Origin of the sequence: Salegentibacter sp. (genome assembly GCF_036568425.1) — a bacterium.
In the GTDB taxonomy this organism is placed as follows: domain Bacteria; phylum Bacteroidota; class Bacteroidia; order Flavobacteriales; family Flavobacteriaceae; genus Salegentibacter.
In genome coordinates this window covers 1-57671 of the sequence record NZ_DATCSO010000124.1, presented here as the reverse complement: position 1 = coordinate 57671, position 57671 = coordinate 1, and the positions used below count along the sequence as shown (strand labels likewise).

53 protein-coding genes and 1 tRNA gene are annotated in these 57671 nt (G+C 40.4%); 37 read left to right on the top strand and 17 right to left on the bottom strand.

The window, feature by feature from the left end:
- Positions 1-229 precede the first annotated feature (229 nt).
- A complete protein-coding gene (locus tag VIM94_RS12970) occupies positions 230-1024 on the top strand; it encodes a cation transporter (protein ID WP_332039727.1) in 795 nt (264 codons plus the stop codon).
- A 155-nt stretch (positions 1025-1179) separates the two neighbouring features.
- Here the strand turns inward: VIM94_RS12970 and VIM94_RS12965 are convergent.
- Positions 1180-1261: transfer RNA gene (locus VIM94_RS12965), tRNA-Leu, on the bottom strand.
- A 189-nt stretch (positions 1262-1450) separates the two neighbouring features.
- Between VIM94_RS12965 and VIM94_RS12960 the strand changes: the two genes are divergently transcribed.
- The 11 genes from VIM94_RS12960 to VIM94_RS12910 all read left to right on the top strand — a co-directional run bounded on the left by VIM94_RS12960 (position 1451) and on the right by VIM94_RS12910 (position 12929).
- Positions 1451-2392 carry a ribose-phosphate pyrophosphokinase gene (locus VIM94_RS12960; protein ID WP_332039726.1) on the top strand — a complete coding sequence of 314 codons (942 nt, stop codon included), beginning with the start codon at positions 1451-1453 and terminating at the stop codon, positions 2390-2392.
- Between the two features lie 102 nt (positions 2393-2494).
- Positions 2495-3148, top strand: coding sequence for a 50S ribosomal protein L25/general stress protein Ctc (locus VIM94_RS12955; protein ID WP_332039725.1), 654 nt, complete (start codon positions 2495-2497; stop codon positions 3146-3148).
- Between the two features lie 130 nt (positions 3149-3278).
- Positions 3279-3908: an aminoacyl-tRNA hydrolase gene (pth, locus tag VIM94_RS12950; RefSeq protein WP_332039724.1), complete on the top strand. Its 630-nt coding sequence runs from the start codon at positions 3279-3281 to the stop codon at positions 3906-3908.
- A gap of 7 nt (positions 3909-3915) precedes the next feature.
- The gene (locus VIM94_RS12945) at positions 3916-4854 is read left to right on the top strand and encodes a bifunctional riboflavin kinase/FAD synthetase (RefSeq protein ID WP_332039723.1); all 939 of its coding nucleotides are present in this window, start codon (positions 3916-3918) and stop codon (positions 4852-4854) included.
- Positions 4844-6163 (top strand): HTTM domain-containing protein, encoded by a 1320-nt coding sequence (locus VIM94_RS12940; protein ID WP_332039722.1) that lies wholly within the window; start codon positions 4844-4846, stop codon positions 6161-6163. The genes VIM94_RS12945 and VIM94_RS12940 overlap by 11 nt, the downstream gene beginning before the upstream one ends.
- Positions 6164-6217: 54 nt before the next feature.
- A complete protein-coding gene (serS, locus tag VIM94_RS12935; protein WP_332039721.1) occupies positions 6218-7489 on the top strand; it encodes a serine--tRNA ligase in 1272 nt (423 codons plus the stop codon).
- A 47-nt stretch (positions 7490-7536) separates the two neighbouring features.
- Complete coding sequence (locus tag VIM94_RS12930) at positions 7537-9318, top strand: tetratricopeptide repeat protein (RefSeq protein WP_332039720.1); 1782 nt, start codon at positions 7537-7539, stop codon at positions 9316-9318.
- Between the two features lie 10 nt (positions 9319-9328).
- Positions 9329-9646: a DUF4286 family protein gene (locus tag VIM94_RS12925; protein WP_332039719.1), complete on the top strand. Its 318-nt coding sequence runs from the start codon at positions 9329-9331 to the stop codon at positions 9644-9646.
- A gap of 15 nt (positions 9647-9661) precedes the next feature.
- Positions 9662-10492 carry a 16S rRNA (adenine(1518)-N(6)/adenine(1519)-N(6))-dimethyltransferase RsmA gene (gene rsmA, locus VIM94_RS12920; RefSeq protein ID WP_332039718.1) on the top strand — a complete coding sequence of 277 codons (831 nt, stop codon included), beginning with the start codon at positions 9662-9664 and terminating at the stop codon, positions 10490-10492.
- Complete coding sequence (gene mgtE, locus VIM94_RS12915; RefSeq protein WP_332039717.1) at positions 10470-11819, top strand: magnesium transporter; 1350 nt, start codon at positions 10470-10472, stop codon at positions 11817-11819. Before rsmA ends, mgtE begins: the two co-directional genes overlap by 23 nt.
- A gap of 129 nt (positions 11820-11948) precedes the next feature.
- On the top strand, positions 11949-12929 hold the full coding sequence (locus VIM94_RS12910) for a 2-hydroxyacid dehydrogenase (RefSeq protein ID WP_332039716.1): 981 nt from the start codon (positions 11949-11951) through the stop codon (positions 12927-12929).
- A 71-nt stretch (positions 12930-13000) separates the two neighbouring features.
- Here the strand turns inward: VIM94_RS12910 and VIM94_RS12905 are convergent, their stop codons facing one another.
- From VIM94_RS12905 to VIM94_RS12890, 4 genes are all read right to left on the bottom strand, one after another.
- On the bottom strand, positions 13001-13651 hold the full coding sequence (locus VIM94_RS12905) for an SDR family oxidoreductase (RefSeq protein ID WP_332039715.1): 651 nt from the start codon (positions 13649-13651) through the stop codon (positions 13001-13003).
- Positions 13652-13763: 112 nt separating this feature from the next.
- Positions 13764-15014: an aspartate kinase gene (locus VIM94_RS12900; RefSeq protein WP_332039714.1), complete on the bottom strand. Its 1251-nt coding sequence runs from the start codon at positions 15012-15014 to the stop codon at positions 13764-13766.
- The gene (locus VIM94_RS12895; RefSeq protein WP_332039713.1) at positions 15011-15496 is read right to left on the bottom strand and encodes a GNAT family N-acetyltransferase; all 486 of its coding nucleotides are present in this window, start codon (positions 15494-15496) and stop codon (positions 15011-15013) included. Before VIM94_RS12895 ends, VIM94_RS12900 begins: the two co-directional genes overlap by 4 nt.
- 76 nt (positions 15497-15572) lie before the next feature.
- Complete coding sequence (locus tag VIM94_RS12890; protein WP_332039712.1) at positions 15573-16055, bottom strand: GNAT family N-acetyltransferase; 483 nt, start codon at positions 16053-16055, stop codon at positions 15573-15575.
- A gap of 104 nt (positions 16056-16159) precedes the next feature.
- Here VIM94_RS12890 and fbp point away from each other — a divergent pair, with 104 nt between their 5' ends.
- On the top strand, positions 16160-17167 hold the full coding sequence (fbp, locus tag VIM94_RS12885) for a class 1 fructose-bisphosphatase (RefSeq protein WP_332039711.1): 1008 nt from the start codon (positions 16160-16162) through the stop codon (positions 17165-17167).
- Positions 17168-17237: 70 nt separating this feature from the next.
- Here fbp and VIM94_RS12880 read toward each other — a convergent pair whose 3' ends face one another.
- Positions 17238-17666 (bottom strand): TerB family tellurite resistance protein, encoded by a 429-nt coding sequence (locus VIM94_RS12880; RefSeq protein WP_332039710.1) that lies wholly within the window; start codon positions 17664-17666, stop codon positions 17238-17240.
- 159 nt (positions 17667-17825) lie between these two features.
- Between VIM94_RS12880 and VIM94_RS12875 the strand changes: the two genes are divergently transcribed.
- The 3 genes from VIM94_RS12875 to VIM94_RS12865 all read left to right on the top strand — a co-directional run bounded on the left by VIM94_RS12875 (position 17826) and on the right by VIM94_RS12865 (position 23055).
- Positions 17826-18845, top strand: a complete 1020-nt coding sequence (locus tag VIM94_RS12875) for a ligase-associated DNA damage response exonuclease (RefSeq protein WP_332039709.1) — start codon at positions 17826-17828, stop codon at positions 18843-18845.
- Between the two features lie 29 nt (positions 18846-18874).
- On the top strand, positions 18875-20467 hold the full coding sequence (locus VIM94_RS12870; protein WP_332039708.1) for an ATP-dependent DNA ligase: 1593 nt from the start codon (positions 18875-18877) through the stop codon (positions 20465-20467).
- Positions 20468-20583: 116 nt separating this feature from the next.
- Positions 20584-23055, top strand: coding sequence for a ligase-associated DNA damage response DEXH box helicase (locus tag VIM94_RS12865; RefSeq protein WP_332039707.1), 2472 nt, complete (start codon positions 20584-20586; stop codon positions 23053-23055).
- A gap of 1 nt (position 23056) precedes the next feature.
- On the opposite strand, the gene VIM94_RS12860 is transcribed toward VIM94_RS12865, so the two are convergent.
- On the bottom strand, positions 23057-23563 hold the full coding sequence (locus VIM94_RS12860) for a DUF1440 domain-containing protein (protein ID WP_332039706.1): 507 nt from the start codon (positions 23561-23563) through the stop codon (positions 23057-23059).
- Between the two features lie 103 nt (positions 23564-23666).
- On the opposite strand from VIM94_RS12860, the gene VIM94_RS12855 reads away from it, so the two are divergent.
- Positions 23667-24446, top strand: coding sequence for an amidohydrolase (locus tag VIM94_RS12855; protein ID WP_332039705.1), 780 nt, complete (start codon positions 23667-23669; stop codon positions 24444-24446).
- Here the strand turns inward: VIM94_RS12855 and VIM94_RS12850 are convergent.
- Together VIM94_RS12850 and VIM94_RS12845 are read right to left on the bottom strand one after the other, a co-directional pair.
- Positions 24433-26052, bottom strand: coding sequence for an Ig-like domain-containing protein (locus VIM94_RS12850; protein WP_332039704.1), 1620 nt, complete (start codon positions 26050-26052; stop codon positions 24433-24435). The genes VIM94_RS12855 and VIM94_RS12850 overlap by 14 nt on opposite strands.
- Before the next feature lie 57 nt (positions 26053-26109).
- Positions 26110-26790 carry a ComF family protein gene (locus tag VIM94_RS12845; protein ID WP_332039703.1) on the bottom strand — a complete coding sequence of 227 codons (681 nt, stop codon included), beginning with the start codon at positions 26788-26790 and terminating at the stop codon, positions 26110-26112.
- A gap of 61 nt (positions 26791-26851) precedes the next feature.
- On the opposite strand from VIM94_RS12845, the gene VIM94_RS12840 reads away from it, so the two are divergent.
- The 6 genes from VIM94_RS12840 (at position 26852) to VIM94_RS12815 (ending at position 35310) form a co-directional block, all read left to right on the top strand.
- Positions 26852-27736, top strand: a complete 885-nt coding sequence (locus VIM94_RS12840) for a hypothetical protein (RefSeq protein WP_332039702.1) — start codon at positions 26852-26854, stop codon at positions 27734-27736.
- Positions 27737-27800: 64 nt separating this feature from the next.
- Entirely contained in the window at positions 27801-29336 is a 1536-nt protein-coding gene (locus VIM94_RS12835; protein ID WP_332039701.1) for a glycine--tRNA ligase, read from the top strand.
- Between the two features lie 119 nt (positions 29337-29455).
- Positions 29456-32428 carry a GEVED domain-containing protein gene (locus VIM94_RS12830; protein WP_332039700.1) on the top strand — a complete coding sequence of 991 codons (2973 nt, stop codon included), beginning with the start codon at positions 29456-29458 and terminating at the stop codon, positions 32426-32428.
- A gap of 95 nt (positions 32429-32523) precedes the next feature.
- Positions 32524-33285, top strand: a complete 762-nt coding sequence (locus VIM94_RS12825; RefSeq protein WP_332039699.1) for an exodeoxyribonuclease III — start codon at positions 32524-32526, stop codon at positions 33283-33285.
- Positions 33286-33305: 20 nt separating this feature from the next.
- Entirely contained in the window at positions 33306-34253 is a 948-nt protein-coding gene (locus VIM94_RS12820) for an OmpA family protein (RefSeq protein WP_332039698.1), read from the top strand.
- Positions 34254-34275: 22 nt separating this feature from the next.
- Positions 34276-35310: an aldo/keto reductase gene (locus VIM94_RS12815; protein WP_332039697.1), complete on the top strand. Its 1035-nt coding sequence runs from the start codon at positions 34276-34278 to the stop codon at positions 35308-35310.
- Here VIM94_RS12815 and VIM94_RS12810 read toward each other — a convergent pair.
- The 6 genes from VIM94_RS12810 to panC are packed head-to-tail and all read right to left on the bottom strand — an operon-like array spanning position 35307 to position 41237.
- The gene (locus VIM94_RS12810; protein ID WP_332039696.1) at positions 35307-36449 is read right to left on the bottom strand and encodes a peptidoglycan DD-metalloendopeptidase family protein; all 1143 of its coding nucleotides are present in this window, start codon (positions 36447-36449) and stop codon (positions 35307-35309) included. The genes VIM94_RS12815 and VIM94_RS12810 overlap by 4 nt on opposite strands.
- A 33-nt stretch (positions 36450-36482) precedes the next feature.
- Entirely contained in the window at positions 36483-37847 is a 1365-nt protein-coding gene (radA, locus tag VIM94_RS12805) for a DNA repair protein RadA (protein WP_332039695.1), read from the bottom strand.
- A 22-nt stretch (positions 37848-37869) separates the two neighbouring features.
- Positions 37870-38997, bottom strand: coding sequence for an alpha/beta hydrolase (locus tag VIM94_RS12800; RefSeq protein WP_332039694.1), 1128 nt, complete (start codon positions 38995-38997; stop codon positions 37870-37872).
- 54 nt (positions 38998-39051) lie between these two features.
- Entirely contained in the window at positions 39052-40020 is a 969-nt protein-coding gene (locus VIM94_RS12795; protein ID WP_332039693.1) for a lysylphosphatidylglycerol synthase transmembrane domain-containing protein, read from the bottom strand.
- Positions 40021-40025: 5 nt separating this feature from the next.
- A complete protein-coding gene (panD, locus tag VIM94_RS12790) occupies positions 40026-40376 on the bottom strand; it encodes an aspartate 1-decarboxylase (RefSeq protein ID WP_332039692.1) in 351 nt (116 codons plus the stop codon).
- Positions 40377-40388: 12 nt separating this feature from the next.
- Positions 40389-41237 (bottom strand): pantoate--beta-alanine ligase, encoded by an 849-nt coding sequence (gene panC / locus VIM94_RS12785; protein WP_332039691.1) that lies wholly within the window; start codon positions 41235-41237, stop codon positions 40389-40391.
- A 110-nt stretch (positions 41238-41347) separates the two neighbouring features.
- On the opposite strand from panC, the gene VIM94_RS12780 reads away from it, so the two are divergent.
- From VIM94_RS12780 to VIM94_RS12720, 13 genes are all read left to right on the top strand, one after another.
- Positions 41348-42160 (top strand): glycogen/starch synthase, encoded by an 813-nt coding sequence (locus tag VIM94_RS12780; protein WP_332039690.1) that lies wholly within the window; start codon positions 41348-41350, stop codon positions 42158-42160.
- 12 nt (positions 42161-42172) lie between these two features.
- Positions 42173-43735 carry a DUF4270 domain-containing protein gene (locus VIM94_RS12775; RefSeq protein ID WP_332039689.1) on the top strand — a complete coding sequence of 521 codons (1563 nt, stop codon included), beginning with the start codon at positions 42173-42175 and terminating at the stop codon, positions 43733-43735.
- Between the two features lie 36 nt (positions 43736-43771).
- Entirely contained in the window at positions 43772-45619 is a 1848-nt protein-coding gene (glmS, locus tag VIM94_RS12770) for a glutamine--fructose-6-phosphate transaminase (isomerizing) (RefSeq protein WP_332039688.1), read from the top strand.
- 268 nt (positions 45620-45887) lie between these two features.
- Complete coding sequence (gene atpD, locus VIM94_RS12765) at positions 45888-47402, top strand: F0F1 ATP synthase subunit beta (RefSeq protein WP_332039687.1); 1515 nt, start codon at positions 45888-45890, stop codon at positions 47400-47402.
- 42 nt (positions 47403-47444) lie between these two features.
- A complete protein-coding gene (locus VIM94_RS12760; RefSeq protein ID WP_332039686.1) occupies positions 47445-47732 on the top strand; it encodes a F0F1 ATP synthase subunit epsilon in 288 nt (95 codons plus the stop codon).
- A gap of 296 nt (positions 47733-48028) precedes the next feature.
- Positions 48029-50338 carry a putative monovalent cation/H+ antiporter subunit A gene (locus VIM94_RS12755; protein ID WP_332039685.1) on the top strand — a complete coding sequence of 770 codons (2310 nt, stop codon included), beginning with the start codon at positions 48029-48031 and terminating at the stop codon, positions 50336-50338.
- Positions 50339-50348: 10 nt separating this feature from the next.
- Positions 50349-50762 carry a Na+/H+ antiporter subunit B gene (locus tag VIM94_RS12750; RefSeq protein WP_332039684.1) on the top strand — a complete coding sequence of 138 codons (414 nt, stop codon included), beginning with the start codon at positions 50349-50351 and terminating at the stop codon, positions 50760-50762.
- A 3-nt stretch (positions 50763-50765) separates the two neighbouring features.
- Positions 50766-51119 carry a Na+/H+ antiporter subunit C gene (locus VIM94_RS12745; RefSeq protein WP_332039683.1) on the top strand — a complete coding sequence of 118 codons (354 nt, stop codon included), beginning with the start codon at positions 50766-50768 and terminating at the stop codon, positions 51117-51119.
- The gene (locus tag VIM94_RS12740; protein WP_332039682.1) at positions 51116-52636 is read left to right on the top strand and encodes a proton-conducting transporter membrane subunit; all 1521 of its coding nucleotides are present in this window, start codon (positions 51116-51118) and stop codon (positions 52634-52636) included. The genes VIM94_RS12745 and VIM94_RS12740 overlap by 4 nt, the downstream gene beginning before the upstream one ends.
- A complete protein-coding gene (locus VIM94_RS12735) occupies positions 52636-53115 on the top strand; it encodes a Na+/H+ antiporter subunit E (RefSeq protein WP_332039681.1) in 480 nt (159 codons plus the stop codon). Before VIM94_RS12740 ends, VIM94_RS12735 begins: the two co-directional genes overlap by 1 nt.
- Positions 53112-53387 (top strand): cation:proton antiporter, encoded by a 276-nt coding sequence (locus VIM94_RS12730; RefSeq protein WP_332039680.1) that lies wholly within the window; start codon positions 53112-53114, stop codon positions 53385-53387. The genes VIM94_RS12735 and VIM94_RS12730 overlap by 4 nt, the downstream gene beginning before the upstream one ends.
- Entirely contained in the window at positions 53384-53803 is a 420-nt protein-coding gene (gene mnhG / locus VIM94_RS12725; protein ID WP_332039679.1) for a monovalent cation/H(+) antiporter subunit G, read from the top strand. Before VIM94_RS12730 ends, mnhG begins: the two co-directional genes overlap by 4 nt.
- A 154-nt stretch (positions 53804-53957) precedes the next feature.
- On the top strand, positions 53958-54839 hold the full coding sequence (locus tag VIM94_RS12720) for a cupin-like domain-containing protein (RefSeq protein ID WP_332039678.1): 882 nt from the start codon (positions 53958-53960) through the stop codon (positions 54837-54839).
- Here the strand turns inward: VIM94_RS12720 and VIM94_RS12715 are convergent.
- Positions 54832-55314 carry a regulatory protein RecX gene (locus tag VIM94_RS12715; RefSeq protein ID WP_332039677.1) on the bottom strand — a complete coding sequence of 161 codons (483 nt, stop codon included), beginning with the start codon at positions 55312-55314 and terminating at the stop codon, positions 54832-54834. The genes VIM94_RS12720 and VIM94_RS12715 overlap by 8 nt on opposite strands.
- Before the next feature lie 103 nt (positions 55315-55417).
- Here VIM94_RS12715 and VIM94_RS12710 point away from each other — a divergent pair, with 103 nt between their 5' ends.
- On the top strand, positions 55418-56863 hold the full coding sequence (locus VIM94_RS12710) for a serine hydrolase (protein WP_332039676.1): 1446 nt from the start codon (positions 55418-55420) through the stop codon (positions 56861-56863).
- Between the two features lie 70 nt (positions 56864-56933).
- On the opposite strand, the gene VIM94_RS12705 is transcribed toward VIM94_RS12710, so the two are convergent.
- On the bottom strand, positions 56934-57671 hold a 738-nt coding region (locus VIM94_RS12705; RefSeq protein WP_332039675.1), incomplete at its 5' end, for a ribonuclease E/G.

Sequence of the window (57671 nt, the reverse complement as noted above, 5' to 3'; positions counted from 1 at the left end):
TAAGACATCAGAATTCAAAAGTAAAAGTGCAACCTTTAGAAATGGGAAACCTAATATTGAGAAGTTTATTTTAACCTGAAAAACAATATGCTTATTAGTGAAATCCAGGTTGCCGAAACAGTAATTAGTTTGCTTAATTCTTATGGCTATAAAAAGCTTTGTTGAGGGCGTTGGCCTCGTTTAGATAATGTTTTAAATTTACAGCGAATTCGGAAAGACAAAACTACCAATGCAAGAAACGATTTTTGAAATTTCTAAAATGGATTGCCCTTCAGAGGAAAACCTCATTCGAATGAAGCTTGATGGAATTTCCGGGGTTAAGAACCTGGATTTTGATATTCCCAACCGAAAACTAAGCGTCTTTCACAAAGGTCAACCTGACCAGATCGAAAAATCACTTCAGGAATTAAATTTAGGTACGAAAAAGTTATCCTCGGTGCCAACCGAACAAACGAATTTTGAAGAAAATTCAACTCAGAAAAAATTGCTTTGGACGGTACTCGCTATAAATTTTGCTTTTTTTATCATTGAAATGACTACCGGTTTAATTTCGGAGTCCATGGGATTGGTTGCCGACAGCCTGGATATGCTGGCCGATTCCTTTGTGTACGGGATAAGTCTTTTTGCCGTAGGCGGAACCCTGGCAAGAAAAAAGAGCATTGCAAATCTTGCTGGTTATTTTCAGATAATTCTGGCCGTGATAGGGTTTGCTGAAGTTTTGAGACGCTTTTTTATGGTAGAAGAACTCCCCGATTTTAATACTATGATTATAGTATCTGTATTTGCTCTTTTGGCAAATGCCTTTTCTTTGTATTTACTCCAGCGCTCCAAGAGCAAAGAGGAAGCCCATATGAAAGCAAGTATGATCTTCACTTCCAATGATGTGATTATTAACCTGGGAGTGATTGCGGCAGGACTACTGGTAAACTGGTTAAATTCCAGTAAACCCGACCTGATTATTGGTACCATTGTTTTTATATTGGTTATTCAGGGCGCCATCAGGATACTTAAGCTTGGGAAATAGTTGATATAGGTTAGAATTACCTCCTTTAGTTTACAACCGGGAAAATTTAGGATGCCTGAAGTAAAGTATCTGAAATTATTTCCCAAATATTTGTCAACAAGCCATAAAAAAGCCTGTAAAGAGTTGATTTACAACACTAATACAGGCTTTTAAAGTACTCGAGGCGGGAATCGAACCCGCACGACCGAAGTCACTGGATTTTGAATCCAGCGCGTCTACCAATTCCGCCACTCGAGCGTACTGGAGCGCAAAAGTATAAAAAATTTCCTTTTTAGAAACCAGATTTTTTATTTTTTAAAGGAGTTATACATTTTTCAACAAGTTGTATAAAATAATTCATAAGCAGTTGCCTGTTAGCGCTTCTAAACAGATATAATTTTTAAATTTGCGGCGCACAGTTTTAATAACACTTAACAACACAACACCATGTCTAATTTCTACCCCGAGGCAAAGATTTTTAATTGCACCCAAAGCAGGGAGCTTGCCGAAAAAATTGCTGCTTCTTATGGGTCTAAGCTCGGAAATGTAATTACATCCACTTACAGCGACGGCGAATTTCAGCCTTCTTTCGAAGAATCGGTTCGCGGTTCGCGGGTTTTTATCATCGGGTCCACCCACCCGGGTTCAGACCACCTTATGGAAATGCTTTTGATGCTTGATGCCGCCAAACGCGCTTCAGCCAGGCATATCACAGCGGTGATTCCATATTTTGGATGGGCAAGACAAGACCGTAAAGACAAACCACGGGTGCCTATTGCTGCAAAAATGGTTGCCAGTATTCTTGAAACCGCAGGAGCTACAAGAATCATCACCATGGACCTTCATGCCGACCAAATCCAGGGATTTTTTGAAAAACCTGTAGATCACCTTTTTGCCTCTACGGTATTTCTCCCTCATGTAAGAGCACTCAATTTGAATAATTTAACGATCGCTTCTCCCGATATGGGAGGTTCAAAAAGGGCATATGCCTATTCCAAAGCCCTGGAAAGCGATGTGGTAATTTGTTACAAACAAAGAGCTAAAGCAAATAAAATTTCCCACATGGAATTGATAGGAAATGTAGAAGGAAAAAATGTGATTTTGGTAGACGATATGGTAGATACCGCTGGAACTCTAACCAAAGCCGCCGATGTGATGATGGAGAGAGGTGCAATAAGCGTGCGTGCTATCTGTACTCACCCTGTACTTTCTGGCGAAGCCTATGAGCGTATAGAAAATTCTAAATTGCAGGAATTAATAGTCACCGATTCTATTCCTCTTAAAAAGAAAAGTAAAAAGATTAAAGTAGTAACCTGTGCCGATCTGGTGGCAGATGTGATGAAGCGGGTTCATGAAAATGAGTCTATTAGCTCGAAATTTATTATGTAGTTCCATATTTGTCGAAAGAATAAAGGTATTCCCAAATAATTCATTTTTAAGTTTTTAATAGCCGCAAAAAAGTTTACTTTTGCAGCCTAAAATTTTTCAACAATGAAATCAATTACGATCAACGGATCTAAAAGAGAAAGCGTAGGAAAGAAAGCCACAAAGGCCCTGCGTAATGCTGGACAGGTTCCTTGCGTATTATACGGGGGAGATGCCAAGCCGTTGCATTTTGCAACAGAAGAAATTTCGTTTAACAAACTTGTGTACACCCCAGATGTACATACCGTGGAAATTAAGTTTGAAGATGGTGATAAATTTAACGCTATTCTTCAGGACATTCAATTCCACCCGGTTACCGATGCTATTTTGCACGTAGACTTCTACCAGATTAGTGAGGATAAACCAATCACTATGGAAATTCCTATCCATACCGAAGGTATTGCTAGAGGGGTTAAAAATGGTGGGGTTTTACGTTACAACCTGCGTCGATTGAAAGTAAGAGGTTTGGCTAATGAATTGCCAGATTATATTACTGCAAACGTAACTAAGCTTAAAATTGGCCAGAAACTTTACGTTACTGAAGTTGCCGATGAGAGCTATGAAATTCAGCATCCGGATAACACAGTAATTTGTCAGGTAAGAACATCTCGTAACATCGTCGCTATCGAGGATGAAGACGAAGATGAAGTACCAGCTGATGAAGTGCCGGCAACTGAAACTGAAGATACAGCTGCAGTGAAAGAAGGAGAAGACAATTAATCTTCACCTCTTTTGCAAAAACATAAAAGCATCCCAAACGGGATGCTTTTTTTATTAAAGGATTGCCCGTGCTTTTTGGAGACTTCGTTGTAAAGAATTTTAATAATTTTATCTTTACCAAAACAAAATTATGCTTTCTTTCTTCGGAAGAATACTAAATACCAAAAAGCCCCAGGAAGAAGAAACCAACCCCATGAAGAAATTTTTGATCGTAGGCCTTGGGAATATAGGCGCGAAATATGAAAAAACCCGTCATAATATAGGATTCAAAATTCTTGATTTTCTGGCAGAAAAAGAAGAGATCAGTTTTAGTACAGATAAACTTGGGGATATTGCCCGTTTTAAATATAAAGGGCGAACCTTTGTGTTGTTGAAACCCTCAACCTATATGAATCTTAGCGGGAAAGCCGTTAATTACTGGCTTCAAAAGGAAAAAGTTCCACTGGAAAATCTGCTGGTGATTACCGATGATCTTAATCTTCCTTTTGGAACCATAAGGTTGAAGACCAAAGGCAGCGATGGTGGACATAATGGTTTGAAGGATATTCAGAATACTCTGAATACCACCAAATATAACAGGTTTAGGTTTGGGATAAGCGATGAATTTTCTAAAGGTCAACAGGTAAATTACGTATTGGGAGAATGGGGCGAAGACGAACTTAAAAAACTTCCGGAAAGACTAGAGAAATCCCGGGAGCTCATAAAATCGTTCGGAACTGCCGGAGTGAACAATACAATGAATACTTTTAACGGAAAATAATTAGGCTGTGAAAATACATAATGGAGCTAACGCTTTTAGCAGCGAGCGACAAACGGTGGTTACCATCGGCACCTTTGATGGGGTGCACGCCGGACACCGGAAAATAATAGAACGTTTAGTTAATGCCGCCGAAGCCGGGAATCTGGAATCGGTGATCCTTACCTTTTTCCCGCATCCACGAATGGTCTTGCAGCAAGAGTCTGATATTAAACTTATCCATACCATTCAGGAACGAACACAGATGCTTTCTGAAACAGGTATAGGCCATCTCGTAGTGCACCCTTTTACCCACCAGTTTTCAAGACTTACCGCACTTGAATTTGTTCGGGATATTCTGGTAAATAAGCTTAAAGCCCGCCGCGTGATCATTGGTTATGATCATCGTTTTGGACGAAACCGTACCGCCGATATCATAAGCCTGAAAGAGTTTGGTGAACAGTTTGGGTTTGAAGTGGAAGAAATCACTAAAGAAGAAGTAGACCAGGTAGCGGTGAGTTCTACCAAAATAAGAAAAGCTTTACAGGAAGGCCGTGTAGAACGCGCTAATAGTTATTTGCAACAGCCCTTTTCTCTGTCTGGGACCATAGTTAAAGGGCGCGGTCTCGGAAAAGATTTTAAGTATCCCACCGCAAATCTTCATATTGCTGAAGAATATAAACTTATTCCCAAAAATGGGGTTTATGTGGTAAGGGCTGAAATTGATGGGAGAATGTTTTATGGAATGATGAATATAGGGACTAATCCCACTGTGGGTGGAGAAGAAAGAACAATTGAAACTTACTTTTTTAACCTTGATCAAGATCTTTACGGAAAAAGCCTTAGAATTGAAATGCTTATAAGAATCAGGGATGAGAAGAAATTTGACTCCGTAAATGCCCTTAAGAATGCAATGAAACAGGATGAGGCTTTCTCTAAGCAATACATCAAAGACAACTATGCTGAATAGGTGGCTTTTTAAGCAGGTAGATAATTCGGCTCTCATAGTTTTTAGAGTTTTTTTTGGTCTGCTTATCACCCTCGAAGCCTGGGGCTCTATCTGGACTGGTTGGGTAAATCGCACCCTTATTGAGCCAGAATTCACTTTTAATTTTATAGGTTTTGAATTTCTCCAGCCTCTCCCAGGGGACGCTATGCTTTGGTATTACGGGCTGATGGGAGTTTTGGGGATCTTTATAATGCTCGGTTTTAAATACCGGCTTAGTATGTTTAGCTTCGGACTTATGTGGGCATCGGTGTACCTGATGCAGAAATCTTCCTACAACAACCATTACTATTTGTTGATGCTGCTTTGTATGATTTTCGTTTTTCTCCCTATGCATCGCTATTTTTCCATTGATGCCTTGCGGAATAAAAACCTCAGAAGTATCTCTATGCCGCGCTGGGTTTGGGTGGTGATCGTACTTCAACTATGGATCGTTTTTGCTTACGCTTCAATAGCAAAAATGTATCCCGATTGGCTGGATGGAACTCTCCCGGCAATTTTAATGAAAAGCAAGGAGGACTACTGGCTTGTAGGGGAGTTTCTTCAGCAAGGATGGGTGCGTTATGCCATTGCTTATTTCGGCCTGTTATTCGATTTACTTATTATTCCGGCTTTACTCTGGAAAAAAACAAGAGTGCCTGCTTTCCTGGCTGCGATATTCTTTCACCTGTTTAATAGCTTTATTTTTCATATAGGAATATTTCCGTATCTCTCGCTGGCTTTTAGTCTTTTCTTTTTTCCTTCAGAAAAGATCAATAAGTGGTTTCTCTTCCGCAGAAAACCATATTATGAGGGCGATGAGGTTATCGTGCCTAAATACAGAAACCTAATCATCTTTCTTATTTCCGGTTGGTTTATAATACAAATTTCTTTGCCTTTGCGTCACTGGTTCTTTAAGGATAATGTGCTTTGGACAGAAGAAGGTCACCGATTGAGCTGGCGCATGATGCTGCGCTCAAAAGGTGGAAGGAGTACCTTTAAGGTGGTAGAAAAAGGTGCAACCGATACTATATACGTTAATAAATCTGATTATCTCTCACGAAAACAAATGCACGCCATCAACTCCAAACCCGACATGATGTGGCAATTTGCACAACGTTTAAAAGAGGAATATGCCAATCGAGGAAAAGAGATTGAGGTCTATATAGATTCCCGGGTGAGGGTGAATGGCCGTCCCTCCCAACAGTTTATTGACCCAAAAGTTGATATGGCCGCGGAAAAATGGCAACATTTTAAACATAAAGACTGGATTTTACCTTCTAAATTAGACTAAAACTTTTCGGGGCTTTTGTTACATTTGCTGGTTCAAACCGGTAGAAAGAAAGCTATGTTACAAGTCAATAATATCAGGGAAAATAAAGATCAATATATTAAATCACTGGCGAAAAGGAATTTTGAGGCCAAAACTATTTTTGAGGAGGTACTAAAGCTCGATGAAACCAGGCGAAATACCCAAACCAGGCTTGATGAAATTCTTGCAGAATCTAACAGGCTTTCTAAAGAAATTGGAAAGTTGTTTAAAAATGGCGAGCAACAAAAAGCTAATTTGGTCAAAGAAAAGACCGGGAAATTAAAGGAAAGTTCTAAAGAGCTTTCAGAAAAGCTTACCGCCACCATACAGGAACTAGAACAATTGCTTTATACCATTCCAAATGTGCCTCACAAGACTGTGCCGGCAGGAATTTCTGAAGAGGATAATGAAGAGGTCTTCAAAGAAGGAGAAATCCCCGTGCTGGAAAAAACAGCACTTCCCCACTGGGAGCTGGCTAAAAAATACGACATTATAGATTTTGAGCTCGGTAATAAGATTACCGGAGCTGGTTTTCCTGTTTATAAAGGGAAGGGAGCAAGATTGCAACGCGCCCTTATCACCTATTTCCTTGACAAAGCTACCGAAGCCGGATATACCGAATTTCAGGTGCCGCTAATGGTAAACGAAGCATCAGGTTTTGGTACAGGTCAGCTTCCCGATAAAGAAGGACAAATGTACCATATGCCAGAGGATAACCTTTATATGATCCCAACAGCCGAGGTGCCTATTACCAACATGTTTCGTGACAATCTTTTAACCGAGAAGGATTTTCCCATTTCCTGTACCGGCTATACGCCCTGTTTTAGAAGAGAAGCCGGTTCTTATGGAGCTCACGTTCGCGGCCTTAACCGCCTTCACCAGTTTGATAAAGTGGAACTGGTTAGAATCGAAAAGCCTTCAGATTCTTATGCAGCCTTAGATAAAATGGTGGAACACGTGAAAGAATTGCTTCGGGAGCTTAAGTTGCCTTATCGTATCTTACGTTTATGCGGCGGGGACCTTGGGTTTACTTCGGCGCTAACTTACGATTTTGAGGTGTTTTCAACTGCTCAGGATCGCTGGTTAGAGATAAGTTCAGTTTCAAACTTTGAAACGTTTCAGGCGAATCGTTTAAAACTTAGATACAAAGATAAAGAGGGAAAGAAAGAACTGGTTCACACGCTAAATGGTAGCGCCCTGGCCCTGCCTCGCGTTCTCGCCGGAATCCTTGAGAACTACCAGACCGAAAACGGAATTAAAATTCCTGAGGTGCTTGTTCCCTATACTGGTTTTGATCGTATAGATTAACTTCCTGAAATTCACTGCAAAACAAGTCAAATTCTTATCTTTACAAGATGCGGGATTTGCTTTTTATAGTCGTTCTTTTGTTCGGGGTCTTTCAACTGAATGCCCAGTCTCAGGAGCTTGCACGTAATTTTTTTGACCAGGGAGAATTTGAAAAAGCACTGAAGATCTACCAGCAATTAGCACATGAAAACCCGGGGAATCCCGTTTTTTTCTATGGAGTGATTTCTTCTTACCAGCAATTGGAAAACTTTGATGCTGCAGAGGAATTGTTACGGCAAAAACTGGAAAATACAGCCAATAACCCAAATTTACTTATAGAACTCGGTCATAATTTTGAATTAAGAAAAGATGCTGAAAAGGCCGAAGATTTTTATAAAGAAGCCCTTAATGCTATAAACGCACGGCCAAATTATGCTTATGGTATCGCCAGGGGATTCGAAAAATACAATTTACTGGATAAGGCGGCTAAAGCTTATGAAAAAGGGATGGCGCTTCAAAGCGATCATAATTTCAATCTTCAGTTAGCAAGGATTTATGGGGAACAAGGGAAAATCGAAGAGATGTTTGATAATTATCTCGACCTCATTGATGAAAACCCCAATCTGTTCAACGTGGCCAACCGGGAGTTTGGCCGTTATATCTCCGAGGATTCGGGGTCTGAAGCGAATCTGATCTTTCGTAAATTATTGCTGAAAAAGCTTCAGGAGAATCCGCAGGTTTTTTATAATGAAATGCTGGCCTGGTTATTCATTCAGCAGAAAGATTTTAAAAAGGCCTTCGCCCAGCAAAAAGCGGTATATCGCCGTGGAGAGGCAGGATTACAGGATATTCTTAACCTTGCTTTGCTCGCTGAAAGAGCCGGGGATTCGCAGGCAGCTAAAGAAATTGTGACCTATGTTATAGAAGAAGCGCCTTCAGAAAATATTATTTTGCAGGGAAAGCGATTTCTACTGAATCTGGCTGGCAAGGAGGCTGTTACAAATTTTAAGGAGATCGAAACGAAATATCTGGCGCTTTTTGAAGAATTTGGGCGCGATCTAAAAACCCTGGACCTTCAGTTGGATTACGCACGCTTTATTGCTTTTAAATCGGGCAGGCGGGGGCAGGCGATTGAACAACTTCGGGAATTATCAGAAATACCCCGATCAAATTATGACAAGGCCCGGGTGAAAATGGAACTTGGAGATATGCTAGTGCTGGAAGAGAAATTCAATGAAGCCCTAATCTATTACTCCCAGGTACAAAACCTCATGAAAAATGATGTGATGTCGCAACAGGCTCGTTTTAAAGTGGCAAAAACCAGTTATTTTAAAGGCGATTTTAAGTGGGCTAAAACCCAGTTGGACGTTCTAAAATCTTCTACATCTCAGTTAATCGCTAACGACGCAATGGAACTTAGTCTTTTAATCGAGGATAATTCTATTGAAGATACGGCTCAGGTGGCATTAAAGAAATACGCCAGGGCAGACCTGGTGGCTTTTCAGGGGAAAGAGAAAGTGGCCATTGCAATCCTGGACGGTATTCTTGCCGATCATAAAGGAGAATCAATAGAAGATGAGGTCTTGCTGAAGCAGGCGCAACTCTATGAAAAGATTGGAGAATTTGAGAAGGCTGAATCGAATTATTTGAAAATCATCAGGCTTTACAATTCTGATATTCTTGCTGATAATGCTAATTATTACCTTGCCGAACTCTATGCCAGGTATCTGGATAATCCGGAAAGGGCAAAGGGATATTACGAGCAAATTATCTTTAACTTTGCAGACAGCATTTACTTTGTAGATGCTCGCAAAAAATACCGTCGCCTTCGCGGCGATATCATCGAATAAAATATTCCCTATGTACATCTATAACGTTACTATTAATATCCAGGAGTCTGTTCACGAGCAATGGCTGGATTGGATGAAAACTGAGCATATCCCAGACATGCTTAAAACCGGAAAATTCACAAAAGCTCTTATGACCCGTGTTATGGTAAAAGAAGAAATGGGAGGGATTACCTACTCTGTGCAGTATACTGCGCCAGATAAGGAAAGCCTTGAGGGGTATTATCAGGAACACGCTAAGGATTTACGCTCCCGCGGAAAAGTCTTTGAAGGGAAAATGGTGGCTTTTCGTACCGAACTTGAGGTAATCACCGAGCAGGAATCAAATTAGAAGCACTGGTATATAATGGGGAAATTTCGTAAAAAACATACGGCTCACTTTTCAGAATCTGAGGTTAAAGCAAAAAAACATCTTGGACAGCATTTTCTTACCGATGAAAGGATTGCTGAAAGGATTGCAGATACTCTTAGCCTCTCAGGTTATAAAAAAGTACTTGAAATTGGGCCCGGAATGGGGGTGCTGACCAAGTATTTGTTGAAAAAGGACGCTGAAATTCACGTTATCGAAATCGATACCGAAAGTGTTACTTATCTCCACGAGAATTACCCGCAACTTGAAGGCAGAATTCACGAGAAAGATGTCTTGAAGTATGATCTCTCTCAAATTTTTGGCAAAGAAGCATTCGCTGTTATTGGGAATTTTCCTTATAATATCTCTACCCAGATCGTGTTCAGGGTACTGGAAATGCGAAACCAGATTCCTGAATTTTCAGGAATGTTCCAAAAAGAGGTTGCCAAACGTATTTGTGAAAAGGAAGGAAATAAGACCTACGGAATTCTATCGGTTTTGGTCCAGGCTTTTTATGAAGCCGAATATCTTTTTACTGTCCCTCCTTCAGTTTTTAATCCGCCGCCAAAGATAGACAGTGGGGTGCTGAGGTTAACCCGCAAGGAAAACCTGGAGTTAGCCTGCGACGAGATGCTTTTTTTTAGAATTGTTAAAACTGCATTTAATCAACGCCGGAAAACTCTTAGAAATAGCTTAAAAAGCTTCAATTTACCCGATAATTTAAGGGAAGAGGCTATATTTGACAAGCGTCCTGAACAACTGGGTCACGATGCATTTATTGAATTGACCTTAAAAATTCAGCCTTATGCAATTTCAGATCAGCAATGAATTAATAGAAAAAATAAAATTCCTCGTCGAAGAAAAGAATAACGAGGAACTTCTTCTGCACCTGGAAGACGTGCACCATGCAGATATTGCTGAAATTCTTACCGAGCTAAGTCTGGAAGAAGCCGTTTATGTGGTTAAACTGATGGACAGCCAGAAAACGGCAGAGGCTTTAATGGAGCTTGAGGAAAATGTTAGAGAACGTATTCTCGATACCCTTACTCCCAAGGAAATTGCCGATGAGCTCGAGGAAATGGATACCGATGATGCGGCCGATATTATTTCTGAACTCTCTCTGGAGCGACAACAAAATGTTATCGCCGAAATGGCCGATGAGGAACACGCCGATAATATCGTTGAGCTGCTGCGTTATGATGAGGATTCTGCCGGGGGGCTTATGGCTAAGGAGCTTGTAAAAGTTAACGAAAACTGGAGTGTTACCGGTTGCATGACCGAAATGAGACAACAGGCCGAGAACGTGACCAGGGTTCATTCTATTTATGTTGTAGATGATAAAAATAAATTAAAAGGAAGGCTGTCTTTAAAAGATCTTCTAACTGCACCAAGCCGCGCAAACATCAGTGATATCTACATTCCGCAGGTAGATTATGTGAATGTACATACAGATGGCGAAGAAGTAGCCCGAATAATGCAAAAATATGACCTTGAAGCTATTCCCGTAGTGGATGAAATGGGACGTTTGGTAGGCCGGGTAACCATTGATGATATCGTCGATTTCATCAAGGAGGAAGCTGAAAAGGATTATCAAATGGCAGCTGGTATCTCTGAAGGGGTAGAAGCAGATGACAATATTTGGCGTTTAACCAGGGCCCGTCTTCCCTGGTTGGTCCTTGGGCTTTTTGGTGGTTTAGGGAGTGTTTACGTGATGCAGGGTTTTGAAGAAGCTCTTGCCCGGTTTCCCGTATTGTTTTTCTTTACCCCGCTTATTGCGGCAATGGCAGGGAATGTGGGAGTACAATCCAGTGCGATAATTGTTCAGGGGCTTGCAAATAACAACCTTAAAGGAAGCCTTTTTAACAGGCTTCTAAAAGAACTCAGTCTAAGTCTCATCAATGGGGTTGTACTTGGTTTATTAATAATAGTTTTCGGTCTTATAGTAGGGCAGCCTAAACTGGTAAGTATTACCATAGCCATTTCATTATTAAGCGTTATTATTTTAGCCGCATTAATCGGGACCTTTGTTCCTATTATTCTAGATAAGCGGGGAGTGGACCCTGCAATTGCTACTGGGCCATTTATAACCACCAGCAATGATATTTTCGGGATATTTCTCTTCTTTTACCTATCTAAGGTAATCCTTGGTTTTTAGAACCTCAGGGCTCGATTTTTCCTGGATTCGGCATCATTCTTTATCTTTGTCTGTTGCATTTGCAACCTCAGAACGAAGTTTCTGAGAGACAGACGTTTCATTAAATTTTCAGAATTAAAACAATTTAAAATGATCATATTACACGCCGACACCAATCACCCAACTCTTATAAAACAACTGGAAGATGCGGGACATCATAATATTGAGGGTTATACCCAAACCAGGGAGGATACCCTGGCTAATCAGCATTTGTATGATGGGATCGTGATTAGAAGTAGGTATACCATTGATAAAGAATTTATAGATGCAGCACCAAACCTAAAGTTTATCGCTAGAGTTGGAGCCGGCCTGGAAAGCATTGATGTAGAATATGCCAAAGAGCACAATATAGAGTTGTTCTCTGCACCTGAAGGAAACAGAAATGCAGTGGCTGAACATTCCCTGGGAATGCTTCTATCCCTTTTTAATAAGCTGAATAAGGCAGATCGTGAAGTTAGAGATGGGTTATGGCACAGGGAAGAGAACAGGGGCCTGGAACTTGACGGTAAAACGGTAGGAATTATAGGTTATGGGAATATGGGAAAGGCTTTTGCCAAAAAGCTAAAAGGTTTTGAGGTGGAAGTACTTTGTTATGATATTAAGGAGGATGTAGGAGATGAAAATGCCAAGCAGGTATCTTTTGAAGAATTTGCTAAAAAGGTAGATGTCGTTAGTCTCCATACTCCCTTAACTCCCGAAACGACCCAGATGATAAATAAAGATTTCATTGGGAAATTTAACAAGCCCTTCTGGTTTATCAATACTGCCCGGGGGAAAAGTGTAGTAACCGAAGATCTGGTAGAAGCACTTAAGGATGGCAGAATTTTAGGTGCAGGGCTCGATGTTTTGGAATATGAAAAAGACTCCTTTGAAAGTCTTTTTTCAAATAAGAAGAATATTGCCCTGAGTGTAGAAAATAATATTCCCCAGGCTATGCAGGAGCTCATGTTTTTGCAAAATGTTATTCTCAGTCCGCATGTAGCAGGGTGGACGGTAGAATCTCATGAAAGACTGGCCAGTGTTATCGCAGAAAAAATAATAGAGAAATTCGGGAAAGGAGAAAAGGAATAGTATTTCCCGGAATTCAAGATATAAGAAGGTCTGCTTTGAGAATTATTTCCGAAAGCAGACCTTTTAAGTTTTTAATTGTTCTGGCTTAATTCAATTAGAGCAGCCTTTATAGGCTCTTCGCCTTCTAAGGCTTCAAAAGCCATATTCTTGGCCAATGGATCAGCCAGGCACATTACCAGCAGGAAAGCCACGTCATCACGTGAAATCTCTCCCCGTTCTTCGAGTTTTGGTGCAATTTTTACTTTAGCGAGCCCAAGGTCATCGTTTAAGGCTCCGGGTCTCACAATGGTGTAAGGTATGCCACTGTCTACAAGGTAATCGTCGGCCTCTTTTTTAGCTTTCAGATAATGTTCCAGGTCTTTATTTTGAGAAGGATTATCGGTGCCCATCGCGCTGAGCATGATAAATTTTTTAACCTTGAATTTTTTCGCAGCATCCACCATTTTTTTTGCCCCTTCCTGATCTATACTGGTGGTTTTATCGGGGCCTGTTTTGCTGCCAGAACCGGCTGCAAAGATCACCCGGTCAATCTTTTTGAATGCATGTTCCACATCATCCTCGAGATCGGCAAAAACAGTTTCAACTTCCATATCGTCGAAAATCTGCTTTTGAGATTCATCGCGAATCATCGCGATTGGCTTAAAATTTTGAGTATTGTTAAGAATTTCTATCACCCTTTTTCCTGTATGTCCTGTCGCTCCTACGATAAGTATCCTTTCCATAATATATTTTATTTTTTCGAATATGGGGGAAGATAAGGATGAAATAAAAAATTCCCTAAATCAAACTTCAGAATAACATGAAATTAACAGGCATGCTTGCTCGTTTTTGGTTTTAATTACGCGTTACCAATTGAACGGTGTCCCGGGTTATTTGTTTCAGAAGAATTTCTTTGTTTTTTTCCAGGCTGGCTATCGCTGCATCATTAAAATGCCTGATGGTGTAAAGGGAAACTTCCGTATTATATTTTACTCTGAATCTCGCTTTTAGATGCTGAATAAGCTTCTCCAGCTGGTTAAATCTGTTGTCGACACAAACTGAGAAACTGATCGCAGAATTTTGAATAAGATCGACTTTCATTTGGTAAAGGTGAAAAAGCCTGAAGATCTCACTGATGTTCTCTTCCACCATAAATGAGAAATCAAGTGAAGAAAGTGAAATGAGGACCAGGTTTTTCTTCACGATAAAACAGGGGATCTGAGGTTCTATACGGTTACCTCTCATTACAGAGGTCCCTTTCCCTTCAGGTTGAATAAAGGATTTAACGTACAGGGGGATCTCTTTTTTTTGGAGTGGTTGAAGTGTTTTGGGATGTATAACCGAAGCTCCGTAAAAGGCCAGCTCAATAGCTTCTTCGTAAGAGATCTGGTTAAGAAGAGAAGTTTGGGTGAATTCTCGTGGATCGGCATTAAGTACTCCTGGAACATCTTTCCAAATGCTCAGGCTTTCCGCGTTAAGGCAATAAGCGAAAATTCCTGCTGTATAATCACTTCCTTCCCGGCCCAGGGTAGTGGTAAAATTATCGGCATCTGAAGCGATGAATCCCTGGGTGATGTGTATCTGGTCTCGGTTAATATGCTTTTCGATTGCTTTGTGGGTTTCCTCCCAGTTTACCTGCGCATCGCGGTAGGTGCTATCGGTTTTTATTACCTTTCTGGAATCTAACCAGGTATTTTTATAATTATGAGAATTTAGATATTCGCTAATAATAGTTGTAGAAAGTAATTCTCCGTAACTCACCACCTGATCATAAACATAATCATAGCGGTTGGATTTATTATGTTCCAGGAAATTCCTGATTTCCTCAATTAATCTGGTTATTTTTATATAAACCGGATGGGAAGGATCGGGGAAGAGTTCTCCAGCAATTTGCAAATGTGAATTTTGAATTTTCAGAAGCTCCTCCGGGATCTTGTTTTCCTCCAGGTATCTCTTTACAATAATTTCAATGGCATTTGTGGTTTTTCCCATCGCTGAAATTACGATGAGAAGCTTGCCATGGTCCTGGGACGTTAATAATTTTAAAAGATTTTTTATGGCCTGAGAATCTTTTACAGACGCTCCTCCAAATTTGTATATTTTCATTCTAGTTTTTCAACATTTTTCTGGATTCCGTTTTCATCCATATGAACGGTGTACCAGTTTTTCTTTATATCGGCGCCGGTGTTTTCATAGAATTCGATGGCATTCTTGTTGCCTTCGGAAACCACCCATTCTACACGTTTAACGCCGTTATCGTAAGCATATTTTACCACCTGGTTGTAAAGAGCACCACCAAGACCGGTACCGCGCATTTTTTTGCGTACAATAAGGTCTTCAAGGTGGACGGTACGACCTTTCCAGGTAGAGAAGCGGAAATAGACCAAGGCCATTCCTTCGATTCTACCTTCAACATCGGCTACAAAGCACTTAAAATGTTTCTCCTCAAAACCTTCCTTTATCAAATCGTCCAGATGTATCTCTACTTCATCGGCGGCATTTTCGTATTCAGCCAGTTCTTTTATAAGTTCAAGAACCGCGGGCATATCTTCGCGTTTAGCTTCCCTGATACTGTAATCGACACTCATAGTTTCTGATTTTAAAGTTGGTTATTATTCAAAATTAGGAATAGATTTATTAATTATGCCGGGGCTTAGCTTTAAATTAACGTGCGTTTTTTAGGTATTCATTCATCGCCTGTTCATCCATTTGTACAGTGCACCAATCATCAAAGACAAAAGCTCCACTTTTGGTGTAGAAATTTTTTGCCGGAGTATTCCAGTCCAACACTACCCATTCTACCCGTTTAACTCCTTGTTTTTTAGCATATTCAATAACCTTGGTATAGAGGGCTTTTCCTAAACCTTTCTGTCTGAACTCTTTCCTGATTACCAGGTCCTCCAGATGTACGGTTTTTCCTTTCCAGGTTGAATAGCGGTAATAACAAAGTGCCATACCTTCTATTTTGCCATTGACTTCAGCAACAAAACATATAAAAGATGGATTTTCGCCAAATCCATCCCTTATTAGGTCATCGGCTGTAAGTATTACGGCATCTGGTTCTTTTTCGAATTCGGCAAGCTCCTGGATGAGCTCCAGAACTGCCGGCATGTCTTCGGGAGCTGCTTTTCTGATAGTATAGTCCATTTCGTCTTTTATTTAAGACAAAAGTACAACTTCCAATATATAATTTACGAAAACGTTGTAGCTGGTGTTTATTTTAAATATTTTTGACCTACAAAATCAAAATGATGGCTAAACAATATCAAACCCTAGGGGAATTTATAATAGATAATCAGGCAGATTTCCCTTATTCTTCAGGAGAACTTTCCAGGTTGATCAACTCCATACGGCTCGCGGCAAAAGTGGTAAACCACGAAGTGAACAAAGCCGGATTGGTTGATATTATCGGGGCTTATGGCGAAACCAATATACAGGGCGAAGACCAGCAAAAACTGGATGTCTATGCCAACCAGAAATTTATACAAACCCTTACCAACCGGGAGATCGTTTGTGGGATTGCTTCCGAAGAAAACGATGATTTTATAACAATTGCAGGTTGTAATAACGATCATAAAAATAAATATGTGGTCTTAATGGATCCTCTTGACGGCAGTTCTAATATTGATGTGAATGTCTCTGTAGGAACTATTTTTTCGGTATATCGCCGTGTTACGCCTATTGGCACCCCTGCAACCAAAGAAGACTTTCTCCAGCCCGGGAATAAACAGGTAGCTGCCGGCTATATTATCTACGGAACCTCTACAATGCTGGTTTATACCACTGGTCATGGGGTGAATGGTTTTACCCTGAATCCTGCCCTTGGGTCATGGTATCTCTCACATCCCGACATGAAGTTTCCTGACAACGGAAGCATTTATTCGATTAACGAGGGGAACTATGTTCATTTTCCTGAAGGAGTAAAAAAATATATCAAATATTGCCAGGAGGAAGAGGAAGACAGACCTTATACTTCAAGGTATATTGGTTCTATGGTTTCTGATATTCATAGAAATATGATCAAAGGGGGAATATTTATTTACCCTAAAAGCTCCAAAGCGTCTAATGGCAAATTAAGGCTTCTCTATGAATGCAATCCTATGGCCTATATTATTGAACAGGCCGGAGGCAAAGCCAGTAATGGTTTTTCCAGAATAATGGATATCCAACCAACCGAGTTGCACCAGCGGGCACCATTTTTTGCCGGAAGTAAAAACATGGTTGAAAAAGCCGAAGAATTCATGAGAGAATTCCAATAGAACCAATCCAGATTTAAAATGAAAAAATCCCACTTTTGTGGGATTTTTTATGCCTAATCTTAATTAGGTTTTAATCTTTTCTATCAAGAAGAAATCTGTAGTCTTCAAAACTTATTTGTCCAGTGAAGATCTGGATAGAACGTTTGATGATAGACTCAGAAGCTTCGCTGGAAAAGCCCAGGCCAATGGCATAACGTTTAATCAATTCCTCTTCTTCCTGGTCAATTTTACTGTCGGCGAAAATGATTTTAAAAAGATCATGCAGGCGCTCCAGGCGCTGTTCCACACTATTGCAAGGACTAACATTAAATTCCTTTGGGTTTCTAATTACCGTTTTATATTCCGTTTCGGTAATGTCCATTTTATTGGCAAAACTTTTTAAAAGAATTTCTTCTTGCTCATTAATCTCTCCATCCACACTTGCCAAATTGACAATGCAGGCAAAATGGTTAATATTTCTGAGATGTTCCCCCGATCCAAATAAATCTGAAATTGACATTTGATTATGTTTTATATTACAAATATAGCTAAAGCCTGAAGCTTTTTCTTTTAAAAGTCTGCTAAAAAGTACAGATGTTTGGATTTTCGCTAATCTTTTCTTAATCCTTTTTATATGAAATGCAATTTGGGTAATTTCAGTCATAAGCCCTGAAGAAAAATGGAAAAACCCCTTCTAGTATTTGATGATAAAGGTATTTATTGTGCCATTGCAGATGTCTATCTCGACCCCTGGAAGCCGGTAGATAAAGCTATTATTTCTCATGGCCACGCCGATCATTCCCGTTGGGGGCATAAAAAATATATAACCCATCACAGCAATATACCAATCATAAAACACCGGTTGGGAGACATAGAAGTCTCAGGAAAGGAATGGAACGAGACTTTCACCATAAACGGAGTGAAATTCGCTCTTCATCCGGCCGGTCATATTATTGGCTCTTCTCAGATTAGAGTGGAATATAAAGGTGAAGTTTGGGTTTTTAGCGGAGATTATAAAGATGAAGATGATGGGGTCGCTGTACCCTTTGAACCTTTAAAGTGCCATACTTTTATAACTGAATGTACTTTTGGATTACCCGCTTTTAAATGGCAACCCCAGAAAGAAGTCTTTGATGAGATCAACTCCTGGTGGCAACAAAACAGGGAAGATGGAAGAACTTCGGTGCTTTTTGGATATTCCCTGGGGAAGGCCCAGCGCCTGTTAAAGCATTTAGACCCTTCCATAGGAAAAATTTACACCCATGGTGCAATAGAGAATATGACAGAAGTACTCCGGCCTCAGTTAGACCTACCTGAAACAACCAGGATTACCCGCGATGTTAAAAAGGAAGAAATAAAAGGGAATATGGTGATAGCACCTCCAAGTGCGCACGGTTCTTCCTGGATAAAAAAAATGACGCCTTATGTCACGGGATCAGCAAGCGGCTGGATGACCTTTAGAGGTGCAAGAAGAAGGCGTGCTATTGATCGTGGTTTTGTTCTTTCCGATCATTGTGACTGGCAGGGATTGCTAAAATCCATTAAAGCTACTGAAGCCGAAAAAATAATCTGTACACACGGTTACACGGATATCTTTTCTCGGTTTCTATGCGAGCAAGGCTACGATGCCAGGACTGTAGAGACACAATTCGAGGGAGAAAGGGGAGAGATGGAGACAAAAAAAGAACAACATAATTAGAGGGCAGCCTTTGTGATAACCGACAGAATATGAAGAGATTCGCAGCTTTAATTAAAACCTTAGACACCACAAATAAAACCTCATTGAAAGTTGAGGCACTTACCGAATATTTCAAATCGGCTCCAGATAAGGATAAGGTCTGGACCATTGCAATTCTTTCTCACCGCCGTCCGCCAAGACCTGTAAATACCACCCTAATGCGAAATTGGGCTTCAGAATTGGCCAAAATTCCGCTTTGGCTTTTTGAGGAATCCTACCATATAGTAGGAGATCTGGCCGAAACCATTGCTCTGGTAATTCCTCCTGCAAAAGAATCTTCAGAAAAGAGTTTGAGTCAGTTTCTTCAGGAAATAATCGATCTCAAAGCCCAACGTGAAGAGGAAAAAAAGCAATACCTGTATGAGAATTGGTTAGCATTGAATTATTATGAGCGATTTGTTTTTACCAAACTTATCACAGGAAGTTTCAGGATAGGAGTCAGTCAAAAATTAATGACCCGGGCTCTTTCCCGCGCTACCAATATAGATGAAGATATCCTCGCCTATAAGATGATGGGTAACTGGGAGCCTTCAAAAACAAGCTTTTCAAGCCTTATCCTCGAGGAAAACGAGGGAGACTATCTTTCAAAACCTTACCCTTTTTACCTGGCCTACGCCATAGACGGTGATGTGGAGGAACTGGGCGATGTCTCCCAATGGAGCGCCGAGCATAAATGGGATGGCATCCGATCGCAGGTGATTGTGCGCAAGGATGAATTATTCGTCTGGAGCCGTGGCGAAGAACTGGTTACCGATAAATACCCGGAGTTTCAGGAATTTATTGGACCAATTCCTAATGGAACCGTTTTGGACGGCGAGATTCTTTCCTTTCCCAATGGACAAATAGGCAGCTTTAAGGATCTTCAAACCCGAATTGGACGAAAAAATATTAGCAAGAACCTGCTTAAAAAGACTCCGGTTATTCTTAAAGCTTATGATGTGTTGGAATGGAAGGGGAAAGATATCAGAAATCATCCTTTTGCTGAAAGGCGGGAAATCCTTGAGTTGCTCTATGCTGAGGTGTCCCCTGAAGATATTCCTTTTCATTTATCTGAAAGGATTTCCTTCCAATCCTGGTCTGAAGTTGCTGAAGAAAGAGAAAGAGCCCGGGAAGAGAAATCGGAAGGATTGATGCTGAAGCGATTAGACTCTCCTTATCTGGTGGGAAGAAAAAAAGGTGATTGGTGGAAATGGAAAGTCGATCCGCTAACTGTAGATGCCGTACTCACTTACGCAATGCGTGGTCATGGTAGAAGAAGCAACCTCTATACTGATTATACTTTTGGTTTATGGGATGATGAGAGAAAGGAACTGGTAACTTTTGCCAAAGCATATTCTGGCCTTACCGATGGTGAATTCAGAAAACTTGATGCCTGGATAAGGAAAAATACCCTGGAGCGCTTTGGGCCTGTTAGAAGTGTAACGCCACACCAGGTTTTTGAGATCGCATTTGAAGGTATTGCAGAATCCAAACGCCATAAAAGTGGAGTGGCCACCCGGTTTCCGAGGATGGTACGCTGGCGCACTGATAAAAACATTCATGAGGCAAATACGTTGGGAGAGCTGAAGGCTTTGATACCGTAGTAGAACCACTGAGCACCCCCTGTACTGGCGGACATCCCCTCCTTGCCAGGGAGGGGAGCCTTGTGTTTAGTAAATAAATTGGATTGTGAAAGCTCCTCTGAAGGAAGGGTAAAAACATGAACAGAAATCAATTAATCAATATAGCAGTAACCTGGTTTGAGCAGCAAGGCTGGAAAGCTTTTCCATTCCAAAAGCAAACCTGGACGGCTTTTTTGCAGGGGAAGAACGGACTTCTTAATGCTCCTACAGGTAGTGGGAAAACCTATGCCCTTTGGATTCCCATTGTGCTGGAGTATTTAAAAAACAATCCTGAATATAAAACTCAGCATAAAAAAGGCCTGAAAGCGATCTGGATCACGCCTCTTCGTGCACTTTCGGTAGAAATTGAACAGGCAGCCCGACGCTTTGCAGATGAAACCGGTAGCGGATTAACGGTAGGTATTCGCACAGGAGACACTCCTCAAAAACAAAGAGCAGCGCAAAAAAAATCAATGCCGGATTTGTTAATTACCACACCAGAAAGTTTGCAGTTATTGCTTTCTTCAAAAAACTATGATAATACGTTCAAAGATGTCAATGCCGTTGTGGTAGACGAATGGCATGAATTGCTGGGAACAAAAAGAGGAGTGCAAATGGAACTGGCTCTTTCACGTTTAAAAAAGGTTTCAAAGGATTTATGTATTTGGGGGATTTCAGCAACTATTGGAAATTTAGAGCAGGCCAGGGAGGTTTTACTGGGGCCCAATTCTGAAGCTTTTCAGAATTCGGTTTTGATCAAAGCGAATATTAAAAAGAAGATAAAAGTTCAGTCTATTATTCCCGATAAAATGGAGCGATTTCCCTGGCGGGGGCATCTTGGATTGCATTTAATAGATGAGGTTGTCCCCATTATTAAAAATTCCAGGACAACGCTGCTTTTTACCAACACCCGATCCCAGTGTGAATTATGGTTTCAAAAACTCATTCATAAATATCCTGAATTCGCCGGTGAATTAGCCATGCACCATGGAAGCATCAATAAGGAAACCCGCCTATGGGTGGAACAGGCTATCCGCAATGAAAGTCTAAAAGCCGTGGTGGCCACTTCCAGTCTTGATCTGGGAGTCGATTTTGCCCCGGTGGAAACCATAATTCAGATAGGAGGTCCAAAAGGAGTTGCCAGGTTTTTACAGCGGGCCGGGCGAAGCGGGCACAGACCGGGAGAGGAAAGCGTGATCCATTTTTTGCCTACCCACGCTATCGAACTTATTGAGGCTTCAGCTTTACAAAAAGCGGTAAAAACAATGGCCGTGGAAGACAGGATTCCCTACCTGCTTAGTTTTGATGTGCTGGTGCAATACCTCACCACCCTTGCGGTTTCCAACGGATTCTTCCCGAAGGAAATATGGCCGGAAGTGAAATCTACTTTCTGTTTCCAGGGAATTACCGAAGAGGACTGGCGCTGGGTCTTGAATTTTATCACGAAAGGAAGTCAGAGTCTGCAAGCTTACGATGAATATAAAAAAGTGGAAATTGAAGATGATGGTCGGTTTAAAGTGAATAACCGGGGGGTCGCGATGAGACACAGGTTACAGATTGGCACTATTGTAAGCGATGCAGTTCTTAGCGTTAAATACCTGAAAGGTGGATATATTGGTACCATTGAGGAGTGGTTCATTTCTAAGCTTAATCCCGGGGACGTTTTCACTTTCGCCGGACGAAACCTTGAGTTGATACGCATTAAAAATATGCAGGTGTTGGTGAAGGCTTCGAAACAAAAAACATCCAAAGTTCCCAGCTGGGCAGGAGGTAGAATGACCTTTTCGGCGCAGATGAGTGAACTGCTTCGGGAAGAAATGTATGCAGCAGCTGAATCGGTGTCTTCAGGCAAGAAAAGATCACCGGAATTACAGGCTTTACAACCTATTTTAAAGAGACAACAAAAAGAATCTGTAATTCCACGAAAAGAGGAATTCCTCATCGAAACTTTTAAAACCCGGGAAGGTTATCACGCCATATTTTATCCGTTTGAAGGAAGGTTTGTGCACGAGGCATTGGGAAGTTTGATGGCCTATCGTATTAGTTTGCTTATGCCAATTACTTTTTCGATCGCCTTCAATGATTATGGCTTTGAACTGCTTTCAGAGCAACAGGTCGACATGCAACAAGTGATAGATAATGACTTGTTTTCTTCGGAGTATTTAATGGACGATCTTTATAAGAGTTTGAATGCGACAGAAATGGCTCGAAGAAAATTTAGAGATATAGCGGTGATTGCGGGAATGGTCTTTACAGGCTATCCTAATAAACTGATAAAGAGCAAACATCTTCAAAGCAATTCACAGTTGTTGTTTAGCGTATTCAGGGATTATGAGGAAGGAAATTTACTTTACCAGCAGGCATTTCGTGAAACCTTTGAGCATCAGCTGGAAGAAGGTCGGTTGAGGAGGGTCCTGAAGAGAATTGCTGCTCAAACGTTCGTTTGGAAAGACTGCGAAAAACCCACGCCCTTTTCCTTTCCTATAATTACCGACCGGCTTCGGGAGAAACTTTCTTCAGAAAAACTGGAAGACAGGATTCGGCGAATGCTTGAACATCTGGAAAAATAAACTACCTGTTTTTCAGCTTTTTACTAACAAAACTTCTCACCAATTCAGTAGTTATTCCAAACATAACATGCGCAAAGAGTTCGTTAGCCTGGGTTTTAATAGGAATGTCTTTTGGGTTTTCTTCAAGGCCCATCAAAGGAAGTGAAGTTTCATGAGTAGTGAACCAGGTGGTGCTACCAAGGATAACTCCATCAAAGACTTTCAATTCATCTTTATCTTTTTTGCCGTAGCCGTAGGCGGCACCTACACTTGCACCAACAGGAAAATTCACGAGTTGCTCGGCAAGAGCTTCGTTTTCGACACTTATCGGGCCACCGGTAATTTTGGTTGAAAGATCATCTAAAATTTTAATCTGTGCCGAGCGTTGTTCAACTTTTCTCACCGGAAGATAGTGTTCCACTATACTTTTTACAGCTGTTCCAGCAAGACCTCCCAATATCCCTGAAATAAGTGCTCTCTGTGTATCGGGGGTGTAAGTGTCTTTATTCAATAAGGTAGTTAGTTTCATCTTTTGTATATTTTATATGTTAAAGCTATCTAATAGCCTTTTTTTCTGCAATTGTTTAACATGTAATTAGGATGAGTTGTTTAAAAATTGATAATTTTAAAGTATGAGTAAGACACTAAATACAGCTTTATTACAAGTAGACCTTAAATGGGAAGACCCACAGGCTAATCGCAGTTTGTTTTCAAAAGAAATCAAAGCGCTTTCAGATGAGGTAGACCTTATAATTCTACCCGAAATGTTTACTACCGGTTTCAGTATGAATGCTGAAAAATTAGCTGAAAGAAATGACGGTCTGAGTTTTAATTGGATGGTGGAAATGGCAAGCCTAAAAGATGCTGCAGTCACCGGAAGCCTTATTATTACTGAAGACGGAAAATACTATAATCGCTTGTTTTTTGTCTATCCAGACGGTAGTTATAAATCTTACGACAAGCGGCATACTTTTACTTTAGCTAAAGAAGATAGAACCTATACCGCCGGCGAAGACCGATTAATAGTTTCGTATAAAGGCTGGAAGATCTGTCCGCTTATTTGTTATGATCTTCGTTTCCCTGTATGGTCCCGAAATACCGAAGATTACGATCTCCTTATCTATGTGGCCAACTGGCCCGATAAAAGGGTGGCGGCCTGGGATGCCTTGTTGAAGGCTAGAGCCATTGAAAATATGAGCTATTGTATTGGAATAAACCGAACCGGCACCGATGGTGGCGGACATGATTATTCTGGACACAGCGCGGCTTATGATTGTTTGGGAGAAAACTTAACCGGAGAAAACAGGGAAATGCCCTTTGTTGAGGAAGTTAGCCTTGATAAGGATCACCTGGAGAAAACCAGGAAGCAGTTAAAATTTCTTCAGGATCGGGATGAATTTACTTTAAAATAAAACTTTCGTTCAAATCCCAGTTTGAGCGAACTTCCAGGGTATCGCGGTGGTAAAAAATCTTTTCTGGTTGACGTTTTTCCAGGTAATTCCCAGTATCCCACTTTTGATTTCCGTTATCATCAATAATAAGCCTTACCAGATATTTTGCCGGTTTCAAAAATCTGAAATTGAAGCTTGTTTTATTTTCTGAAAACTTTTCGGCCTGGACTTCCCCTTCCAGGTTAGTTAATTGTGCGATTATTGGGAAGCGGTTTACATTCTGAAGTCTTAATACCACACTACCGTATTCGGAATAGGGTTTCGTAGAAATTTGCTGATTGATGGTGTCGTTCGTTTTACCGAAGAGGTCGGTTAGAGCTCCGGGTAATGCAAGCACCTTGTATGTGTTGTTTTCCTCTTTTTCAAATTGAAGTTGTAATTCGTTTTTAATAGGAAATAGTTCTGCTGAAAAATTCACTTCTACAGAGTCTTTATTGAGAATTCTTATCAGGTCTGGATTACTTTGGACCAGGGGAGTATTTGCCCTGAATTTAAAAACCTGATTGAATTCAATTGTTCCGCTGGGTTCAGTAGTAACTTTTAGAGTATCGCGTTCTAGTTCAGATATTTTTGTAAAGAGTGTATCCCTCTTTATGGGACTCACAATTTCAAACGAAAGGCTGTCAGATTCCGGTTTTTGATTGTACCAGTAATAAAGTGTATCGGTCTTCGGGTCTTTAACAATCCTTGCGCGAAAATCTTCCGGTTTTGGGTTTAAAATATTGATCTCCAGGCTATCCAAATCTGCGACCCCTTCATAGCCAAACAGGATCTGGTTTCCTTTTAACAATTTTGGTCTTTTTACACTGAATTCAAGTTCTTCTTTAAAAAGGGTAATATGGTAGCTGGTATCGGTTGGAAGACTAATTGGGCTTTCAATAAATCCGATTTTCTCCGAATTGGGATTAAATTTATAATTAGCATTTTTATCCTGAATCGCAACCATTTTATAAGTTCCTGCCTTTAGGTTTTCGAGTTCAAAAGTGAAAATGCTGTCTTTGGAATAGGTTACATATCTTGGGTTTTCCTTATAAACAATAGAGTCTGAATAAGTGGAATCTATCTCGTACAAAAATATCGAAACCGGTTCTGCCAGTTCCTTCAGGGAGGCATCATTAACAGTTCCAGTAACTGATAATGAATCAAGATAATCTCCGGTAGAAAAAACGTATTTAAAATAATCTAATTCATTTCCTTCGTTGTTATCCACTATACTTTTTCCGAAGTTGATGGTATAAGTGGTATTTTCCTGAAGGGTATCAAAGATCTCGATCCTAATATCCTTTCTCGCGCTTCCCAGTGGTAGGATGGTAGGTTTTGGATCCATTGGAGGCGAGATAATAATTTGTTCCTGAGGTTTATTGAGTTTGATGTATTCGTTGAAATATATCCGTATCTCATCGCTCTTAAAATTTGTGCTGAAATTCTCTGGATTAGCCTTAACAAATTTTGGCGGTTCCTCATCTTCGGGGCCACCTTCGGGCATGCCTTTTTTTGCACATTGCACCAAAGCCAGGGCCAGGGCCAGGAAAACTACAAGGAGAAAATTTGGAATTCGTTTAAACATATTTTGTTGGTGAATCTTTAGACAAAGAAACGATTATTTTAGTTTTCCCTGCAAACATCAATCGGTAATTGCCATACTTGCCAGGCTTATTTTTACTCCATTTATTTTCTGAAGCTTTGAAACACAGGCCTCCATTGTAGCGCCGGTCGTGATAAGGTCGTCTACAAGCAGGAGATGTTTGTTTTCAAGTTTTTCAGGGTTTTCTATCATAAAAGTTTCGGCAATACTTCCCCAGCGGCTGAGTCTTTTTTTTAGGGTTTGAGTAGTAGAAGCTGATCTTTTTACCAAAACATCATCGATGTATTGGGCTGCAAGGCTATTTGCGATCTCCTTTCCAAAACCCTCAACCTGGTTAAAACCGCGGGACTTTAATTTTTTCCGGTGAAGTGGAACCGGGACGACTGCATCTATTTGAGAATATTTTGGGATTTTTGCAAGTTCTTCTCCAAGCCATTGGCCAAGGAAATAGCCTATTTCCTTGTTTCCACGATATTTGAGATTATGAATCAACTGTTGTACCATACCCTTTTTCTTAAAATACAATAAGGAAGTGGCATTTTCAATACTAAGTCTCCCTGAAAATACTTTTTTTGTAGCGTTCTCGTTATCAAGGTGAAAGTTAGTGAGTGGGAGCTTGTGCAGACAAGAGGTGCAGATAATTTGCTCGTGTGCCACCAGTTCGGTTTCACAGCAATTGCAAACTTTTGGGTAGAATAAATTAAGTAAATCCCGAAACATTTGTTAACATCTTGTCTTTTGCCCTCCTAAATTCCTAAATTTACAAATTAAATATTATTACATGATGACTGAAAAAAAGAACAATACAGCCTTAAAGGTCTTAACCGGTATTCTGGCAGTGGCCCTGGTAGTTCTGGGCATTTATACGGTGAAATTCTATAATGAAGAGAAAGAAAATAAGGCAATTCTCCAGAAGGAAAAAGCCGTAATCGAAGACGAACTCAATGACCTTATCGTCAAATATGATGAGGCTATCGAAGAAAATGAGGTGTTGGACCAGGATCTTGTGAACGCACGCGATAGGATTGAGCGCCTACTGGATTCGGTTAAAGATTATGATGCAACCTATGCGATGAATACCCGTCTTCAACGGGAGATTTCAAATTTAAAGGTAGAAAGGGAAAGATTATTCAGAGTAGTAGATAGTTTAAGCGCCCAAAATCAACGAATGGCTACAAGTCTGGACAGCACGAACTTAGCCCTTCAGGAAAGAACGAGACTTTCAGATTCCCTTCAGAATACAAATCAAGCTTTATCAAATAAAGTAGATAGAGCTTCACAACTCAAGATCACAAGCCTTTCAGGGGAAGGGGTAATTGTGAGAAACAGCGGAAAGTTGGTGGAAAACGACCGCACCCGAAGAATCGACCAGATAAGAACTTGTTTCACTATTACTGCCAATGATCTTGCCGGACCCGGTGAAAGAAATATGTATGTTCAGGTCTATAACCCGGAAAATGAATTGGTGGGTGATGAAATTGTAGTTAACCACGAAGGCGGCCCCATGGTTTATAGTGCGGCATCTAAGGTTTATTATGAAAACAACGAGCTTGATGTTTGTATTTTGGCTAACACCAACGAAGATAAGCTGCTCGAAGGAACCTATAAGGTGTATGTCTATGCTGAAGATGTATTGCTGGGAACCGGATCTTTCAGCCTTCGGTAATTAAAAATTTAAATTTCAAAGGCCGCCTTGACCGATATCAGGGCGGTTTTTTTATTTTTGCGCTATGGCAAAACAAGAAGATTTATTTAAAAATGTAATATCCCATGCTAAAGAGTATGGGTATATTTTTGCGTCGAGTGAAATTTATGACGGATTAAGTGCCGTTTATGATTATGGACAAAACGGGGCCGAATTAAAAAAGAACATCAAGGATTATTGGTGGAAAAGCATGGTGCAACTACATCAGAATATTGTTGGCCTTGATGCCGCAATCTTGATGCATCCTACCACCTGGAAGGCCTCAGGCCACGTAGATGCTTTTAACGATCCACTTATTGATAATAAAGATTCTAAGAAACGCTACCGTGCCGATGTACTGGTGGAGGATTATGCCGAAAAGATCCATCAAAAGGCGGAGAAGGAAATTGCTAAAGCCAGAAAGCGTTTTGGTGATGCCTTTAATGAAGAGGAATTTGTGACTACCAATCCGCGGGTTATACGTTATCGCAAGGAACAAAAAGAGATTCTGGAGAGACTTGCTAAGTCTTTGACAGAAGAGGACCTGGACGATGTAAAAGCCCTTATTGAAGAATTGGGAATAGCCTGTCCTGAAAGCGGTTCAAAAAACTGGACCAATGTCAAGCAGTTCAACCTTATGTTTGGTACGAAATTAGGCGCTTCGGCTGAAACTGCTTCAGATTTATACCTTCGGCCCGAGACTGCTCAGGGGATTTTTGTGAACTTTTCAAATGTTCAGAAAACAGGAAGGATGAAAATTCCTTTTGGAATAGCACAGATTGGGAAAGCTTTTAGAAATGAAATCGTAGCCAGGCAGTTTATCTTCCGTCAGCGAGAGTTTGAACAAATGGAGATGCAATTTTTTGTGCGTCCGGGGGAAGAATTAAAATGGTTTGAGCACTGGAAAGAAACCCGCCAGAAATGGCATGATTCCCTCGGTTTAGGGAAAGAAAACTACCGTTTTCACGACCACGAGAAGATGGCTCATTATGCCAATGCTGCTACAGATATAGAATTTAATTTCCCCTTCGGATTTAAAGAGCTGGAAGGAATTCATTCCCGTACTGATTTTGATCTGAAAGCTCACGAAGAACATTCAGGAAAAAAACTGCGGTTTTATGATCCTGAGCTTAAAGAGAATTATGTGCCCTACGTAATTGAGACATCCATTGGTCTGGACCGCATGTTTCTTGCAGTATTTTCTTCATCTCTAAAGGAAGAACAACTTGAAGATGGGAGCAGTAGAACGGTTTTAAAACTACCTGCTGTGCTGGCTCCTACCAAGGCTGCTGTGCTTCCGTTGGTCAAGAAAGATGGTCTGCCAGAGCTTGCCCAGGAAATTATAGACGAATTGAAATGGGATCTCCAGGTGCAATATGATGAGAAAGATGCTATTGGCCGTAGATATCGCCGTCAGGATGCTGTGGGAACACCCTTTTGTATTACTGTAGACCACGATTCTTTAGAGGATAAGACCGTAACGCTACGCTATAGGGATACCATGGAGCAAAAACGTGTTAAAATTTCAGAGTTGGCCACTCTTATTAAAGAGGAAGTCGACTTCAAAAAATGGTTGAAGTAAGTATTAATTAATTCAGTTGAAACTTAAAAAAGAGGCATTTAATAGTTTATTAAGTGCCTCTTTTGTTTCTATTATCCTGATAATGATTATTTTTAAATAATATATCAAGAATCCTGTAGATGAAAAAATTACTATTACTAATTGCGTTGTTCTATGTATATCCATATGCTGCCCTTGCCCAGGAAAGAATAGTGGCCGGGCCTACTTATATAGATTCGGCTCAGGCAATGTCATCTGCAGCATTTTCAAAAACAAGGTTAATTCCGCCTACAACAGATTACAAACTCTTTAATCCCCGAAACCGAGGGATTAACAAAATAGTTCCGGGGAAAGGGCTGCCCAAGGGAGAAGATCCTGCACGACAGAGTAAAATGGGAGATGTTAAGCTTTCTGGCGGGAAAAAATTAAATTTTGAGGCGGCTAGTACCCGGGCGACTCCTTCAGATCCTACCGGAGTAGCAGGTCCTAATCATTATGTAAATGCATGGAACGCCGCTTTTTCAATATTCGATAAAAACGGAAACCAATTAACACCCCCGGCAGACCTTGCAAGTTTGGGAGGGGAATTTGTAAACGAAAGAGGAGGAGATCCAATTGTTGTTTACGATGAAAATGCCGATAGATATGTTATTAGCCAGATGGATACGCTTCCGGGAAGTTTTTTAATAGCCGTTTCTCAAGGGCCTGATCCTGTTAATTCCGGTTGGTACACCTATCGTTTTCCTACAAATGGGATGTATCCCGATTACCCAAAGATGTCTGTCTGGTCTGATGGTTATTATTTCACCTCCAATAAAGATAATACTACTGCCGACCAGAGCGAGGTGATCTACGTAATGGAGCGAGATAAAATGTTAAGGGGGGAAGCGGCCATGGTTATTGGATTTCCGCTTCCGGGAATAAAAACCAGCAGGTTTTATAGCCCGGCCGGCTTCAATGTGAATGGAAAAGAGTTGCCTCCACCGGGAAATTCCCCTATAGTTTATATGCAGGATGATGCCTGGGAAGGAGTTAATGAAGATCATTTGAAGTTATGGCTGGTTAACGTTGATTGGGAAAATCCCGGCAATTCGACTATTTCTGAATCTCAGGAACTCGGGCCTTCAGAAGGAGTCTCCCCCTTTCACTCCACCTTTGATGGGGGCTCGTTTAAAAACTTATCCCAGCCCTTCGATGCCCCGGATATAGACGCCTTGCAGGCCACTATGATGTACGCAACCCAATACCGCAGGTTTGGCACTCACAACTCAGTTGTTATGAACTTCGTGGTAGATGTCGAGCCTAGTGCAGCCGAACATGCTGCAGTGCGATGGTATGAGCTTCGCCAGCGGCAGGATGGAGCTCCATGGCAAGTCTATCAGGAAGGTACGTATGCGCCGGATAAAAGTGATAGGTTTGGGGGAAGTATCGCTATTGATGCTGAAGGGAATATAGGTTTAGGATATACCGTTCTGGATGACAGCCCCGAGCGGCCAATTCCGCCTTCGCTTCGTTATACCGGCAGGTTTGAGGGAGATCCTTTAGGAATAATGACGGTGGAAGAGGAAAGTATTATAGAAGGAATTAGTCCTAACCCCAGTTATCGATATGGGGATTACTCCCATATGAGTGTTGATGCACAGGACGGATTAACTTTCTGGTACATAGGCGAAGTATTTGAAGGGCAACAGCGTATTAACCAGGTAGGCACCTTTAGGATCGCGCCGGAATATAATAATGATCTGGCACTCACAAAACTGGTAGCACCTGTAGAATCTACCCTGGGAGAAAATGAAGAAATCACCATCAGAATCAGGAACCTGGGAAGAAATGCCCAATCAGATTTTGAGGTAAGCTATACTGTGAATGCAGGAGAAACAGTTACCGAAACTGTGAGTGAGAATTTAGGAAGTACCGAAATGCTGGAGTACAGCTTTAGTGAAACTGTAGATCTTTCTGAAGCCGGGGCAGCCTACGAAATTAGCGTTAGTGTTAATCTTGCCTCCGATGAGAACGAGAGCAATGATGAACTTACAAAAACTATACTGCATCTTCCGCCAAATGACATCGGGATTAGTTCAATAGATTCTCCTGAAACAGGACAGTTCCTGGATGCAACGGAGGACGTAGTTGTTACCATAGAAAATTTTGGAGGGATGCCCCAGGAAGGTTTCCAGGTTAGCTATCAGCTTGGGAATAACTTTAGTGTGGTAGAAGAGTTTTCTGGTGTTTTGGGTGTTGGAGAAGATGAGGTTTTTACATTTTCTCAAACTGTAGATCTTTCCAATTCAGGATGGTATGAAATAACCGCCGGTACCTTGCTTGAGACCGATACCAAGCCTGAAAATGATTCTCAGGAAGAAACAATTATTAGTATGAATTGTATTCCGCGTGGGAGTGACTGTAGCTTTGGAGATGGAATCTGGGCTTTTGAACTAGGCGATATTTTAAATGAAAACATTCCTTGCGGTAATGGCTATTTTGATTTTACTAACCAAACCACTATTCTGGATCGCTCGGAAGGCAATTATGAAGTTTCAGTTCAAACCTCTTTTGTCGCCGACGAAAGAGAACAATTTTCGATGTGGATTGACTTTAATGATAACGCGGTTTTTGAGGAATCTGAACTGGTTATTGACTCTCAGGCATTAACCCGTTATAAAGCCTGGGAAACTTTTGAATTTGATCTTCCTGCAGATGCTCAGCTTGGCCAACATCTTTTAAGGATTAGAGCCGGAGATACAGATCCACAATGGAGTGGTGATTTAAATGAACCCTGTTCTGTTATGCAGTATGGTACCACTCATGATTACACCGTAACCATTACTGATAGCACGCTGGATATTGAAGATTTACTTCTCTCAGAAGCAGAATTCATTATTCTTTCACAGGATCAGCAAAAATTTAAGGCTATCCTGGAGACGACCTACGACCAGCCTTTGCGAATAAGCGTTTATAACATTCTCGGACAGCAAATGGTCGAAAATCAAATAATAACTGATGGCAGTGCCTATGTTTATGAATTTGATATGAGCTATGCCGCCAGAGGAGTTTACCTGGTGCGGGTAGGGACCAGGAAAGTTGGTAAGGTGAAACGAATTATCGTTAAATAGAGACCTCTCTCTTCAAAATAACAGTATTTTTTCTAATTAAATTTCATGCCTTGTGGTTTTTGTAGGAAAGCTTATTTTTGAGCAAAACAGATTAAATGAAGATTATTTCCTATAACGTAAACGGAATAAGAGCGGCACTCAGAAAAGGATTTTTAGATTGGGTACAGCAGGTAGACCCTGATGTGGTTTGCCTTCAGGAAATAAAAGCCCAGCCCGAACAACTTAACCTCAAAGATTTTGAAGAAGCCGGTTACCCATATCACTACTGGTATCCCGCACAAAAAAAAGGTTATAGTGGCGTGGCAATCCTATCCAAAGCCGAACCCCGGAATGTAGAATTTGGTACCGGGATTGATTATATGGATTTTGAAGGCCGAAATATTAGGGTAGATTTCCAGGATTTTTCTGTCATGAGTCTTTACCTGCCTTCAGGAACAAATATCAATCGTCTGGAACATAAACTCCAGTATATGGACGATTTTCAGCGATATATTGATAATCTTAAACTGGAAGTTCCTAACTTGGTAATTTGTGGAGATTATAATATTTGCCACCAGCCTATAGATATCCACGACCCTGTTCGTTTAAAAAACGTTTCAGGGTTTTTACCTGTTGAACGGGAGTGGCTCGATAATTTCTTAAAGAGTGGTTTTATTGATTCATTCCGTTATTTTAATGCTGAGCCTGATCAATATTCCTGGTGGAGTTACCGTGCCAATGCACGTGCCAATAACAAAGGCTGGAGAATAGATTATAATTTAGTGGCAGAACCCTTACAAGATAAATTGAAACGGGCCGTTATATTACCTGAAGCATATCACAGTGACCATTGTCCTGTTTTGCTCGAACTTGAATAAAATTCCCAAAATCCTGAATCATGAAAAAAACAGCCTTCCTGCTTGTTTTAATTTTCTCCCTTAACTCCTGCGTATCTTCCAAAGTTTACAATGATCTTGAAAGCAAACACGCCGATTTAAAACGGGAGAACCGAAATCTTAAAAGCGAGCTGGATAAATATGAAAATCTCGATGAAGACTTTTCAGCATTGAAAAAGAATTATGCTGAGGTCGTTGCAGAAAGAGATCGGTTAAAAGAAGAGTTGGCAAGAAATAGGAGAAACTATGAAAGCCTTAAGGATTCTTATGATTCCCTTGAAGAAAACAGTTCGGCGGCCATTGCCGATAATTCCCGTCAAAACCGTCAACTTCTGGCAGAGTTGGAAGAGAAAGAAAATGCACTCGCCCGGGAACAGGCCCGATTGGCCAGGTTACAACGGGATTTGGATTCAAGATCCCGAAGAATTGATGAGCTGGAAGAACTTATCGCAGCCAAAGATGCCAAAATGAACGCGCTTAAAGAGGCAATTTCAAAGGCGCTTACCAATTTTGAAGGAAAAGGTCTAAGCGTGGAGCAAAGAGATGGAAAAGTATATGTCTCTATGGAAAACAAATTACTATTTAGCTCAGGAAGCTGGGCCGTAAATACTGAAGGAAGAAAAGCAGTACAACAGTTAGGTCAGGTTTTGGCTCAAAACCCTGATATTGCTGTGCTTATAGAAGGCCATACCGATGATGTGCCATATGGTGGAAGCGGTGCTTTAAAAGACAACTGGGATCTTTCTACCAAAAGAGCCACTTCAATAGTTCAAATTCTAAGAGAAAATCAGAATATTGATCCACAAAACCTTACCGCAGCAGGACGTGGAGAACATGCCCCAATTGCGACAAATGAATCTGCCGAAGGAAGATCAAAAAACAGGAGAATCGAGGTTATCCTTACTCCTAAGCTAGACGAGGTAACCAAATTGCTAAACGAAGAGGAATAAATATTCCTTTGGAAATTATAATATGAAATATACCAACCTACCGAATACCGATATAAAAGTTAGTAAAATATGCCTGGGCACAATGACCTGGGGAGAACAAAACACTGAAGCCGAAGGTCACCAGCAAATTGAATTTGCCCTGGATAAAGGAGTGAATTTCCTCGACACTGCCGAGATGTATGCCGTGCCCGCCCGCCCCGAAACCCAAGGGAAAACCGAAGAGATTATTGGGACCTGGCTTAATAAAACCAAAAGGAGAGATGAGCTCGTTCTGGCGTCAAAGATCGTTGGTCCGGGAGAATACGTAGCTCATATTCGGGAGAATCTGGATTATTCTAAGGAAACCCTGGAAGATGCACTCGATAAAAGCTTAAAACGCCTGCAAACCGATGTGATTGATATTTACCAGTTACACTGGCCGGAACGCCAAACCAACTTTTTTGGTAAGAGGGGGTTTTCAGTTTCAGAAGAGGAAGAATGGCAGGAAAACTTCGAGGAAGTACTTTCTAATCTCCATTATTTTGTAAAAAAAGGAAAAATTAAACATATAGGTCTTTCTAATGAAACCCCTTATGGGTTAATGCGTTTCCTTGAAGAAAGCAAAAAAGACTTGCCACGGGTACTCACGGTTCAAAATCCATATAACCTTTTAAACAGAAAAGATGAGATTGGTTTAACCGAAATTCTTCATCGCGAAAAGGTGGGTTATCTGCCTTATTCGCCGCTTGGAATGGGGGTTTTAACAGGGAAACATTTGGATGGGATAAAGAAAAACAGCAGGTTAGACCTCTTTCCGCAGTATAAAAGATATTCGAATGAGCAGGCGGTGAAGGCCACCCGGGAATACAGCGAAATCGCTAAAAAGCACGGGCTGAGTTTTGCTCAAATGTCACTTGCCTTTATAAATCAACAGCCTTTTGTGACCAGTAATATTATTGGTGCGACCAATCTGGACCAACTTGGTGAAAACATTGGCAGTATAGACTTGGAGCTTCCGCCAGAAATAGTGGAAGAGATAAACGCAGTTCACGAACGAATTCCGAATCCGGCTCCTTAAATTGGACTAACGAGGCTCTGGTGAATAAAGACGGCTTTATCTTCAAAAGTCCGTACGTGATACCAGTCTTTAGATTTTCCGAGGAAATTCAAAGTGTCATTAGCGCTAAGAATCTTCAGCACTTTTGAATTCCTGGTATCGGGCCGGTTTCTTAAATTAGCTTTTGAGGAAGTGATCAATAGTTTGCGGGGAAAAAGCTTTTCTGCAGATTCCTCGATCTCCAGCTTTGGGGTTTGAAATACAAATTTCAACGGATCTATCGCGCCCCTGTAGCTTTTATAAATTCCAAAATGTAAATGTGGCGGAGTGGTACGGGCATTTCCGGTATTCCCAACATAGCCTAAAGTGTCACCTGTTTTCACTTTTCCTGAAACTGGATGAATACTGTCCAGATGAGCATAATACAAAGATTGGTTTCTTTTATTGTCACGAAGCCAAACCTGTTTCCCTCCTAAACCTTTTTCGCCGGTATAGGTGATTCTTCCATCGGTGGCTGCCACAACCGGTGTCCCGCGTTTGGCGAAAATATCTATTCCTTCATGGCTTCTGGCTCCTCCGTCGCGGGTTGCGCCCCAGTAACTTTGAATGGAATTATTCTTGCCGGCCAAAACCGGGAAAATATAAGCAGGTTCTTTCTCAATCTTAAATACAAATGAAGTGTTAGCCTCAATTTCAGGCTGAATCACTAATTTATAATTTCCCGCCTCCTCAGGTTCAAAGCTGAATTCCTTTTTCTGAAAGTCTGCTGTTTTGATTTTCTCAAATCGAGAAATAGAATCCCCTATCTTTCGATAAAGTTCAATAAATATGATCTCTTTTACCGAATCTGTTTCAGCTTCAAAAGAGAGAATTTCTCCAGCTTGTAGCTCTATTTCGTAAGAGTAGATCTGAAAATCCCGGGGAGAGAATTTTCCTGTTTCAGCATAAGGGAGCTCAATATGTACGCTGTCCATAAGGGCCAGTTCTACCCTGGATTGCCATAGCTGAAATAACTCATCAGAAATATCAAAATCCCGCTGGTATTTTTCCTTAGCTGTTGGATTGGTGATAAAATCGGAAGCTTTATTGATTTGGGAACAGGCAGCAGTTAATAAAACAAGGCTGATTAATAGTATTTTTATCTGCAAGGTCTTTTTCATAGTCGCCCACTTTAAAGCAGGAACTATGCCATTTTAGCCAAAGAGGTGGCTCACCACATCTTCGATTTTAGCAGCTTTTATAACCTCTATGGTAAAATTGTTTTTCGGTATCTTACTTTGTTTAGCAATCATGATCTTAGCGAAACCAAGTTTTTCAGCTTCCATAATTCGCTGCTCTACCTTGGTTACAGGTCTTATTTCACCTGCAAGACCAACTTCAGCAGCAAAGCAAATATCTTTTTCTACGGCAATATCCTCATTGGAAGAAAGAATTGCTGCAACCACGGCCAGATCAATAGCTGGATCGTCTACACTTATTCCTCCGGTAACATTGAGAAAGACATCTTTTGCTCCCAACCGGAAACCCGCTCGTTTTTCCAGCACTGCCAGCAGCATATTCAGTCTTTTTACATTATAGCCGGTTGCCGAGCGTTGAGGAGTGCCATATACGGCAGTACTAACTAAAGCCTGGATTTCGATCATTAACGGACGCATGCCTTCGAGAGTAGCGGCAATTGCAGTCCCACTCAGGTCTTCGTCATTTTTAGAGATAAGAATTTCAGAAGGATTGGTGACTTCCCGGAGGCCACTGCCCTGCATCTCGTAAATTCCAAGTTCGTGAGTAGAACCAAAACGGTTTTTATGAGCACGCAGGATTCGGTACACATGATTTCTATCACCTTCGAATTGAAGAACGGTATCTACCATATGTTCCAGAACTTTTGGTCCTGCAATACTACCTTCTTTGGTGATGTGACCAATTAGAATTACGGGAGTATCGGTTTCCTTGGCGAATTTTATTAATTCAGCGGTACATTCCCTTATTTGAGAAATACTGCCGGGAGAACTTTCTATGTAATCGCTGTGTAGGGTTTGAATGGAATCTATGATCACCACCTGCGGCTCCACACTTTCTATATGCCGAAAAATATTCTGAGTCTTGGTTTCGGTTAATATGTAGCAATTGGCGGGATTGGGATTGATTCGCTCAGCCCGCATTTTTATTTGCTGCTGACTTTCTTCCCCGGAAACATACAGCACTTTATAATTAAGCTGAAGCGAAATTTGAAGCAGTAAGGTGCTTTTCCCTATGCCGGGTTCACCACCGAGCAAAGTGAGAGAACCGGTCACGAGACCGCCACCTAAAACCCGGTCTAACTCATTGTTTGAGGTTTTCCAGCGGTTTTCGGGAGAGGTTTCGATTTCGGCAATTTTCAGGGGCTTGTTTGTTCTTTTGGATTCTTTGGAAGCGGGAGTTTTCCAGTCTTTTGGATCTGGTTTTTGAACCAATTCCTCTACAATAGTATTCCATTCCCCACAGCCCGAACATTTTCCCTGCCATTTTGAATATTGGCTGCCACAGTTCTGGCAGTAAAAAGTAGTCTTTACCTTAGCCATTTAAGTTTCTGAAATTTTTATGCTAATAACCGAAATCTTTTTTAATCGCATCGGCTTTAGCCAGCATAAAATCGGTGTTCAGGAAGGCAATTTTTTCCTGTCCGTAAGCTTTTTGATAGGTGCGCATCGCTTTACGCGGGTTTCCTGTTTCCTCTTCATAGCGAGCTTCAAAATAGGTAGCTAACATTGTCCCCGGATAATGAGTTTCTGCCATTTTGCTTAATTCCCGGTAATCATCCCAGCGACGGGTTTTTTCAATGGCATTGTATATTGCCATAAAATCGTTGAGCCTTATTTGTTTCTCTACGTGAAAGAGTTTATTTATGCTTTGGTATTTTTCCGTTAAATATTGAACAGGTGAAATGGAAGTCTGCAGCAGGATCTCATTATATTCTTTTACAGAAATTGGGCTGTAAACTTTGAACATACTTGATAATGCTGATGGAATAGCTTTGCCTACCAGAGAATAATGCGTGGTGTTCTCAAAATTATCGAAATGGTATTCAAGCATTTTATTGTCTAAAGTCTTTAACTCCTTATCGAAGGAAAGGATTCTTTCTTTCAGTTGGGGAATGTCATCGCTACCTGTTGCCAGGTAATACCATTTTTTAGTTTCAGACTTAGCCAGAGAGGTGCTGATTCTTTCGGTCATTTGAGGGGCCAGATCCGGACTAAGATTTATATAAGCATCAAAAAGCGGGTTGGGCTTGAAGAGGTAATAGTTGATAAAGTTAGAGGTGAAATCGTGGCCTAAAATAACTCTGAAATCGGTTGTACGATAATTATTGTCTAAATATTGCATCAGTTCCATTCCGAGGAATTCGAAAAAGGCTGCTCCATCACCCGAAGGCAAAAAATTCCTTTCGTTGTAGGCGGCATCATATTCCCGGGTGCCATCTTGATTGATGCCTACAACAATCATTTCCGGAATATCTTCCCAATAGGAATAAAAATCAACATTTCCAGCGACAGGTTCAAAGAGGTAATCCCCGTCCAAAACGATCATTACAGGATAGATTTTTTCAGGATTTGCTTCATAGTTTCGCGGCAACTGAATTTTTAATTGTCTTTCTTCCCCGAGTTTCTCCGAGTTAATTGTTTTGTAAAGTGTTTGTGAAAATGTGAAAAGCGGAGCAATGAATGCTAGCATTAAGAGTAATTTTTTCATCATAGGTGTTAAATTGGTTATGTAACCCCAATATAATCAATTATTCTTACGGTTGAAAACAGGAAGTAAAATGAAAGAGAGTGCTCCTAGCACCAGAACTAAAAGGGTTTGTGTGCCCCAGGTGAGCCAGCCAAAGGCTTCGCCCGATTGTTTACTTATCCCAAAAAGCACTAAAATTGCCCCAATTGCGACCGGGTAAACGCCAATTCCACCGTTTGTTGCTGAAATTGCCAATGAGCCAACTACAAAAGCGGCAAGCATCATCCCTGCTCCGGGGGGCACCATTTCAGGAACAGAGAAACTTATCACATAAAACATTAGGATGTACATCAGCCAGATGAATAGCGTGTGAAAAAGGAAGGCCCATTTTTGTCTCATTCTAAAAATGCTTCGCATACCTTCGACTAGACCCTGGGCCATCTTTCTTATTTTGATAAGAAAAGGTAGTTTTGAGCGTTTTATTAGCCAAATACCTCCAACCCCTACAAGCAAAAGAAGAAAAAATATTGCGATAGTAATTAGCGGATTTATCTCGTTAGCTTTAAAATAAGTGAGCAGGTGTTCTGTTTGAAGGATGAGGGTAAAACCCATAATAAAAAGCATGACTACTATGTCGGCAATCCTTTCAGAAATAATAGTGCCGAAGGCTTTTTCGAAAGGGACTTTCTCATAACTGGAAAGCGTGGCAGCCCTGAGAACTTCCCCTGACCTGGGAATTCCAAAATTAGCGAGATAACCGGCCATAACTGCCATAAAAGAATTTGCAAAACGGGGTTTGTAGCCCATAGGTTCGAGCATGTATTGCCATCTATAAGCCCGGGACATATGCGAAAGCGTCCCAAAAATGAGAGAAAGTATTAGCCAAAGTGGATTGGCATTTATAATGTTGTCTAAAAGCTCCCGTCGTTCCTCGGGGGTTGCGCTTCCAAGAGAATACCAAATGAAAATAAACCCGAGTAGAAGGGGGAGAATAATCTTTAGTATTTTAGTGCTCTTCTTATTCAAAGAAATTAACTCAACAGGTTATTTTCTTCGTTTGGGAATACCAGTGAGGGCTTGAATGATTTAGCTTCTTCAAAATCCATGATGGCGTAGGCTATTAGGATAAGTACATCGCCTTTAGCTACTTTTCTTGCAGCTGCACCATTTAGGGTTATCTCACCTGAATTTCTGGGCCCTGGAATAACGTAAGTTTCAAGGCGTTCCCCATTATTATTATTAACGATCTGGACTTTCTCTCCTTCAATGATGTTTGCAGCATCCATTAGATCTTCATCAATTGTTATGCTGCCAATATAATTAAGATCTGCGCCCGTTACTTTTACGCGATGAATTTTGGATTTTACTACGTGTACCTGCATTTCTAATTCTAATTAATTTAGAGCCAAATTGTCAATTAAACGAACTTCCCCGGCATAGGCCGCGATAAAAGCACGATATTCCTGGCCTTTTCTTTTTCGGTTTATTTTTTTTAGGGTTGAGGCATCAGCAATTTCGAAATATTCCAACTTTAAAAATGGGTGGTTTTCGAACTGAGCATTTACCCAATCGGTGATGTAGTTAACACTTTTTGTGCCAAATAATTCCTTGGATTTCAGTAGGGTTTGGTGTATAAATGAAGCATTTTCCCGTTGTGTTGGGTCTAAAAGTTCATTTCTTGAACTACGAGCCAATCCGTTAGGCTCCCTAAGGATTGGGCAACCAACCACCTCTACCGGAAGATTCTGAACCTTTGTTAATTTACGAATAATCTGTAATTGCTGATAGTCTTTCTGTCCAAAGAAGGCTTTGTGAGGTTTTACTATCTCAAACAGCATTTTTACGACTGTGCCAACTCCGTCAAAATGTCCTGCCCGGAATTTCCCTTCCATTACCTCGCCGAGACTTCCAAAATTGAATTCTTCTGAGATGATATTATCCCCATATAACTCGTGGGCGGTAGGGGCAAAAACCCATAGGTTTGGGTTCAGGCTTTCCAGTAAATCTATATCTTTCTGAAGGCCTCGCGGATATTTTTCAAGGTCCTGGGGATTATTGAATTGTGTAGGATTCACAAAAATGCTCACCAACACCTGATCGCAGACCTTCTCGGCGTTCTCCACCAGAGAGAGGTGTCCTTTGTGAAGCGCTCCCATAGTAGGTACTAATCCCAGGGTTTTTCCTTGAGATTTAAGCTTGCTTACGGCCGTTTGAAGAGCCTCTTTTTCCTTAAAAATCTGCATATTATTAAAAAATTAACAGCGTGCAAACTTAATATATTAAGGGCAATCTGCATAAAATTTTGTAATTTTGCGTGTTTTTTATTCGCAACTGCAATTAAAGCAAACAATTTATGAAAGATAAGAGGATATTGTACGTCTCGTCTGAAGTTATACCTTACCTACCTGAAACCGAAATATCATCCACGTCTTTTGAAGCCGCAAAAATGGTAAACAACCTTGGGGGGCAAATTAGAATATTTATGCCCAGGTTTGGTAATATCAATGAACGTCGCCACCAGTTACACGAAGTGATTCGGCTCTCTGGGATGAATTTGGTAATTAACGATCTCGATATGCCGTTAATCATAAAAGTGGCCTCAATACCAAAAGAAAGGATGCAGGTTTACTTTATTGATAACGAAGATTATTTTAAGCGAAAAGCTACCCTTACTGATGAAGATGGAAGACTTTTCGATGATAACGACGAGCGCGCCATCTTTTTTGCTAAAGGTGTGATCGAAACCGTGAAAAAATTAAACTGGTCTCCCGATATTATTCATGTCCATGGGTGGCTTGCTTCCTTATTACCTCTTTATCTAAGACGTTATTATGGAAATGAACCCTTGTTTAGCGATGCAAAAATTGTGACCTCGGTTTACAATCAAAGTTTCGATGAAACCTTAAGTGAAGATATGCAGGATAAAGTATTGTTTGACGGAATGGAAAACCAGGATGTGAAACACCTGAAAAATCCAAATTATGTGAATCTGATGAAGACCGCCGCCGATCACTCTGATGCTCTTATACAGGGCAGTGAAGAAATCCCCGCAGAATTGTTTGATTATATGACCAAACTTAAAAAACCAATACTTCCATATAAAAACCGGGAAGAATTTAGCCAGGCTTATCAGGATTTTTACAACGAAAAAGTTTTACCCCAATAGAAATAATACCGAATGAATTTTAAGAGATTGACAGGCAAAATTGCAGCATTTATGGCTGTGAGCTTTGTTTTAGTAGCATGTGATGATGAGTTTAGTACTGTAGGAGGAGAAATAATTGAAAATCCTACCGATGTGGAATTGCGGGAGCTGGAAGTTAAAACTTACAGTAAAAAAATAAATTCGGTACAAACCAATAACCTATCAGATTATTTGCTTGGAGTTTATAGTGATCCCATTTATGGGGAAACCAGAGCCAGTATTTTTAGCCAGCTTTCACTCACTACGACCAACCCTGGTTTTGGAGATAATACTAAGCTGGACAGTGTAGTGCTTACTATACCCTTTTATAGCACCGAAGGTGAAAGTGATGAAGATGGAAATATAGAATATAGCCTTGATTCTATTTTTGGAGAAGGTAGTTTTAAGCTTTCAGTTCAGGAATCACGTTATTTTTTAGCTGATTTTGATCCTGATGCCGATTTTCAGAGCCGTCAGAAATACTATTCAGATCAACAGGGTCTTATCGAACAAAACCTTGTTGGGGATGTACTTTATGAAAATGATGATTTTCTGCCCTCTTCGGAAGCCATCGTGAATTATGGTTACGATGAAGTTGGAGAGGCCGACACCACTACAACGGGTCCTGCTTTGAGAATAAAATTGCCTGTAGATTATTTTCAGCAGAAGATAATAAGCAAAGAAGGCTCTTCGGAATTGAGTAATAATAACAATTTTAGAGATTATTTTCGAGGCCTTTTTATTAAAGCCGAAGCGAATAATGAACCAGGTAGCCTAATGCTCTTAAACCTGGGAGAAGGTGATGTGAACTTATATTACACCTACGAAGAAGAAGAAACCAATGATGACGGAGATCTTGAAACGCTTGAAAAAGGAGGGAGTTATCAACTAAAATTTGGTAGTAATGCCGTAAATACTTTTGAAGGTGAATTTCCTGAAGATGTGATCCAGGCTATCACTGCTGCAGATACTGAAAACGGGGATGAGAATATTTTCCTTAAAGGTGGTGAAGGAAGTATGGCAGTAATTGAGCTTTTTGAAGATGACACTGTATTAGAAGAATTAAAAGAAAATAACTGGCTCATCAACGAGGTTAATCTTCAGTTTTATGTAAACCAGGACCTTATGATGGGAGCCCAGGAGCCTGACAGGTTGTATATCTATGACCTGGAAAATAACAGGATAATTGCTGATTATTCATTTGCTGAGCAATTTATTGGCGACTTCAATCCTGAAGACCCTTCAGAATCACTGAAGACCTTTTCACAGCCTCTTGAAAGGAATGAAAATGGAAGCGGAATAAAATATAATTTAAATCTTACTCAGCATGTTAATGAAATTATCAATAACGATGGTGAGAATGTTAAGCTTGGTTTAGTAATCACCCAAAATATAAATGAAACTGCTAACTCTGCGGTGAGAGGTAGTGGCGAAATAACCCGTGTACCTGCGATGTCTGTATTGGCACCTCTGGGGACGGTTCTTTATGGGAGTGCAGTTGAAGATGAAGACAAGCAGCCAAAACTTCGGATTTACTATACTCAAACCACAGAATAAAAAAAAACTTTAACTTTATTACCAACAACTTAAATTATGTGCGGAATTGTAGGTTATATAGGGCATAGGGATGCTTATCCTGTAGTGCTCAAAGGACTTCAGAGACTGGAGTATCGCGGTTACGATAGTGCTGGAATCGCTCTTTATGACGGAGAAGAACTCAGACTTTGTAAAACCAAAGGCAAAGTTGCCGATTTAAAAGAAAAACTTGAAAGTTCAATTTCTACTAAAGGAAATGTTGGAATAGGACATACGCGATGGGCTACACACGGAGTTCCTAACGATGTGAACTCTCATCCTCATTATTCAAATTCAGGGAATCTTGTAATAATTCACAACGGGATCATTGAAAACTATGATGCTCTTAAGAAAGAGCTAAAAACCCGTGGGTATACTTTTGAAAGCGATACCGATACCGAAGTCCTTGTAAATCTTATTGAAGATGTTTCAAACAAGGAAGGTGTGAAGTTGGGGAAAGCCGTTCAAATCGCGCTTAACCAAACCGTGGGGGCTTATGCTATCGCTGTTTTCGATAAAAGAAAACCAAATGAGATAGTTGTTGCCCGTTTAGGAAGCCCGTTGGCCATAGGAGTTGGAGAAGATGAATTCTTTATTGCTTCAGATGCTTCTCCATTTATTGAATATACCAACAATGCTATCTACCTTGAAGACGGGGAAATGGCTGTAGTAAGACGCGATAAGGGGGTGAAGGTTAGAAAAATTAAAGATGATTCTCTCGTAGATCCTTATGTACAGGAGCTTCAGCTCAATCTTGAGCAAATTGAAAAAGGTGGTTACGACCACTTTATGCTGAAGGAGATATACGAACAACCCAGTGCCATAAGTGATACTTTCCGTGGAAGAATGCTTGCCGATAAGGGTATTATTAGAATGGCCGGGGTAGATGATAATATTGAAAGAATCTCGAACGCCAAGAGGATTTTAATAGTTGCCTGTGGAACCTCCTGGCATGCCGGGCTGGTGGCAGAATATATTTTTGAAGATCTTGCGCGTATTCCCGTTGAGGTAGAATACGCATCTGAATTCAGATATCGCAACCCGATTATTTCTGAAAATGATGTCGTGATCGCTATTTCCCAAAGTGGGGAAACAGCCGATACTATGGCGGCGATTAAACTGGCCAAAGAAAAAGGTGCTTTTGTTTTTGGGGTTTGTAATGTGGTAGGTTCTTCTATTTCACGTGAAACTGATGCTGGAGCATATACCCACGCTGGGCCTGAGATTGGAGTGGCTTCAACCAAAGCTTTTACAACTCAAATTACGGTGTTAACGTTAATGGCCCTTAAATTGGCCAAGCATAAAGGAACGATTTCTCATCCAGATTTCATGCTTCTTCTTCAGGAGATGGAGCGTATTCCGGAAAAGGTAAAACTTGCTCTTGATTCTAACGAAAAGATACAATTTATTGCCGATATTTATAAAGACGCCAGAAACTGCCTGTATCTTGGTAGAGGCTTTAATTTTCCGGTGGCACTTGAAGGTGCTTTAAAATTGAAAGAAATATCTTACATACACGCAGAAGGCTATCCTGCTGCTGAAATGAAGCACGGTCCTATTGCTTTAATTGATGAACAGATGCCGGTTATTGTTATTGCAACCAAAAAAGGGCACTATGAAAAAGTGGTGAGCAATATCCAGGAAATAAAATCCAGGAAAGGAAAAATCATTGCTGTGGTTACGCAGGGAGATGAGGAAGTAAGAGATCTTGCAGACCATGTAATCGAAGTCCCGGAGACAATGGAGCTGTTAACTCCGTTGTTAACTACTATCCCGCTTCAGTTGTTATCATATCATATTGCAGTGATGCTTGGTAAGAATGTAGATCAGCCTAGAAATTTGGCTAAATCGGTTACTGTAGAATAAAATATTCATAATAAATATATACAAAAGCCTTTTAGATTTAAATCTGAGAGGCTTTTTTCTATAGCCTGATTTCCGCAGGAATTAAGAATAATCTGCCTTTAGCAGGTATCGGTTTATAAGGCAAAAAGTTATTTGAGCAGGGGTATGATTTTATCAAGAAAAAACTATCTTTGCAGCCTGAAAATAACCTGTTTGGAATTTTACTTAAAATAATTTTCCGACGGTGTTTTTAAGATTTTTTAAATACTAAACATTAAAGAATTAGATAATGTCTAAAGTAACAGGTAAAGTTGCCCAGATTATTGGTCCTGTAGTTGACGTCGTGTTCGACTCAGAAAATACTGACTTACCAAAGATCTACGACTCTTTGGAAATTACAAGAAAAGACGGTTCCATTTTGGTATTGGAGGTTCAATCTCACATTGGTGAAGAAACTGTTAGAACAGTTTCTATGGATTCTACCGATGGTTTGAGCCGTGGAGTTGAGGTGGTTGCTACCGGATCGCCTATCCAGATGCCTGTTGGTGGCGATGTATACGGAAGATTATTCAATGTAGTAGGAGATGCCATTGATGGTCTTGGAAACTTGCCTAAAACCGGAGAAGATGGTTTGCCAATTCACCGGGATGCCCCTAAATTTGAGGACTTATCTGTTTCTACTGAAGTTTTATTTACCGGGATCAAAGTGATCGATCTTATTGAACCTTATGCAAAAGGTGGTAAGATTGGGCTGTTTGGTGGTGCCGGGGTAGGTAAAACAGTACTTATTCAGGAATTGATTAACAATATCGCTAAAGGCCATGGTGGTCTTTCTGTATTTGCCGGAGTTGGAGAGCGTACCCGTGAAGGGAATGACCTTCTTAGGGAAATGCTTGAATCTGGTATTATAAAATATGGTGACGACTTCATGCATTCTATGGAAGAAGGCGGTTGGGACCTTAAGAAAGTAGATAAAGCCGCTATGCGTGAGTCTAAAGCTACTTTCGTATTTGGACAAATGAACGAGCCACCTGGAGCACGTGCGCGTGTTGCCCTTTCTGGTCTTACCATTGCTGAATACTTCCGTGACGGAGCCGGGGAAGGACAGGGGAAAGATGTACTTTTCTTCGTTGATAACATTTTCCGATTTACCCAGGCCGGTTCGGAGGTGTCAGCACTTCTTGGACGTATGCCTTCAGCGGTAGGATACCAGCCAACCCTTGCTACCGAGATGGGAGCAATGCAAGAGCGTATTACTTCAACTAAAAACGGATCGATTACTTCAGTGCAGGCTGTTTACGTTCCTGCCGATGACCTTACCGACCCGGCGCCGGCAACAACATTTGCCCACCTGGATGCAACTACGGTATTGTCCCGTAAGATCGCCGAACTTGGTATTTACCCCGCAGTAGATCCTCTTGATTCAACTTCAAGAATTCTTACTCCTGAAATTCTGGGAGACGAACATTATAAGTGTGCACAACGGGTAAAGGAGTTGCTGCAACACTACAAGGAATTGCAGGATATTATTGCTATTCTTGGCATGGAAGAACTTTCGGAAGAAGATAAACTTGCGGTGTCTCGTGCCAGAAGGGTACAGCGTTTTCTTTCTCAGCCTTTCCACGTAGCCGAGCAGTTTACCGGACTTAAAGGAGTGCTTGTAGATATTAAAGAAACCATTAAAGGCTTTAATATGATTATGGATGGGGAATTGGATCATCTTCCTGAAGCTGCTTTTAACCTTAAGGGTTCAATAGAAGAAGCTATCGAGGCCGGTGAGAAAATGCTTGCTGAAGAAGACTAAAAGCCTTTCCGCGATTGCGGAAGTTCAAAACATTAGATAACTATGCAATTAGAAATCGTAACCCCCGAAGCGGTAGTCCTTCAGGCCGAAGTTGATGCGGTAAAGGTGCCCGGAGCAAATGGTGAATTCCAGATGCTTAATGATCACGCGCCTATCGTTTCTACATTAACTAAAGGTGAAGTTGAGATTAGACTTACCACCGTAAGCAGGGATTTTTTAGAGGATCTTTCTTCTGATTTCAGAAAAGAAGGCGAAAAAGTTCTTTATTACCCGATTCAGGGTGGGGTTTTAGAAATGAAAGACAACAAGGCTATTATCCTCGCAGATTAGGTTTTGTTTCTGTATAAAATTTTAAAAAGCCGAAGGATTTCCTTCGGCTTTTTAATTGTCAAAATATTTCAGAGTCGGGTAATTGCATTCTTGCTTGCTATTTTGACATGAGGGAGGAATATTTGTTTATTTTGGGCTAATGAATTTTCAGTTATTTAAGAAAGTAGCTGAATTTTCACTTTTTTAATATTATCTAAATTCAGAACCTTGCAAAACCTCAGTTTATGCCCCATATTCCTTATTAAACTTAAATAATATCTTCTATATTTGCTTAGAACGGAATTTTAAAGAAAAATATGCTAACAGCTATACTTTTAGGGTTTTTATTTGCTTTGTTCCTGGCCTTCGCGGGAAAGTTTTTTAAAGGTAAATTGGCTGTTGTTTCTGCGCTAATCCCGTTATCACTTTTTATTTACTTCGCTTCATTTATTCCAAGAATCGCCTCGGGAGAGATCGTAAGCAAGACTTATGAATGGATTCCGTCTTTTGGTGTAAACCTCGGATTTAGTTTAGATGGGCTTTCGCTTCTGTTCTCACTAATGATAACAGGAATTGGATTTCTGGTATATGTTTACACTTCTTCGTATTTAAAAAATCATCAGTACCTCGATCGCTTTTATGCTTATTTGAGCGTTTTTATGGGGGCAATGTTAGGTTTGGTCCTTTCTGATAATATTATTTCAATGTTTGTTTTCTGGGAGCTTACCAGTATAAGTTCTTTCTTTCTTATTGGATTTAACAATACGAGTGAGGCCTCAAGAAAATCTGCACTTACCGCTTTAGGTATTACCGGATTTGGAGGTTTTTCTTTACTTTCTGGCGCCCTGTTGCTTGGTAGTATGACAGGAACCTACAGCATTACCGAAATGATGACGATGAAGGAGGCTCTTGCAGGAAATGAGTTTTATATGCTTGCCGTAATTTTTATTTTCGGAGCTGCCTTCACAAAATCTGCGCAATTTCCGTTTCATTTTTGGTTACCGGGGGCGATGAAGGCTCCAACGCCGGTGTCTACTTATTTGCACTCCGCGACTATGGTAAAAGCCGGGGTTTATTTATTAATGCGCTTCACCCCTGTGTTAGGGGACACCAACTTTTGGAACAGCACGCTTATTATTGTGGGTGCTATAACCATGTTATATTCGGCAATTCATACTTTATTTCGCACCGATCTTAAGGGGGTGTTGGCCTATTCCACAATTTCAGCCCTTGGTATTTTAGTGTTCCTAATCGGACTTGGAAGTCAAGCAGCCTTTCTGGCTGCGGCCGTTTTTATAATCGTGCATGCCCTTTACAAAGCCACCTTATTCCTGGTTACCGGGGTTATAGATATTCAGACTGGAACAAGAAACGTAACTGTGTTGGCAGGATTGAGAAAGGTGATGATGCCTTTGGCTGTAGCAGGCTTTCTGGCCGCGATTTCCAGTGCCGGAATCCCACCAAGTATTGGTTTCCTAGGAAAAGAACTCACGTATGAAGCCAGTACGCATTCAACAGGTCTGGTTATCCTTATTGTTGCGGCGATAGTACTCACTAAAATCTTATTGCTTTATGCCGGCTTTGTTGCCGGAATAAAACCTTTTACAGGAAAATTGCCTGAAAAATTTAGCGAAGTTAAGATGCCCGGCCCACTGATGTGGTTACCACCATTGCTGTTGGCAATTCTGGGAATTTTATTCGGAATATTCCCTGCTCTTATTGAGTCAGCCCTGGTGAAACCGGTTGTTACTGCCTTGGGTAAAGATGCTTCAAATATTCACCTGGCTTTGTGGCACGGTTTTAATACGGTTCTGGTGTTAAGTATAATCACTATTGTTGTAGGGATCCTGCTTTATTTTATCCTGAAACCTTCAGAAAAACTTGAAAACCGCATTGGTAAACTAGAACCGGTTTCTCCTGAAAGTATCCTGAATAATCTAACTTATCTTTTTGGAGTATTTTCAAAATTCTGGACAGATGTTTTCCAAAATGGATATCTCCGTAATTACGTAACTACCATAGTACTATTTCTGGTAATTCTGGTTGGCTATATCTTTATCGGAAATTCACGTCTTGTAATAGATCACACACAATTATCTCAGATAACAGCTTACGAACTGGCAGTAACCATAATTCTTATTGCGGGAGTTTTCTATACCGTTTTTACCAGGTCGCGCATTGGAGCTGTTGCAGCGATGGGTGTGGTTGGTTTGGCCATTTGTTTGCTGTTTGTTTTTTACAGTGCTCCCGATCTGGCAATGACCCAGTTTTCAATAGATACCCTAACGGTTATTCTTTTTGTACTGGTTCTTTACAGGTTGCCTAAATACCTTGTGTTATCAGACTATAAGATGAGAATTCGTGATGGAATTTTGTCTCTTACTTTTGGGGGGTTAATAAGTCTGTTAGCTTTGCAGGTTTTAGCTGAACCGGTTAACAGCGATATTGGAGATTATTACGCCGAGAATGCATATATAATGGCGCATGGAAAAAATGTAGTAAATGTTATTCTTGTAGACTTTAGAGGAACAGATACCTTGATAGAAATTTCGGTGCTCGCAATTGCCGCGATTGGTGTATATGGTTTGCTGAAATTACGAGTAAAAAGTTCAGACAGGCCTAATTAAAAAACACAACATGAAGACATTAATCTTAAAAACAGCATCCAATTACCTTTTACCAGTATTGTTGGTGTTTTCTGTATTTATTCTTCTGCGGGGGCATTATTTGCCCGGAGGAGGTTTTGTTGGTGGTCTTATTGCTGCCATAGCTTTTGTATTGCATGCATTTGCCAACGGACTTGCAAAATCGAAAGATTTGCTCAAAATACATCCTGGATTTCTAATGCCGGTAGGTCTTGCTTTGGCCTTTTTAAGCGGAATTGCTCCGGTTATTGGCCTGGATGATCCCTTTATGACCGGTCTATGGTTTCCTGATCCTTTCCCGGTAATAGGAAATGTGGGGTCTGCCCTCTTTTTCGATATTGGGGTATACCTTGTTGTGGTGGGAGTCACCTTAACAATAATATTTACAATATCAGAATCGGCTTAATTTATGGAAATACTTTTTGCAATAATAATAGGGATACTTTATGCTGCGGGTATATATATGATCCTTCGCCGTAGCCTGGTTAAACTTATTATTGGGATTATATTACTTGGCAATGGTGCTAACCTGCTCATCTTTCTATTGGGAAGAATAACAGAGGGGGCACCACCAATTATTCCTGAAGAGTCCAAGGTTTTTCTGGAAGCCTATGCCGATCCTGTTCCGCAGGCACTTATTTTAACAGCTATCGTAATTAGTTTTGGCCTCCAGTCTTTTGCTATTATTCTTGTGAAAAGAGCGCATAAAGTAGTAAAGACCGATGACCTTGACGAAATGAACGCAACCGACGAAGATTCATGACACAACAGTTAATTCTATATCCGTTATTGCTGCAACTGCTTTTAAGCATTCTTTTAATGTTTTTCTGGTACAGAATCAATGCACAGCGGATTGTTAGTATTTTAGGAAGTATCCTGCATTTGGGGTTAACGATCTATGTTTTTAGTTTTATCTGGAATAACGGAACTCAAACCCTGCAGGCCGGAAGCTGGGAAGCACCTTTTGGTATCACCTTTATTGCCGATTCTCTTTCGATAACCCTGGTGTTACTTACCTCCATCGCAGGATTAGCCGTTTCGATCTTCTCGGCATCGGCTATGATCCCGGATAGACTAAAATTTGGGTATTTCCCTATTTTTCATTTTCTATTGCTCGGCCTTATTGGTGCTTTTCTTACTGGAGACATCTTCAATCTTTACGTATGGTTTGAGATTATCATTATAAGTTCTTTCGTTTTAATCACACTGGGCGGAGAAAAAGCCCAGTTGGAAGGTGCGGTAAAATATTTCACCCTTAATTTCCTGGCTTCAATGATCTTTCTTACTGCTATTGCAGTCCTGTATGGGTTGACGGGAAGTTTAAATATGGCAGACCTGGCGATTAAGGTTGCTGAGGTTGAAAACAGGGCTTTGGTACAGATCACTGCAATATTATTTTTAATTGGTTTCGGGATAAAAGCTGCGGTATTTCCGCTTTATTTCTGGTTGCCGGCATCTTATCATACACCGCCATCAGCAGTTTCAGCGATATTTGGAGGCTTGCTAACCAAGGTTGGGGTTTATGCTCTAATCAGGGTGTTTACCCTCATTTTTGTTGGGGATGCCTTTCTGGATGAAATGCTGCTTGTAATAGCAATTTTAACATTGTTTAGTGGAGGTGTGGGAGCGCTTATTCAGAATAATATAAAAAAGGTTTTTTCATACCTCATCATTTGTCACATTGGTTATATGATTCTTGGTTTGGGAATGTTCACCGAAGTTGCCATTGCAGGTACAATTTTCTATCTTATCCATGATATCATTGTTAAAACTAACCTATTTATGATTACCGGCCTTATTTACAGGATAAAAGGCTCAAGCAGTATGCGGGTCCTGGGTGGTTTTTACAGCGATTACCCGAAATTGAGCCTGCTAATTTTTATTCCTTTATTCTCGCTTGTAGGAATTCCTCCCTTATCCGGATTCTGGCCAAAAATTTCGCTCATTACAGCGAGTTTTAATACTGAAAGTTATTGGGGACTGGCAGCTATAATTTTTGCCAGTTTTATAACTCTTGTCGTGATTGCTAAGCTTTGGGCAGAGGTATTCTGGAAAAACCCCGGAGAAATTCGTGAAAGAATTAAATTTGATTACTTTCATAAAATGGGGAATTCCCGAAAAATTGGTTTTGTTGTGCCTATAGTTTTCTTAAGTTTTGTCTCCCTGTACATTGGTTTTGGCGCCGAAAATATCCAGATTCTTTCATCCCGGGTGGCACAGGAGCTAATGGATAAACAGCTATATATTGATGCGGTGTTTAATGCTCAAAATCCCAAATAATGAAAAGCAGGTTCGTCGGAAACTTATTACTCACCTTCATCTGGGTTGCACTAACTGGAAATTTTGCGTTTAACAATTATATTTTCGGTTTTGTATTAAGCTTTTTCATACTTTGGGTAATAAGCAGGGAAAAGAGAAGGTACAATTATTTTACGCTGGTTCCTAAATTGATATCCTTCGTGTTTTATTTTTTATTTGAACTGATAAAAGCTAATTTATACGTTGCATATGAAGTGAGTACCCCAAATCTAAAAATGAGGCCTGGAATCGTTAAAGTGCCTCTCGACATACAATCTGATATTGGAATAACCCTGCTGGCCAATATGATCTCACTTACTCCTGGCACACTTAGCCTGGATGTTTCTAACGACAAGAAAGTGCTTTTTGTACACGCTATGTACATTACAGATAAGGAAGAGTTTATACAGGGGATTAAAAATGGTTTTGAAAAACGCTTATTGGATATTTTTAAGAAATGACATTAAACGACTATATATATTATGTAATATTGCCTGTTTTGGCCTTCTCTATCTTGTTGATATTTTACAGGTTTTTTAGAGGCCCAAGCATTGTCGATAAGGTTATAGCCCTTGATCTTTTGATAACTACCGGAATTGGGATTATAGCTGTTTACAGTATCGTTCATGGGAGATCTACTTTTATGGATACAGCAATGATCCTCGCACTTATTGCATTTTTAAGTACCGTGGCATTTTCCTATTACATTGAAAAAAGAAACCGAAAGAAATGATTTCTATTATTATAGTCATATTAATAACATTAGGAACCTTGTTTATCCTGCTTGCTGCTATTGGTATGGTAAGAATGCCAGACACCTATCTTAGAATATCGGTAACCACAAAAGCGGCTACTTTAGGGGTTGGCCTCTTGCTGATTTCTTCAGCAATTTATTTTAACGACCTTTCAACCACCTCCAGAGCTCTTGTGATTATACTATTTGTGCTGCTTACCGCACCTGTAAGTGCCCATTTAATTGGTAGAGCCTCATATTTTATGGGAGTGAAACTTTGGGATAAATCGGTTATGGATGATTTGCGCGGTAAATACCAGAAGAAAACTCATGTGCTGAAAAGCAAAATAGATAACACTCCTGGGGACAACGTGGTACATGACAGGCCCGACAATGAAAATAAAAAAGAAGATTAATTGATTGAATAATTAATCCTTTTATTTCCCACCTTTTTTGAGACCGTTGTTTATTGTCTTATGTCATAACCGCAGGATCAAATCCAAAACTACATAGCCAAAAAATAATAACGAGAATTGGCATGCGAATGCTGGAATTGAATGAAGAGGAATAATGAAGACAAAAAACCAATTGAATTTAACTAAAATCCCGAGGCTAGAACGAATCTCCAAGGAGGATTTTTTAGAAAAATATGTAAAGCCACAAAAACCTGTGGTTATTGAGCATCTTATAGAAGATTGGCCGGCGTATAAAAAATGGAATTTGCCGTTTATCAAGAAAGTGGCCGGGGATAAAACAGTGCCTCTTTACGATGATAGGCCTATATCTTCAAAATACAAATTCAACGAGCCTCATACAAAAATGAAAATGGCAGACTATATAGATCTGCTAAACTCAAAGCCTACCAATTACCGTATTTTTCTTTACCATTTAATCAAGGAAGTGCCCTTGCTTCAACAGGATTTTAAATTCCCTGATATTGGTTTGCGATTCATAAAAAAGCTACCTACCTTATTTTTCGGTGGCAAAAACTCGAAAGTGTTTATGCATTATGATATAGATTTTGCTAATATTCTACACTTTCACTTCCACGGAAAAAAACGCTGTATTTTATTTCCGCCTTCAGAAACAAAATATCTTTATAAAGTACCACACGCTTTGATTTCAAGAGAGGATATAGACTTTAATAATCCCGATTTTAAAAAATTTCCGGTCCTGGCTCAGGCAAAAGGGTATGTTACCGAACTTAAGCACGGAGAGTGTCTATATATGCCTGAAGGTTACTGGCACCAAATGACATATCTTACTCCAGGATTCTCAATGAGCCTAAGAGCATTTCCCAGGGATGCTGCAAATTTATCCAAGGCGGTTTATAACCTGCTCTTTATGCGTCATTTTGATAATTATATGAGAAAATGGAAAGGTCAGCGATGGATAGACTATAAGAATGAACGGGCTATAAAACGCACGGAGAGGCATAATAAGCCTATTTGACAAAGGAATTCACCATGTCGTATACAAGATTAGCTTCGTAACCTTTTTGAAGCAGGAAATCAGCTAATTTTTTCTTTTTTTTAAAGGAGTTGTGATCCTTGATTGTTCTTTCTTTTTTAATTGCTAATTCTTCCAGGGTTTCTAGGTAAGTTTCCTCTTCAATTTCTGTCAATGCAAGTTTTATAATTGGAGATGAAATCTCCCGGAATTTAAGTTCCTGCCTGATCTTTATTCTACCCCATTTTTTTATTCTGAATTTACCTCTTACAAAACTGCGGGCAAATCGTTCTTCATTTAAAAAATCTTCCTGCATTAGTTGAATAATGATCTGTTCCTGTGCTGCCGGGATCATATTCATTTCCCTTAATTTTTCTTCAACTTCTTTGTGAGAGCGGTCACGGTAGGCGCAAAACTGCATCAGTTTGATTGTTGCTTCTTTTACAGTATATGATTTATGAGTTTGTCCGGGTTTCATTGTAGGCAAAATTAATCAAAACTAAACTTAATTATTTTTCGCTCTCATTTTTATCATTACGTATAATGGTTTATTTTAACTGAATTAATTATATACCAGCCATATGAAAAAACATTTCTTACTCACTGCCCTCTTTTTGCTTACTTTTTCTGCCAATGCCCAGAAAAATTATGACGAAGCTATTCAGCTCATAGAAGTTTGGTTAGATGCCCAAAAAGATTATGAGAAACTTCCGGCGATAATCGCCAGTGTAACCGAAGATCAGAATAAAATCTGGTCGGGTGCTTTTGGGTTTGCGAATCCTGATGATAAAATAAAAGCTGATGTTTTGACCTTATGCAGTATCTGTTCAATTTCTAAACTTTTTACTTCAGTGGCCGTGATGAAATTGTATGATGAAGGCAAGCTGAGATTGGATGATAGAATAGAGGATTTACTGCCCTGGTATGATTTAGAACAGCAATTTGAAGACTCGACACCTATTACCATTAGAAGTATATTAACCCATTCCTCTGGGTTGCCACGGGAATCAAATTTTTCATACTGGACTGGTCCTGATTTTGCTTTTCCCGAAACAGAAGAAATAAGAGAGGAGCTTTCAGAACAGGAGACCTTATATCCATCTTCTACTTATTTTCAGTATAGCAACCTGGGCTTGACTCTGTTGGGAGAGGTTGTTGAAGAGGTTTCAGGAATAGCTTATGAGGAATATGTTCGGCAAAATATTCTTGATCCTCTGGGATTGGATAATACTTACACCTACCTGCCTGAAGATAAATATGGAGATGAGCTGGCAGTGGGGTATGGGCCATTAAAAAGAGATGGATCGCGGGATAAATTGCAGCTTTTTGATGCCGGAGGGGTTCAGGCGGCAGCAGGATTTTCTTCCAATGTTGAGGACCTTGGAAAATTTGGTGCCTGGCAATTAAGGTTAAGAGACACCTCAGCTGTTGAAATTTTAAAACCTTCAACATTAAAAATGATGCAAAGAGTTCATTGGACTGATCCGGACTGGAAGACGACCTGGGGATTAGGGTTTGCTGTGAGTAAAGGACCCGATGGCACCACCTGGGTTAGTCATGGGGGAAGTTGTCCCGGTTATCGGTCTGTTCTGCTTATTAACCCTGAATCAAAACGCACTTACGCGGTTTTAATTAATGCCAATGGAACAAATCCCGGAAAATACGCAACCGGAATCCATGCAATTTTAAACAAGATTAAAACTGAAACAGGGGAGAATGAAATAGAAAATAAGGAACAAACCGCAACGGAGGTTAATCTGGATGATTTTGTAGGTTATTATGATAGCAGTCCCTGGACGAGTGAAGTTTATATTGGGTCCTGGGGAAACAAACTAGTGATGATGCGATTGCCAACCTCTTCACCAGCAGAGGCGATGAGTTTTTATGAACACATTGAGGGTGATACTTTCAGAAGGATAAGAGAGGATAAGGAATTGGGAGAGACCCTGAAATTTGAGAGAGGGGAATCCGGGGAAATAAGCAGGTATAAATCCCATGGAAACTATTCAAATAAACTTAAGCCTTAAAATTTTAAATGCTTAGGTTAAGCAGATGTCATAAAAAAACGCCTTCCGAATTAACGAAAGGCGTTTTGTTTTAAAGTTTTATCTCTTTCCCTTCTTTATCGTGAAAGTGATACTCCATGTACGTGTAAGCGTCTCTTGGTAAAATTTTAACCCAGCGCTTATGGTCTAAAAACCATTGCGAACGGGGTGATGGAAAGCCTTTAGTTAAAAAGGCTGCAATAAATGGATGCGCACTCAACGTGATCTTTTTATGATCTTTTTTGATGAGTTTTTCCAGGTCGGTTTTTATTTTATTTATAAGAAGTATGGGTGCCTCAATTTCACCACTTCCATTGGGATTAGTTTCCCGGGTTTTAATATTCATTTCCGGCCGTACGCGTTGTCTTGTAATTTGGATCAATCCGAATTTACTTGGCGGCAAAATTTTGTGTTTTGCACGGTCGTCGCTCATTTCTTTTTTAAGGTGATCGAATAAAGCTTTGCGATTTTCGGCGCGGCTCATATCGATAAAGTCAACCACGATTATCCCTCCCATATCACGTAATCGCAACTGGCGGGCTATTTCGGTGGCGCTTATCATGTTCACCTCCAATGCGGTATCTTCCTGGTTTTTAGATTTATTAGAACGGTTACCGCTATTCACGTCTATAACGTGCATAGCTTCGGTGTGTTCTATCACCAGGTAGGCGCCTTTGCTCATAGAGACGGTGCGCCCGAACGTAGTTTTTATTTGTCTTTCGATACCGTATTTTTCAAAGATTGGAACATTCGACTGATATAATTTTACAATTGATTCTTTACTTGGGGC

What these genes read in the sequence shown, in the direction of transcription:
- mgtE (WP_332039717.1), top strand. Translation starts at nt 10,470, where the DNA reads ATGCAATTTCAGATCAGCAATGAATTAATAGAAAAAATAAAATTCCTC.
- VIM94_RS12750 (WP_332039684.1), top strand. Translation starts at nt 50,349, where the DNA reads ATGAAGACATTAATCTTAAAAACAGCATCCAATTACCTTTTACCAGTA.
- panD (WP_332039692.1), bottom strand. Translation starts at nt 40,376, where the DNA reads ATGCAGGTACACGTAGTAAAATCCAAAATTCATCGCGTAAAAGTAACG.
- VIM94_RS12875 (WP_332039709.1), top strand. Translation starts at nt 17,826, where the DNA reads ATGGAAAAACCCCTTCTAGTATTTGATGATAAAGGTATTTATTGTGCC.
- VIM94_RS12860 (WP_332039706.1), bottom strand. Translation starts at nt 23,563, where the DNA reads ATGAAACTAACTACCTTATTGAATAAAGACACTTACACCCCCGATACA.
- VIM94_RS12845 (WP_332039703.1), bottom strand. Translation starts at nt 26,790, where the DNA reads ATGTTTCGGGATTTACTTAATTTATTCTACCCAAAAGTTTGCAATTGC.
- VIM94_RS12900 (WP_332039714.1), bottom strand. Translation starts at nt 15,014, where the DNA reads ATGAAAATATACAAATTTGGAGGAGCGTCTGTAAAAGATTCTCAGGCC.
- VIM94_RS12910 (WP_332039716.1), top strand. Translation starts at nt 11,949, where the DNA reads ATGATCATATTACACGCCGACACCAATCACCCAACTCTTATAAAACAA.
- VIM94_RS12735 (WP_332039681.1), top strand. Translation starts at nt 52,636, where the DNA reads ATGAAAAGCAGGTTCGTCGGAAACTTATTACTCACCTTCATCTGGGTT.
- VIM94_RS12745 (WP_332039683.1), top strand. Translation starts at nt 50,766, where the DNA reads ATGGAAATACTTTTTGCAATAATAATAGGGATACTTTATGCTGCGGGT.
- VIM94_RS12760 (WP_332039686.1), top strand. Translation starts at nt 47,445, where the DNA reads ATGCAATTAGAAATCGTAACCCCCGAAGCGGTAGTCCTTCAGGCCGAA.
- VIM94_RS12925 (WP_332039719.1), top strand. Translation starts at nt 9,329, where the DNA reads ATGTACATCTATAACGTTACTATTAATATCCAGGAGTCTGTTCACGAG.
- VIM94_RS12905 (WP_332039715.1), bottom strand. Translation starts at nt 13,651, where the DNA reads ATGGAAAGGATACTTATCGTAGGAGCGACAGGACATACAGGAAAAAGG.
- VIM94_RS12755 (WP_332039685.1), top strand. Translation starts at nt 48,029, where the DNA reads ATGCTAACAGCTATACTTTTAGGGTTTTTATTTGCTTTGTTCCTGGCC.
- serS (WP_332039721.1), top strand. Translation starts at nt 6,218, where the DNA reads ATGTTACAAGTCAATAATATCAGGGAAAATAAAGATCAATATATTAAA.
- VIM94_RS12815 (WP_332039697.1), top strand. Translation starts at nt 34,276, where the DNA reads ATGAAATATACCAACCTACCGAATACCGATATAAAAGTTAGTAAAATA.
- atpD (WP_332039687.1), top strand. Translation starts at nt 45,888, where the DNA reads ATGTCTAAAGTAACAGGTAAAGTTGCCCAGATTATTGGTCCTGTAGTT.
- VIM94_RS12895 (WP_332039713.1), bottom strand. Translation starts at nt 15,496, where the DNA reads ATGAGTGTCGATTACAGTATCAGGGAAGCTAAACGCGAAGATATGCCC.
- VIM94_RS12955 (WP_332039725.1), top strand. Translation starts at nt 2,495, where the DNA reads ATGAAATCAATTACGATCAACGGATCTAAAAGAGAAAGCGTAGGAAAG.
- VIM94_RS12830 (WP_332039700.1), top strand. Translation starts at nt 29,456, where the DNA reads ATGAAAAAATTACTATTACTAATTGCGTTGTTCTATGTATATCCATAT.
- VIM94_RS12960 (WP_332039726.1), top strand. Translation starts at nt 1,451, where the DNA reads ATGTCTAATTTCTACCCCGAGGCAAAGATTTTTAATTGCACCCAAAGC.
- panC (WP_332039691.1), bottom strand. Translation starts at nt 41,237, where the DNA reads ATGCAGATTTTTAAGGAAAAAGAGGCTCTTCAAACGGCCGTAAGCAAG.
- VIM94_RS12970 (WP_332039727.1), top strand. Translation starts at nt 230, where the DNA reads ATGCAAGAAACGATTTTTGAAATTTCTAAAATGGATTGCCCTTCAGAG.
- VIM94_RS12820 (WP_332039698.1), top strand. Translation starts at nt 33,306, where the DNA reads ATGAAAAAAACAGCCTTCCTGCTTGTTTTAATTTTCTCCCTTAACTCC.
- VIM94_RS12825 (WP_332039699.1), top strand. Translation starts at nt 32,524, where the DNA reads ATGAAGATTATTTCCTATAACGTAAACGGAATAAGAGCGGCACTCAGA.
- fbp (WP_332039711.1), top strand. Translation starts at nt 16,160, where the DNA reads ATGGCTAAACAATATCAAACCCTAGGGGAATTTATAATAGATAATCAG.
- VIM94_RS12890 (WP_332039712.1), bottom strand. Translation starts at nt 16,055, where the DNA reads ATGGACTATACTATCAGAAAAGCAGCTCCCGAAGACATGCCGGCAGTT.
- VIM94_RS12730 (WP_332039680.1), top strand. Translation starts at nt 53,112, where the DNA reads ATGACATTAAACGACTATATATATTATGTAATATTGCCTGTTTTGGCC.
- VIM94_RS12840 (WP_332039702.1), top strand. Translation starts at nt 26,852, where the DNA reads ATGATGACTGAAAAAAAGAACAATACAGCCTTAAAGGTCTTAACCGGT.
- VIM94_RS12940 (WP_332039722.1), top strand. Translation starts at nt 4,844, where the DNA reads ATGCTGAATAGGTGGCTTTTTAAGCAGGTAGATAATTCGGCTCTCATA.
- VIM94_RS12850 (WP_332039704.1), bottom strand. Translation starts at nt 26,052, where the DNA reads ATGTTTAAACGAATTCCAAATTTTCTCCTTGTAGTTTTCCTGGCCCTG.
- VIM94_RS12880 (WP_332039710.1), bottom strand. Translation starts at nt 17,666, where the DNA reads ATGTCAATTTCAGATTTATTTGGATCGGGGGAACATCTCAGAAATATT.
- VIM94_RS12870 (WP_332039708.1), top strand. Translation starts at nt 18,875, where the DNA reads ATGAAGAGATTCGCAGCTTTAATTAAAACCTTAGACACCACAAATAAA.
- VIM94_RS12855 (WP_332039705.1), top strand. Translation starts at nt 23,667, where the DNA reads ATGAGTAAGACACTAAATACAGCTTTATTACAAGTAGACCTTAAATGG.
- pth (WP_332039724.1), top strand. Translation starts at nt 3,279, where the DNA reads ATGCTTTCTTTCTTCGGAAGAATACTAAATACCAAAAAGCCCCAGGAA.
- radA (WP_332039695.1), bottom strand. Translation starts at nt 37,847, where the DNA reads ATGGCTAAGGTAAAGACTACTTTTTACTGCCAGAACTGTGGCAGCCAA.
- glmS (WP_332039688.1), top strand. Translation starts at nt 43,772, where the DNA reads ATGTGCGGAATTGTAGGTTATATAGGGCATAGGGATGCTTATCCTGTA.
- VIM94_RS12775 (WP_332039689.1), top strand. Translation starts at nt 42,173, where the DNA reads ATGAATTTTAAGAGATTGACAGGCAAAATTGCAGCATTTATGGCTGTG.
- VIM94_RS12810 (WP_332039696.1), bottom strand. Translation starts at nt 36,449, where the DNA reads ATGAAAAAGACCTTGCAGATAAAAATACTATTAATCAGCCTTGTTTTA.
- VIM94_RS12835 (WP_332039701.1), top strand. Translation starts at nt 27,801, where the DNA reads ATGGCAAAACAAGAAGATTTATTTAAAAATGTAATATCCCATGCTAAA.
- VIM94_RS12930 (WP_332039720.1), top strand. Translation starts at nt 7,537, where the DNA reads ATGCGGGATTTGCTTTTTATAGTCGTTCTTTTGTTCGGGGTCTTTCAA.
- VIM94_RS12780 (WP_332039690.1), top strand. Translation starts at nt 41,348, where the DNA reads ATGAAAGATAAGAGGATATTGTACGTCTCGTCTGAAGTTATACCTTAC.
- rsmA (WP_332039718.1), top strand. Translation starts at nt 9,662, where the DNA reads ATGGGGAAATTTCGTAAAAAACATACGGCTCACTTTTCAGAATCTGAG.
- VIM94_RS12865 (WP_332039707.1), top strand. Translation starts at nt 20,584, where the DNA reads ATGAACAGAAATCAATTAATCAATATAGCAGTAACCTGGTTTGAGCAG.
- VIM94_RS12740 (WP_332039682.1), top strand. Translation starts at nt 51,116, where the DNA reads ATGACACAACAGTTAATTCTATATCCGTTATTGCTGCAACTGCTTTTA.
- VIM94_RS12715 (WP_332039677.1), bottom strand. Translation starts at nt 55,314, where the DNA reads ATGAAACCCGGACAAACTCATAAATCATATACTGTAAAAGAAGCAACA.
- VIM94_RS12710 (WP_332039676.1), top strand. Translation starts at nt 55,418, where the DNA reads ATGAAAAAACATTTCTTACTCACTGCCCTCTTTTTGCTTACTTTTTCT.
- VIM94_RS12720 (WP_332039678.1), top strand. Translation starts at nt 53,958, where the DNA reads ATGAAGACAAAAAACCAATTGAATTTAACTAAAATCCCGAGGCTAGAA.
- mnhG (WP_332039679.1), top strand. Translation starts at nt 53,384, where the DNA reads ATGATTTCTATTATTATAGTCATATTAATAACATTAGGAACCTTGTTT.
- VIM94_RS12800 (WP_332039694.1), bottom strand. Translation starts at nt 38,997, where the DNA reads ATGCTAGCATTCATTGCTCCGCTTTTCACATTTTCACAAACACTTTAC.